This is a genomic window from Candidatus Synechococcus calcipolaris G9, assembly GCF_029582805.1.
GTDB classification, from domain to species: Bacteria; Cyanobacteriota; Cyanobacteriia; order Thermosynechococcales; family Thermosynechococcaceae; genus Synechococcus_F; species Synechococcus_F calcipolaris.
On the sequence record NZ_JAKKUT010000005.1, the window covers coordinates 57672 to 115342 of the forward strand.

Annotated in this window: 43 protein-coding genes, 1 tRNA gene and 4 pseudogenes (2 of these 48 cut by a window edge); 22 read left to right on the forward strand and 26 right to left on the reverse strand. The window is 49.5% G+C overall.

Features of this window, described 5'->3' with window-relative positions:
- On the reverse strand, nucleotides 1–278 hold the beginning of the coding sequence (locus L3556_RS12755; protein ID WP_277867718.1) for an EF-hand domain-containing protein. The gene continues 325 nt to the left of window position 1, outside the view; only the first 278 of its 603 coding nucleotides appear in the window; it begins with the start codon at nucleotides 276–278; its stop codon lies beyond the left edge, outside the window.
- Between the two features lie 134 nt (nucleotides 279–412).
- Between L3556_RS12755 and L3556_RS16360 the strand changes: the two are divergent.
- Nucleotides 413–481, forward strand: a pseudogene (locus L3556_RS16360) (WG repeat-containing protein); the annotation flags it as partial.
- 63 nt (nucleotides 482–544) lie between these two features.
- On the forward strand, nucleotides 545–1015 hold the full coding sequence (locus L3556_RS12760; protein WP_277867719.1) for a DUF29 domain-containing protein: 471 nt from the start codon (nucleotides 545–547) through the stop codon (nucleotides 1013–1015).
- Nucleotides 1016–1152: 137 nt separating this feature from the next.
- Here L3556_RS12760 and L3556_RS12765 read toward each other — a convergent pair whose 3' ends face one another.
- The 3 genes from L3556_RS12765 to gcvT form a co-directional block, all read right to left on the reverse strand.
- On the reverse strand, nucleotides 1153–1446 hold the full coding sequence (locus tag L3556_RS12765; protein WP_277867720.1) for a ferredoxin: 294 nt from the start codon (nucleotides 1444–1446) through the stop codon (nucleotides 1153–1155).
- A 162-nt stretch (nucleotides 1447–1608) separates the two neighbouring features.
- Nucleotides 1609–2328 carry a phosphate ABC transporter permease gene (locus L3556_RS12770; RefSeq protein WP_277867721.1) on the reverse strand — a complete coding sequence of 240 codons (720 nt, stop codon included), beginning with the start codon at nucleotides 2326–2328 and terminating at the stop codon, nucleotides 1609–1611.
- Between the two features lie 24 nt (nucleotides 2329–2352).
- Complete coding sequence (gene gcvT, locus L3556_RS12775) at nucleotides 2353–3468, reverse strand: glycine cleavage system aminomethyltransferase GcvT (protein WP_277867722.1); 1116 nt, start codon at nucleotides 3466–3468, stop codon at nucleotides 2353–2355.
- Between the two features lie 200 nt (nucleotides 3469–3668).
- Here gcvT and L3556_RS12780 point away from each other — a divergent pair, with 200 nt between their 5' ends.
- Both L3556_RS12780 and L3556_RS12785 read left to right on the forward strand, forming a co-directional pair.
- On the forward strand, nucleotides 3669–5531 hold the full coding sequence (locus tag L3556_RS12780) for a cation:proton antiporter (protein ID WP_277867723.1): 1863 nt from the start codon (nucleotides 3669–3671) through the stop codon (nucleotides 5529–5531).
- A 320-nt stretch (nucleotides 5532–5851) separates the two neighbouring features.
- Entirely contained in the window at nucleotides 5852–9259 is a 3408-nt protein-coding gene (locus tag L3556_RS12785) for an EAL domain-containing protein (protein WP_277867724.1), read from the forward strand.
- 25 nt (nucleotides 9260–9284) lie between these two features.
- Here the strand turns inward: L3556_RS12785 and L3556_RS12790 are convergent, their stop codons facing one another.
- Complete coding sequence (locus L3556_RS12790; protein WP_277867725.1) at nucleotides 9285–10034, reverse strand: DUF561 domain-containing protein; 750 nt, start codon at nucleotides 10032–10034, stop codon at nucleotides 9285–9287.
- Nucleotides 10035–10223: 189 nt separating this feature from the next.
- Between L3556_RS12790 and L3556_RS12795 the strand changes: the two genes are divergently transcribed.
- The 3 genes from L3556_RS12795 (at nucleotide 10224) to L3556_RS12805 (ending at nucleotide 13723) form a co-directional block, all read left to right on the forward strand.
- Complete coding sequence (locus L3556_RS12795; protein ID WP_277867726.1) at nucleotides 10224–10589, forward strand: ferredoxin-thioredoxin reductase catalytic domain-containing protein; 366 nt, start codon at nucleotides 10224–10226, stop codon at nucleotides 10587–10589.
- 71 nt (nucleotides 10590–10660) lie between these two features.
- Nucleotides 10661–13147 carry a primosomal protein N' gene (gene priA, locus L3556_RS12800; RefSeq protein ID WP_277867727.1) on the forward strand — a complete coding sequence of 829 codons (2487 nt, stop codon included), beginning with the start codon at nucleotides 10661–10663 and terminating at the stop codon, nucleotides 13145–13147.
- Nucleotides 13148–13312: 165 nt separating this feature from the next.
- The gene (locus tag L3556_RS12805) at nucleotides 13313–13723 is read left to right on the forward strand and encodes a VOC family protein (RefSeq protein WP_277867728.1); all 411 of its coding nucleotides are present in this window, start codon (nucleotides 13313–13315) and stop codon (nucleotides 13721–13723) included.
- Between the two features lie 138 nt (nucleotides 13724–13861).
- Here L3556_RS12805 and L3556_RS12810 read toward each other — a convergent pair whose 3' ends face one another.
- From L3556_RS12810 to L3556_RS12845, 8 genes are all read right to left on the reverse strand, one after another.
- Nucleotides 13862–14338: an EVE domain-containing protein gene (locus tag L3556_RS12810; RefSeq protein ID WP_277867729.1), complete on the reverse strand. Its 477-nt coding sequence runs from the start codon at nucleotides 14336–14338 to the stop codon at nucleotides 13862–13864.
- A gap of 36 nt (nucleotides 14339–14374) precedes the next feature.
- Nucleotides 14375–15388 carry an oxygen-dependent coproporphyrinogen oxidase gene (gene hemF / locus L3556_RS12815; protein WP_277867730.1) on the reverse strand — a complete coding sequence of 338 codons (1014 nt, stop codon included), beginning with the start codon at nucleotides 15386–15388 and terminating at the stop codon, nucleotides 14375–14377.
- A gap of 296 nt (nucleotides 15389–15684) precedes the next feature.
- On the reverse strand, nucleotides 15685–16230 hold the full coding sequence (locus tag L3556_RS12820; RefSeq protein WP_277867731.1) for a DUF2808 domain-containing protein: 546 nt from the start codon (nucleotides 16228–16230) through the stop codon (nucleotides 15685–15687).
- Nucleotides 16220–17494, reverse strand: coding sequence for a glutamate-5-semialdehyde dehydrogenase (locus L3556_RS12825; protein WP_277867850.1), 1275 nt, complete (start codon nucleotides 17492–17494; stop codon nucleotides 16220–16222). Before L3556_RS12825 ends, L3556_RS12820 begins: the two co-directional genes overlap by 11 nt.
- Nucleotides 17495–17597: 103 nt before the next feature.
- Nucleotides 17598–17933, reverse strand: a complete 336-nt coding sequence (locus tag L3556_RS12830) for a hypothetical protein (protein ID WP_277867732.1) — start codon at nucleotides 17931–17933, stop codon at nucleotides 17598–17600.
- Between the two features lie 116 nt (nucleotides 17934–18049).
- The gene (locus tag L3556_RS12835) at nucleotides 18050–18814 is read right to left on the reverse strand and encodes a MinD/ParA family ATP-binding protein (RefSeq protein ID WP_277867733.1); all 765 of its coding nucleotides are present in this window, start codon (nucleotides 18812–18814) and stop codon (nucleotides 18050–18052) included.
- Nucleotides 18807–21140 carry a PAS domain S-box protein gene (locus L3556_RS12840; protein ID WP_277867734.1) on the reverse strand — a complete coding sequence of 778 codons (2334 nt, stop codon included), beginning with the start codon at nucleotides 21138–21140 and terminating at the stop codon, nucleotides 18807–18809. Before L3556_RS12840 ends, L3556_RS12835 begins: the two co-directional genes overlap by 8 nt.
- A 57-nt stretch (nucleotides 21141–21197) precedes the next feature.
- On the reverse strand, nucleotides 21198–22553 hold the full coding sequence (locus L3556_RS12845) for a cache domain-containing protein (RefSeq protein WP_277867735.1): 1356 nt from the start codon (nucleotides 22551–22553) through the stop codon (nucleotides 21198–21200).
- Nucleotides 22554–22630: 77 nt separating this feature from the next.
- On the opposite strand from L3556_RS12845, the gene rodA reads away from it, so the two are divergent.
- The 4 genes and pseudogenes from rodA (at nucleotide 22631) to L3556_RS12870 (ending at nucleotide 34492) form a co-directional block, all read left to right on the forward strand.
- Nucleotides 22631–23905 carry a rod shape-determining protein RodA gene (gene rodA, locus L3556_RS12850; protein WP_277867736.1) on the forward strand — a complete coding sequence of 425 codons (1275 nt, stop codon included), beginning with the start codon at nucleotides 22631–22633 and terminating at the stop codon, nucleotides 23903–23905.
- Between the two features lie 270 nt (nucleotides 23906–24175).
- Nucleotides 24176–27538: a DNA-directed RNA polymerase subunit beta gene (rpoB, locus tag L3556_RS12855; RefSeq protein ID WP_277867737.1), complete on the forward strand. Its 3363-nt coding sequence runs from the start codon at nucleotides 24176–24178 to the stop codon at nucleotides 27536–27538.
- A 117-nt stretch (nucleotides 27539–27655) separates the two neighbouring features.
- A pseudogene (locus tag L3556_RS12865) lies at nucleotides 27656–33592 on the forward strand (DNA-directed RNA polymerase subunit beta'').
- Nucleotides 33593–33640: 48 nt separating this feature from the next.
- Nucleotides 33641–34492: a tetratricopeptide repeat protein gene (locus L3556_RS12870; protein ID WP_277867740.1), complete on the forward strand. Its 852-nt coding sequence runs from the start codon at nucleotides 33641–33643 to the stop codon at nucleotides 34490–34492.
- A gap of 19 nt (nucleotides 34493–34511) precedes the next feature.
- Here L3556_RS12870 and L3556_RS12875 read toward each other — a convergent pair whose 3' ends face one another.
- The 3 genes from L3556_RS12875 to L3556_RS12885 are packed head-to-tail and all read right to left on the reverse strand — an operon-like array spanning nucleotide 34512 to nucleotide 36973.
- Nucleotides 34512–35468: a glycosyltransferase family 2 protein gene (locus L3556_RS12875; protein WP_277867741.1), complete on the reverse strand. Its 957-nt coding sequence runs from the start codon at nucleotides 35466–35468 to the stop codon at nucleotides 34512–34514.
- Entirely contained in the window at nucleotides 35465–36370 is a 906-nt protein-coding gene (locus L3556_RS12880) for a glycosyltransferase family 2 protein (protein WP_277867742.1), read from the reverse strand. The genes L3556_RS12875 and L3556_RS12880 overlap by 4 nt, the downstream gene beginning before the upstream one ends.
- A gap of 12 nt (nucleotides 36371–36382) precedes the next feature.
- The gene (locus tag L3556_RS12885) at nucleotides 36383–36973 is read right to left on the reverse strand and encodes a DUF1997 domain-containing protein (protein ID WP_277867743.1); all 591 of its coding nucleotides are present in this window, start codon (nucleotides 36971–36973) and stop codon (nucleotides 36383–36385) included.
- 451 nt (nucleotides 36974–37424) lie between these two features.
- Between L3556_RS12885 and L3556_RS12890 the strand changes: the two genes are divergently transcribed.
- Together L3556_RS12890 and L3556_RS12895 are read left to right on the forward strand one after the other, a co-directional pair.
- Entirely contained in the window at nucleotides 37425–38339 is a 915-nt protein-coding gene (locus tag L3556_RS12890) for a putative antibiotic biosynthesis monooxygenase (RefSeq protein WP_277867744.1), read from the forward strand.
- 267 nt (nucleotides 38340–38606) lie between these two features.
- The gene (locus tag L3556_RS12895) at nucleotides 38607–39731 is read left to right on the forward strand and encodes an FRG domain-containing protein (RefSeq protein WP_277867745.1); all 1125 of its coding nucleotides are present in this window, start codon (nucleotides 38607–38609) and stop codon (nucleotides 39729–39731) included.
- Between the two features lie 392 nt (nucleotides 39732–40123).
- Here the strand turns inward: L3556_RS12895 and L3556_RS12900 are convergent, their stop codons facing one another.
- From L3556_RS12900 to L3556_RS12915, 4 genes are all read right to left on the reverse strand, one after another.
- On the reverse strand, nucleotides 40124–40615 hold the full coding sequence (locus L3556_RS12900; protein WP_277867746.1) for a nucleoside deaminase: 492 nt from the start codon (nucleotides 40613–40615) through the stop codon (nucleotides 40124–40126).
- Between the two features lie 132 nt (nucleotides 40616–40747).
- Nucleotides 40748–41989 carry an organoarsenical effux MFS transporter ArsJ gene (arsJ, locus tag L3556_RS12905; RefSeq protein WP_277867747.1) on the reverse strand — a complete coding sequence of 414 codons (1242 nt, stop codon included), beginning with the start codon at nucleotides 41987–41989 and terminating at the stop codon, nucleotides 40748–40750.
- Nucleotides 41990–42035: 46 nt separating this feature from the next.
- Nucleotides 42036–43049, reverse strand: a complete 1014-nt coding sequence (locus L3556_RS12910; protein ID WP_277867748.1) for an ArsJ-associated glyceraldehyde-3-phosphate dehydrogenase — start codon at nucleotides 43047–43049, stop codon at nucleotides 42036–42038.
- 157 nt (nucleotides 43050–43206) lie between these two features.
- Nucleotides 43207–45483, reverse strand: coding sequence for an ATP-dependent helicase (locus L3556_RS12915; protein ID WP_277867749.1), 2277 nt, complete (start codon nucleotides 45481–45483; stop codon nucleotides 43207–43209).
- A gap of 200 nt (nucleotides 45484–45683) precedes the next feature.
- On the opposite strand from L3556_RS12915, the gene pirA reads away from it, so the two are divergent.
- On the forward strand, nucleotides 45684–46055 hold the full coding sequence (gene pirA, locus L3556_RS12920; RefSeq protein ID WP_277867750.1) for an arginine synthesis PII-interacting regulator PirA: 372 nt from the start codon (nucleotides 45684–45686) through the stop codon (nucleotides 46053–46055).
- A gap of 68 nt (nucleotides 46056–46123) precedes the next feature.
- On the opposite strand, the gene L3556_RS12925 is transcribed toward pirA, so the two are convergent.
- Nucleotides 46124–46831 carry a class I SAM-dependent methyltransferase gene (locus L3556_RS12925; RefSeq protein WP_277867751.1) on the reverse strand — a complete coding sequence of 236 codons (708 nt, stop codon included), beginning with the start codon at nucleotides 46829–46831 and terminating at the stop codon, nucleotides 46124–46126.
- A 182-nt stretch (nucleotides 46832–47013) separates the two neighbouring features.
- Here L3556_RS12925 and dprA point away from each other — a divergent pair, with 182 nt between their 5' ends.
- Nucleotides 47014–48144 (forward strand): DNA-processing protein DprA, encoded by a 1131-nt coding sequence (dprA, locus tag L3556_RS12930; RefSeq protein ID WP_277867752.1) that lies wholly within the window; start codon nucleotides 47014–47016, stop codon nucleotides 48142–48144.
- A gap of 269 nt (nucleotides 48145–48413) precedes the next feature.
- On the opposite strand, the gene L3556_RS12935 is transcribed toward dprA, so the two are convergent.
- Complete coding sequence (locus L3556_RS12935) at nucleotides 48414–49061, reverse strand: NAD(P)H-dependent oxidoreductase (RefSeq protein ID WP_277867753.1); 648 nt, start codon at nucleotides 49059–49061, stop codon at nucleotides 48414–48416.
- A gap of 216 nt (nucleotides 49062–49277) precedes the next feature.
- A pseudogene (locus L3556_RS12940) lies at nucleotides 49278–49520 on the reverse strand (DUF1830 domain-containing protein); the annotation flags it as partial.
- 208 nt (nucleotides 49521–49728) lie between these two features.
- On the opposite strand from L3556_RS12940, the gene L3556_RS12945 reads away from it, so the two are divergent.
- The 4 genes and pseudogenes from L3556_RS12945 (at nucleotide 49729) to L3556_RS12960 (ending at nucleotide 54780) form a co-directional block, all read left to right on the forward strand.
- Complete coding sequence (locus L3556_RS12945) at nucleotides 49729–51300, forward strand: photosystem II high light acclimation radical SAM protein (protein ID WP_277867754.1); 1572 nt, start codon at nucleotides 49729–49731, stop codon at nucleotides 51298–51300.
- A gap of 121 nt (nucleotides 51301–51421) precedes the next feature.
- Entirely contained in the window at nucleotides 51422–52438 is a 1017-nt protein-coding gene (locus L3556_RS12950; RefSeq protein WP_277867755.1) for a type I glyceraldehyde-3-phosphate dehydrogenase, read from the forward strand.
- Between the two features lie 47 nt (nucleotides 52439–52485).
- Nucleotides 52486–53631, forward strand: a complete 1146-nt coding sequence (locus tag L3556_RS12955; protein WP_277867756.1) for a pyridoxal-phosphate-dependent aminotransferase family protein — start codon at nucleotides 52486–52488, stop codon at nucleotides 53629–53631.
- A gap of 358 nt (nucleotides 53632–53989) precedes the next feature.
- Nucleotides 53990–54780 (forward strand): annotated as a pseudogene (locus L3556_RS12960) (IS982 family transposase).
- Nucleotides 54781–54805: 25 nt separating this feature from the next.
- Here the strand turns inward: L3556_RS12960 and L3556_RS12965 are convergent.
- Both L3556_RS12965 and L3556_RS12970 read right to left on the reverse strand, forming a co-directional pair.
- Nucleotides 54806–55609, reverse strand: a complete 804-nt coding sequence (locus L3556_RS12965) for a type 1 glutamine amidotransferase (protein WP_277867757.1) — start codon at nucleotides 55607–55609, stop codon at nucleotides 54806–54808.
- Between the two features lie 34 nt (nucleotides 55610–55643).
- Nucleotides 55644–56030 (reverse strand): fluoride efflux transporter FluC, encoded by a 387-nt coding sequence (locus tag L3556_RS12970; RefSeq protein WP_277867758.1) that lies wholly within the window; start codon nucleotides 56028–56030, stop codon nucleotides 55644–55646.
- 38 nt (nucleotides 56031–56068) lie between these two features.
- Between L3556_RS12970 and L3556_RS12975 the strand changes: the two genes are divergently transcribed.
- Nucleotides 56069–56155, forward strand: a tRNA-Ser gene (locus L3556_RS12975).
- A 25-nt stretch (nucleotides 56156–56180) separates the two neighbouring features.
- On the opposite strand, the gene L3556_RS12980 is transcribed toward L3556_RS12975, so the two are convergent.
- The gene (locus L3556_RS12980) at nucleotides 56181–56354 is read right to left on the reverse strand and encodes a ribosomal protein L7/L12 (protein ID WP_277867759.1); all 174 of its coding nucleotides are present in this window, start codon (nucleotides 56352–56354) and stop codon (nucleotides 56181–56183) included.
- A 121-nt stretch (nucleotides 56355–56475) separates the two neighbouring features.
- Here L3556_RS12980 and L3556_RS12985 point away from each other — a divergent pair, with 121 nt between their 5' ends.
- Entirely contained in the window at nucleotides 56476–57033 is a 558-nt protein-coding gene (locus L3556_RS12985) for an NADPH-dependent FMN reductase (protein WP_277867760.1), read from the forward strand.
- A gap of 59 nt (nucleotides 57034–57092) precedes the next feature.
- On the forward strand, nucleotides 57093–57671 hold the start of the coding sequence (gene shc, locus L3556_RS12990) for a squalene--hopene cyclase (protein WP_277867761.1). 1338 nt of this gene lie beyond the right edge of the window; the window shows 579 of its 1917 coding nt (coding positions 1–579); its start codon is at nucleotides 57093–57095; its stop codon lies off the right edge, out of view.

A 57671-nucleotide genomic window follows, 5' to 3' on the forward strand; every position in this document is an offset into this window, starting at 1 on the left:
GTCATCTGTTTGGCTAGTTTTTGGTGTCCTTCCAGAAACTCATCAGGGGTAACTTTGCCATCACGATTGATGTCACGGCGGCTATTTTCCCAGCTATAGGTTTTCGCAAGAAGCTCAAATAGCCCCTGATAGTCAGGAGTTGTATCGGGAAACTTGCGTTGGGCAATTTTTTGGGCGATCGCCACTAAATCTGCTTCATACTCAATCACACCATCTCGGTTGCGATCCATAAATCGAAAGAGTCTTAGGAGGCGATCGGTAAGATTTTGGGAGAGCATAAAAAATTATTAAATGTTTACATGACTTCAATGCTTTTCTATTTTATTTGATGTAATCATTGAATGAGCATAACAACGATAAATCATCTTGGCAATAAGTAAATTTACCTTTGGAGAAATTGAAATAGGGCTTTATTGACGCTTCAGGCAAGGTCGTCGTTGCACCCCAATTTGATGAAGCTCGGTCTTTCTCAGAGGGACTGGCGGCTGTTAAGTACTCTGACAGTGAGTACAATGATGAAATGCTTCCTGGGAGCTACAGATCAATGCAGACCGTAGAGAAACTTTATGAGGTGGACTATCAGGCCTGGGTGCAGGCCACGGTGGCCCAACTCCGAGCGGGGCAGTTCAATGACATCGATCTTGATGCCCTGATTGAGGAGATTGAAAGTTTGGGACGCTCAGAACGCCATGCCTTGAGTAGTCAATGGATACGAGTTGTTAAACATCTGCTGAAATTAGAGGCTCAGCCCCAAGCCAGGGACTACCACAATAGTTGGGTATCCAGCGTAGTGGAGGGCTTAAGACAAATTGAAGAATCTCAGGATAGCTCACCCAGCCTCAAGTCTTACCTGAAACTCAATCAAGCTAAGTGGTATTTGCAGGCTCTCCAGCAAGCCTCCGTTGAAACCCGCATTCCTCAAGCCCAGTTTCCTGCAACCTGTCCCTATGATGTTCTAGACCTCATCGAAGGGAACTATCCAGAGTCACTACGTTATTTCTTTGTGATTGAGTAATCAAGCGTAAAAATATAGCAAAAATTAATATCTCAAAAAATAAACTGGGCAAAGAGATGATCTTTACCCAATTGGCAGATTTTGTTCATTGATGGGGCGATCGCCAGGGATTGAACCCCAGCGGATCCCATCAGAGTCTAGTACAACTCTTCTTCTTGATTGGTGATGATTTTACAGTCAGAACGGGGATAGGCAACACAGGTCAAAACGTAGCCCTTTTCAATTTGATCATCATCTAGGAAGGATTGATCGGACTGATCAACTTCTCCCTCAACAATCTTACCGGCGCAGGTTGAGCAAGCACCAGCACGGCAGGAGAAAGGTAAATCTAGTCCTTGTTCTTCTGCAACATCTAAAATGTACTCATCATCAGGCACATCAATGGTAGATTCCCCATCGGGGCGAACTAATGTGACTTTATAGGTTGCCATGCAAATGTCCTCTCGTTTACGGAAATGGCAGGGAGCAGATGCCTGAAAAAGCAGGTGGCTGTTGCTCCATCTTAGATACTAGGGGAAAAGTTTGGGTTTATCCGGCTTAATGGGTGGGTGTCTGTATGGTTTTCGTAATTTGAATCTCTCTTTTTATCTGATTTACTTATATTTGGATGGCTTGGAAGAATACCGCGATCGCCCGTCAGAACGGGGTGGGGGTGGGGCAGAGCGTCGCTTGGGTGTCCGTTTTCGGCGGAAAGACTGACTAATTTGATTAAAGACATCCCGCTGGAGACAGGGATAATCACCCACCCAAAGGCGATGTTGGGGCAGATACACGTCCGATACCTGCTCAATCTCACTGAGATCCGGTTGCCGCGAAAAAAGAATCATCTGGGCAATATCCCCAGGACGAATCACCCGATGTTGCCGTCGTAGTCGGGCCCGCACAGGGGTAAAGAAGCCGGTTTTATCCCCCACCTCCAAATTGAGACACCGCTCCCGATTTTCAATAATCACTAATTGGCCCCGTTGATCCACATTTTCCTCTTTGCCAATGAGTTCCTCACTCACAAAGACATCTAAAACCTGCCCCTGCCAAAATCCGCCATAGCGATAGCGACGATAACGCCGGTTCTTCAAGGTGGCAATCACCGCCGGCCCCCACAGCCAATAAAACCCAGACATCAAGCCCGTCACCAACTGAGCCCCATGGCCAATAAAACCCAGTGGAAAGGAAATGATCACAATGCCCACAATGGAAAAAATTAATCGTCGTAGAAAATCCTGTATTTTTCCCCAGACGTAGATATACTGACTGCCGGTGGCAACAACCGGAATGAGTTGATTCAGTTTCTCCTTGGTCAGGGGGACTAGCATAAATTTAGGGATGACGTAGGCATATTAAGGGCGCGAGGAACGACGATAAAAGGGACGGGCTACGACGTGAGCCGGATAAATACGGGAGCGAATTTTTATCCCTAGGGGTTGCCCAGGCTGACTTAGGGTGGGGGGTACATAGCCCAGGGCAATGGCCCGGCCCAGGGTGGGGGCAAAACTGCCACTGGTAATCTGGCCAATTTGTTGCTCCGGTTGCTGGGGATCAACAATCTCATAGCCATGGCGGGCGATCGCCTTACCCTCCATTTCCAGACCCACCAGTTGCCGTTCCAGACCCGCGTCCTTTTGGGCTAAGAGAGCCGATCTGCCGATGAAGTCAGGTTTTGGCCAATGAATCAACCAATCTAAACCCGCTTCCAGGGGACTGGTGGTGGCATCAATATCTTGACCATAGAGGGCCATGGCGGCTTCGAGGCGGAGGGTATCCCGTGCCCCCAGACCACAGGGAGTGATCCCCAAGCTCAGGAAACGTTCCCACAGGGCTTGACCGTCCCTATTTTTCAAGAGCAATTCAAAACCATCTTCGCCAGTGTAGCCCGTGCGGGCAATCCACACCGGCAGGGTATCAATGGTGGTCGTGGTGTGGCGGTAGAGTTTCACCTGGTTAAGATCAATGGACACCAAGGATTGGAGTTGGGCCACCGCCTCGGGCCCCTGAAGGGCAATGAGAGCATGACTCCGGCTTTGATCGGTACGGCGGATGCTCTGGGGTAAATGCCCATCTAACCAAGCTCCATCCTGCTCAGTGGTGGCGGCATTGACAATTAAAAAAACCTGGCGATCTCCCTGAACATAGACAATCAGATCATCTAAAATCCCGCCCTCAGGATTCAAAAAAACTGTGTACTTCGCCTGGCCGGGCCGTAAACGACTTAAATCCGAAGGCACTAGGGCCCCAATCTCCTCTAAAACGCGATCGCCCTCTAGGAGAAACTTACCCATGTGGGAAATATCAAACATTCCCACGGACTGGCGTACCCGTTGATGCTCCTCCACAATTCCCGCAAACTGAACCGGCATTTGCCAAGAGCCAAAGGGAGTAAACCGAGCCTGTTGCTGTTGATGGAGGTGGAATAGGGGCGTTTTTTGAAGGGTTTCGTTGGCGGTAGAGTCGGTCAATCGCTGTTCTTCGCCGATGCAAAAAGATATAAAAATTCTAGCATTGGTTTTTAATGGTGCGATCGCCGAAAATTGCCTTTGCCTAGTAATCACGGTAGGGTAACGAATAAGATAGCTAAAATAGCAAGGAACATCTGTCCTTTGATGGCATCAAGGATAACCAAGCCTTACCAGTCCATTCATCGGAAATGAGGTTACTTATGGATAGCAGCACCCAAATTACTGCTCTCATCGTTCTGACGGTTGTGGCCGGGATCTTCTCCCAAGTATTGGCCAAATGGCTTCGCTTACCCAGTATTGTTCTACTCCTCCTATCCGGTATTCTGCTGGGGCCCAGTGGTTTAGGCCTGCTACATCCGACCCTCCTAGGGGATGGCTTAGAGGTGTTGGTTCCCCTCTGTGTTGCCCTGATTTTGTTTGAAGGCGGGCTAAATTTAGATCTCAGCCGCACCAATCAAGACCTAACGGGGAGTCTCTGGAAGCTCATTACCCTAGGGGCGGTCATTACCCTGGTGGGGGCGGCCTTAGCCTCCCATTGGTTAGGGGAATTTCCCTGGCAGATTGCCTGGCTCTACGCTTCCTTGGTCATTGTCACCGGGCCAACGGTGGTGGGGCCGCTCCTGAAGCAGGTGGGGGTACAGCGGAAACTCGCTTTCATTTTGGAAGGGGAAGGGGTTCTCATTGATCCCATTGGGGCCATTGTGGCCGTGGTGGTTTTGAACGTGGTGCTTCAGCAGGATATGGGCTGGGCAGCGATCGCCATTAACGTGATTGAACGGGTGGGCATTGGTATAGCCATTGGCTTGGGGGGAGGCTGGCTCCTAAGTCAATTTTTACGACGAGCCAAATTTCTCTCGGAAGAATTGCGAAACCTGATGGTTTTAGCGGTGCTCTGGGGTTTATTTTTGCTTTCTCAACGGCTCATGAGTGAGTCGGGTTTGCTCACAGCGGTACTCTTGGGCACTTCCCTGCGATTGGCAGAAGTTCCGGGAGAGCGACTACTACGGCGATTTAAGGGGCAACTGAGTACCCTGGCCATTTCCGTTTTGTTTGTGCTGTTGGCGGCGGATCTGTCCGTTGCCAGTATGTTAGAACTGGGCTGGTCAGGGGTAGCCACGGTGTTATGCCTGATATTTCTGGTGCGGCCCTTGGGTGTGTGGCTCTGTACCTGGGGAAGTGATTTAACCTGGCAGCAAAAAACCTTTTTGAGTTGGATTGCCCCCCGGGGAATTGTCGCCGCTTCCGTTGCCTCCCTGTTCTCCATTAGCCTTACCAATGCGGGCATGAGTGGGGGAGATGCCATTAAAGCCTTGGTCTTTCTGACGATTTTGATGACGGTTTTCCTGCAAGGATTAACGGCCAAAGTGGTGGCAGAGCAGTTGCAGGTGCGGGCCCAGGAAACCACAGGGGTCTTAATTGTTGGCTGCAATCCCCTCAGTATTTTATTGGCGGAGCATCTGCGCGATCGCGGCGAAGTCGTAACCATGATTGACTCTAATCCAGAATCCTGCAAACAGGCTCGTCAGAAACATTTTCCTGTGTTTTGTAGTAGTGCCCTAGATACGGAAATTCTTCAGGAAGCAGGAATGACCCGATTAGGCACATTTTTAGCTATGACGAGCAATACAGAGGTAAATGCGATTCTCGCCCAGCGGGCCATTGAAGAGTTTCATCCGCCTCGGGTGTTAGCGGCCCTAGCCTCCGAAGACGATCGCCTTGGCATTGGCCGTGCTTTCCAGGCCCAAGTAGCCGTAAAGGATTGGAATGAGTATATTTCAGACTCAACCTTCCGCACAGGAGAAGTGATCCTAGAGGGGCCCCGATACCATCTGCAAGTGGAGCATATTCGCGCCCTGATGCATTCCGGTAAACTCCTTCCCTTGCTCATTGAACGCACGGAGGGCCTGCGCGTAGTACCGGCCGGTGAAGAATGGCAAGCGGGCGATCGCCTCATTTATGTTCTCCATACCCCCAAACCCCACGCTCTACCGGCCGCTTTGACCTCGGAGTGGCGCATCTCCCAAACCCAAATTGAGCCGGTTTTAATTCCGCCAGCGGCCTAGTTAGTTGGGCAGGGATCCAACTTCTCAATCACCTGCCACAGGGAACCTTCAAAGGTTGATTAATTGGCGAAGCGAGTATTCTAATGAAACAGAGATTTCACACCAAAACCCTTTAACCTGTTCTGATGATTTGCCAGTACTGCAAGAGCTTCCTGTTGCCGCATTATCCAACCTATAATGAATAAAATAACTACAGACTCTATCTCATCTTGCGCTAGTTTCAATGACTTAAAGAAGCATAAAAAACGTATTCGCCTTACTAGCATCAACTTAGCCTATTCCTTAAACTAAGGGCAAAGGAGTCTTGCTTAAATTAGGGCATGAACATCTACATCCATAAAATTCCCCTCCTTGCTGTTTCATTGGTGATGATGCTCACCGGCATGGTGTTGATAGGAGCATTACTTGCCCTCAGCGGAATGATATCTGCCGATGTTGTCCTACCCATGACGGAACTGGCGGCCATTAGTTTATTTTTTAGTAGCTTGTCCCTTGGAACCTATCTTTACCACAGGGAAAAAAAGCTTTCTCAGTCCCCTAGCATCTCCCTGCTGTTGGTGCGGGCCTTGGCCAGTACAGTGATCACCATTGGGATTTGGACTCTGTTAGTTCATCACCTCAACAATGGTTTTTTTGATCTAACGATTTGGGAAGCTGCCTTTTATCCCATTGAAGATAGTACGGCCCTTAATCTGATTCTTTTGGGATCATCCCTCTTCGCCTTGACGCGGCGACAATTTCTGAGTCAGTGGACGGCCCAAATTTTAGCCGTGGTGACGATCGCTCTGGCTGTAGTTGATTTGATCAGCTATCTCTACGGCTTTCCCTTACCGGTACTGATCCGACCCGACCTGAAGCAGCCAGTGGTTACGGCCCTCTCCTTTGTTATTATTTGTCTAGGAATTTTATTTGTGCAACCCCACCAGGCCCTAATGGGGCGAATTATGGCCCCCACATCCGGCGGTCATCTGATTCGGCAATTGTTGCCCTGGATTATTACCATTCCCATTCTGGTTGGCTGGTTGTTTGTCTCCATGGAGGCGATTGACATCCTCGATCATGACCAATCCCAGGCGATGCAATCGATCATTACCGTCGTCTCCTTATTGGGATTAGTCTGGACAGAGGCACGGCGATTAAACCTACTGGAGCAGGAGCGGCAGTCCTTTTATCGAGCCTATACGGAAATTGATCAATGCTTTCGCAGTAGCATTATTCTTTTACCTTTCCCGGTGGCCCTATTTACGAAAGAAGGCCATGTATGGCTGCTGAATCGGGCCTGGCAGCAGGAAACGGGCTATAACCTAACCCAAATTGGTACCTGGCAAGATTGGCTCTTGGCGGCCTTCCCCAAACCCTCCGATCAGCAGTTGGCGAATCAAGAATTTCAGCGCACCCTCACCAGTGGTGAACGGGTGGAACAGGGGGATGTCACCATTCGCACGAATTGGGGTGAGCAGCGTATTTGGAGCATGAGTTCGATTCCCTTGGAATTAGCCACGAGTAAGCAGCAACTCATTTTAATTACGGCGGTGGATGTTACCGAATATCGCCAAGTGGCGGCGGAACTTGCCCTAGGCAAGGAAAATCTTGAACGTCAAGTTATGGCGCGAACGGAGGATTTGCTGGGGGTCAATGATGAGTTACAAAAATCCGAGGAGAAACTCAATCAAATTCTGGATGGAGCCAATGCCTTTTTTAGTCAAATTCGGCTGTATTCCAATGGAAAGTGGCAGTACGAATACCTATCGGAAGGCCATGAGCGATTATTGGGCTACAGTGGTTTTGACTTCAAGGAAGATCAAAGTCTCTGGCGATCGCGGGTTCCCAATCATGATTGGGAGATCTATTACAAACCCTTTCAACAGAGGCTCTACCGCTATAACTCTGCCCAAGTAGAATATCGTTTTCGCCACCGCAATGGTCAACTCCGTTGGTTAGCCATTAGTGCCACAAAGCAATGGATTGATGCGGATCGATCGCAGTTAATCACCTACATTGGTGTTGACATTACGGAGCGGAAAGAAGCCCAATTAGCCCTAGAAGAAAGCGAGGCCCGCTTCCGGCAAATGGCCGACTCCTCACCGATGATGATTTGGTTAACGAATTCCATCGGGCAGATTTCCTTTGCCAACCAAACCCTGTTGAATTTAATTGATCATCCAACGGACTTGGCCCAGGGTTGGTTAGAGGCTATCCATCCTGAGGATCGGCTGGAGATTGAGCGGGACTTTAGCCAGGCAACAGCGACCCAACAGTTATTTGATGTTGAGTATCGCATTCGTGGCCAGGATGGTTCCTATCGTTGGGTGTTGGATCGGGGGGTGCCTCGCTACGATCATGATGGCGAGTATATAGGCCACATTGGCTCCTGTATGGACATTAGCGATCGCAAGTTGGCGGAAGCTAAACTCCAGCAAGCCGCCTGGCAAGATAGTTTAACGGGACTCCCGAATCGTAACTTTTTAATTGAGCGATTGGAGGCCCTGCTGGAGGCCTATGCCGCCGATGATCAGCAACGCTTTGCCATTCTGTTTTTAGATTTGGATCGGTTTAAGGTTGTGAACGATAGTTTGGGCCATGCCGCCGGCGATCGCTTTTTAGTGGAAATTGCCCAACGGCTGCAAATCTGCCTACGTCAAGAAGATACCCTGGCTCGTCTAGGGGGAGATGAATTTGTCATTGTGGTTGAAAATATTGTCGATGCCCAGGATGCCTTCAATTGTGCGGAACGGGTACAGGCAGCCATTAACAAGAGCTATGTCCTAGATCATACCGAAGTGACGGTGGGGGTGAGTATTGGCATTACCCTGGTGGGCCCGGAGTACCATACGGCGGGGGAAATGCTGCGGGATGCGGATATTGCCATGTACGAAGCCAAGGCTAATGGACGGAGTGAGATCCAACTCTTCCGCCCTGAACAATATCGGCGGGCCCATTCCCTTCTCCATCGAGAGCAGGAATTTCGGCGGGCCCTGCGGGAGCAACAACTCCAGGTGTTCTACCAACCCATTGTGGATTTACGAACAGATACTCTCCTTGGGTTTGAGGCACTCATCCGCTGGAATCATCCAACCTTGGGCTTGGTTTCCCCTGGGAACTTTTTACCCATTGCCGAGCAGCTCGGTCTGATGCGGGAGGTGGATCGCTGGTGCATGATGACGGCAGCCCAGCAGTTGGCCCAATGGCAAGACACCCTCGGATCCAAGGTTTCTGGGCTACGCATGAGTGTCAACTTATCCAGTCAGATGTTTGGCTCTCTCTCCCTGGTGGAGGATGTCACCCACACCCTAAGGACAACTCAGTTGAGTGGCGATCGCCTAATTCTGGAGATTACAGAAGGGGTGATTATGGAGCAACCGGATATAGCCCTAAAAAAACTGATCGCCCTGGAAAAAATGGGGATTAGTTGTAGTGTGGATGACTTTGGAACCGGATATTCGTCCCTGAGTCGGCTGAGCTTCTTCCCCCTATACGCCTTAAAAATCGATCAGTCCTTTGTCCGCTCCATGGAAAACTCTCCGGAAAATCTAGAAATTATTCGCGCCATTATCAAACTCTCGGAAGCCATCAACCTGAAGGTAATTGCCGAAGGCATTGAAACCCACTCCCAAAAACTTACCCTGCTTCAGATGGGCTGTCAGCGGGGCCAAGGCTACCTTTTTAGTCAGCCCATAGATGCCCAAGGAGCCACGGAGTTGATTCGGAAAAATTTAAGTTTTAGCTAGATTTGGGGAGCGAGAACAACAAGCTCTATCCCTTTGAAGAGACCCGTTGTCCTGATCCCTGAAGGGACTCTACCAATGCCCGTACTGCCGCCACCATCGCCACCGAACTATTGAGTTGATTAATGGCTGAACCCACCCCAACCCCAGAAGCCCCAGCGGCGATCGCCAAGGGAATGGTGACCGTAGATAGACCCGATGCACACAGAACTGGAATCTCCACCGCTCGGGAAATTTCGTAGGCCGCTGCTAGGGTGGGGGCCGCCTTTTCAATCAGTCCCCAGGTACCGCTATGGCGGGGGGCACTACTGGTTCCACCTTCGGTTTGAATCACATCCGCTCCGGCGATCGCCAATTGTTCTGCCAATTCCACCTGCCCATCCAGGGGTAGGGTATGGGGAACGGTGACGGAAAGCATGATATCCGGTAATACATCGCGGGTTTGCTGGGTGAGTTCCAAAACCTCTGGGGCACTAAAAATCCGCCCTTGACTATAGAAACTATCGTAGTTGCCAATTTCCACCAGATCCGCCCCTGCGGCCACCGCCTGCCGTAACCGTTGGGGATCCACCGCCGAAACACAGATGGGCAAAGGGGTTAAACTCCGGGCCAGTTTCACTAATTCTGGATCCGCCGCAATATCCACCAGGGTTGCTCCCCCCCGATCCGCTGCTTGGACAACGGCAGCCACCCGATCACGATCGAAGTTTTGCAGGCCGCTAATCACCTTCAGGAGCGATCGCTGGTGCAAGGAGGATAATAAACGGGGATTCAGCATAGGGGGTCTTCTCTTTTTTGTGTCTTTTTTCTTTTTGTATCTTTTTCGTTGAATTTTTTGCTGCCTGGCATCGGAATTTAGCAGCCCCTTGGATCCTAACAGCGGCGGGTCATTGTTGGCTAGGCTTGCTAAAGCTGTTAAGGTGAAAATAACGTCAGACCGCCCACCGATTCCTTACTATATATCCCTATGAGCAGCATTTATAAGCCTCAACAAGCATCAGAAAAAAATCTTGAAGCCATGCGGAAATTTGCGGAAACCTATGCCAAGCGCACCGGAACCTATTTCTGTTCAGATTTGGGGACTACCGCCGTGGTACTAGAAGGTCTGGCGAAACATAAGGATGACTATGGTTCGCCCCTGTGTCCCTGTCGCCACTATGAAGATAAGGAAGCAGAAGTGGGCGCGGTTTACTGGAATTGCCCCTGTGTGCCGATGCGGGAGCGGCGGGAATGTCATTGTTTACTTTTCTTAACACCAGATAATCCCTTTGTCGGTACAGAACAATCCATTAGTTTTGATCAAATTCGCGAAGAAACCAATCGTTACGGCTGATGGCTCTGATTGATCAGATTGCTCAGGATCAGTAGATCTCCATTCCTCGGCATAGCCGGAATCGTTTATCAATGACGACTTGGGTAAATGTTTTAGTCGATTGTCCCGGTGTGGATGGGGCCTTTACCTATGGCGTTCCCTTGGGTTGGGCTGTGCAACCGGGGGATTTAGTCCAGGTTCCCTTTGGCCAGAACCAAGTGGGGGGGATTGTTCTCAGTGTTGTGGCGGAACTGCCGGAGGATTTAGACCCCGATCAGGTGCGGCCCCTGGGTGAAATTCTCAGCCATCGATTTTTTAGTCTGGCCTATTGGCAACTCTTGGAGCGGGTCAGCCATTATTACTACACTTCCCTGATTCAGGTGTTGCGGACGGCCTTGCCCCCCGGACTTTTACAGCGATCGCAGCGACGCATTAAAATCAAAGCCCTGCCATCCCAGCCCCTATCATCCAAGCCTGGACCCACAGCCCCAGAATTAGCCCAATGTTCGCCCCAAGCCCAACGCCTATGGCACCTGCTCCAGCAAAGTCCAGAGAAGGATTACAGTTGGCGATACCTACAACAGCACTGTCCCAAATCCCAGACCGCCCTCCAGGAATTACTTCAAAAGAGCTGGGTGGAGAGCTATTTAAGACCTCCCCTGGTCAATCAACCCAAATGGCGACAGGCGGTGATCCTCGTTCAAGAGCGCGGCGATCTGACCCCACGGCAGCAGGAAATCCTGACCTATGTGAAACAAAAGGGGGGGGAATGTTGGCAAAATGTTCTACTAAAGGATTGTAAAACCACCCTAGGAACTCTGAAAACCCTAGCCACCAAGGGTTGTATTAGTCTGATCCAGCGGCAACAATTACGGTTAGAACAAGGCATTGCCACCCCAGGCGATCGCCCCAAACCCCAAACCCCTGATCAAGCCCGGGCCTTGGATCAAATTCAAGCCCTGACGGGTACAGCAACGATTCTACTCCATGGGGTAACTGGCTCCGGTAAAACCGAAGTTTATCTCCAGGCGATCGCCCCCCGTTTAGGGCAGCAGCAGTCGGTTTTAGTTTTAGTCCCGGAAATTGGTTTAACCCCCCAACTCACCGATCGCTTTCGCGCTCGTTTTGGCGATCGCATTTTGATTTACCACAGTGCCCTCTCCGATGGCGAACGCTACGATACTTGGCGATACCTATTGATGGGGGAGGCCCGCCTCGTCATTGGTACCCGATCTGCGGTGTTTTTGCCCCTCCAGAACCTGGGATTGATCATTCTAGACGAGGAACATGATGGTGGTTATAAGCAGGATCAGCCTGCCCCCTGCTACCACGCCCGTACCGTTGCCCAATGGCGATCGCAGCTAGAAAACTGTCCCCTGATTTTGGGTTCGGCAACCCCATCCCTAGATACATGGCATCAAAGCCAAGCGGGCCAAGCCATCTACCTGAGCCTACCCGAACGGGTTCATGGTCAACCCTTGCCTCCCATTGAAGTCATTGATATGCGCCAGGAATTTGCCCAGGGAAATCGCTCCATTTTTAGTAAAGCTCTCCAAGGGGCCCTAGGGCAGTTAGGGGAGAAGCAAGAGCAGGGATTGTTATTTATTCATCGCCGCGGCCATAGTACCTTTGTGTCTTGCCGAAGTTGTGGCTATGTGATGGATTGCCCCTATTGCAGTGTGTCCCTAACCTATCATTTAGAGCAACTAGACCAACCGGCGATCGCCCATCAACTGCCCCACCAATTACGTTGTCACTACTGTAATTTTAGTCAAGCCGTTCCCCCTGCTTGCCCCGCCTGTGGTTCCCCCTATTTGAAACAGTTTGGTAGTGGAACCCAACGGGTCAGTGCGGAATTAACCAAACACTTTCCCCATCTCCGCCAAATCCGTTTTGATAGTGATACCACCCGCAAAAAAGGGGCCCATCGTGAACTGTTGCACCAATTTGCCCAAGGTGAAGCGGATGTGATGGTGGGAACCCAAATGCTCACCAAAGGCATTGATCTGCCCCAAGTTAGTTTGGTGGGGATTCTCACCGCCGACGGTCTCCTAAATTTGCCAGACTATCGAGCCAGTGAGCGCACCTTTCAAGTGTTGACCCAGGTAGCAGGGCGATCGGGGCGGGGGGAGCGGCCGGGACGGGTGATCCTGCAAACCTATGCGCCAGAGCATCCGGTCATTCAAGCCGTACAACAATACCAATGGCACGAATTTGCCGAACAGGAATTAGCCTCTCGTCAACCCCTAGACTATCCCCCCTGGGGGCAATTAATTTTGTTGCGCCTCAGTAGCCTCAATGAAAACCGGGTTGCGGAAACAGCCAAGGACTTAGGGGAATGGTTGCAAAACCAATTCGCCCAAGACACATCCCTTTCTCCCTGGCAAATTCTTGGGCCGGCCCCCGCCACTGTCGGAAAAATTGCCCAACGCTATCGCTGGCAAATTCTGCTTAAATCTCCCCTAAGGGATGACAAAACCACGGTACATCTAGAACCGGAATTCATTGCTCGTTTACGTCAGGTATGTCCCAAGGATGTGCGATTGAGTATTGATGTGGAACCTCAAAATTTTTTGTAGGTTAATTTATCTATTCTTGATATTATAATGACCATAGTGCTAGGCTCTGCGCAAAAGTATTTTACAATAAACTTAATATTTAGTGTGTCTAAAAAATTAGGCTGAAAAATGCCTCCTAATAGTTTCGTTTGGCATCTTTACTGTTGACCTACCAAAAGAGAAATTATGATGAAGAATAATCCGGTTGTCTGGTTTGAAATTTATGTCGAAGACATGACGCGGGCCAAAGCCTTCTACGAAGCCACGCTCGAAGTCAAGCTACAAATAATGCCTCCTCCAACTGAAGAAATATCTACGCAGACAGCTATGGAAATGTGGAGCTTTCCTAGGGACGAAGATGCTGCCATGACCACCCCAGGCGCAAACGGAATGCTGGTAAAAATGGAAGGTTTCACGCCTGGCAGGGGGGGCACACTGGTTTATTTTAGTTGTGAAGATTGTGCAGTAACGGCTGCCCGTGCCGCCAAAAACGGCGGCAGTGTAGTCAGTGAAAAAATGTCTATCGGCGTGTATGGCTTTATTTCAATAGTGCATGATACCGAAGGTAATATGATCGGCCTACACTCAATGCAGTAAGCCGATCGCCTTGCTAGTTTAAGGTAGTTTGCAGGGCTTGGTCGTCAAAGGTGATGCGGATACTGGTCATGGAAGATAGGCAAGGTTCGCTTCTAAATCACCGTAAATTGCATAGGAAAAAGCCCGAGATATATGAGATCAGCATGAGCCTTGGGAGTGTGTCACCTCCATGATCACTGCCCATTCCTCTGGCGTGACGGGCTGAACCGACAAACGACTTCCCTTCCGCAGCAGAATCATGTTTTCTAATCCGGCTATCTGCCTCAGTTGGGGCAACGTTATGGGTGGGTCAATATCATGGCAATACCGAATATCCACCATCACCCAAATGGGATGTTCGGGGGAACTTTTGGGATCAAAATACTTGCTATGGGGTTCCCAAGCAAAGGAATCGGGATAGGCGGTCTTGACAACCTCCGCCACTCCCATAATGGCTGGGGGCTTGGCATTGCTGTGATAAAACAACACCCGATCGCCCAGTGCCATTTGGTCACGCATGAAGTTTCGGGCCTGATAATTCCGTACCCCTTCCCAACAGGTGGTTTGGTTAGGAGCCTGTTTGAGGTCATCCCAGGAAAAAACTGTCGGTTCTGATTTCATCAACCAATAGCGCATAGGGCTACCAATCTTAGAAGATTAGGACAATCATGTTTAGCTTGACCAGTGAATCCAATCCTGGGGCTTCAAGAAGGTGTCATAAAGCTCCGCTTCAGGAGTTCCTGGCTCTGGGGTATAGCCATATTCCCAGCGAACTAAGGGGGGTAAGGACATTAGAATTGACTCGGTACGGCCATTGGTCTGTAGACCAAAAATAGTGCCTCGGTCATAGACTAAATTAAATTCAACATAGCGGCCGCGGCGATAGAGTTGAAATTGCCGCTGGCGATCGCCATAGTCCAGATTTCGCCGTCGCTCCACAATGGGTAGATAGGCCTCTAAAAAGGCATGGCCACAACTTTGAATTAAGCCAAAGAGGTCATCCCAACTGCGGGAGGCAGGAATACCAATTTTTTTACTTAACTGGGCAGCCAAACCATCGGTATCTGGGCCGCGGTAAAGTTCAGTTTCACCATCTTGATAATCAAAAAAGAGACCGCCAATTCCACGGGTTTCCTGGCGATGCTTGAGATAAAAGTATTCATCGCACCACAGCTTAAAAACCGGATAATAATCGGGATGGTGGCGATCGCAGGCAGCCTTATGGGTTTTGTGAAAATGGTGGGCATCTTCAGCGAAGGGATAGTAGGGGGTTAAATCTGCTCCGCCGCCAAACCACCATACCGGCCCCGCTTCAAAATAACGATAGTTCAGGTGTACCGTGGGTAGGTAGGGACTCCAGGGGTGTAGCACCATGGAGGTACCGGTGGCATAGAACCCATGGCCCTCCGCCTCTGGCCGTTGTTTCAAAATGGAAGGGGGTAGGTTTGTGCCCCAGACCTCGGAAAAATTGACCCCCCCCTGCTCAAGGAGGCCTCCGTTCCGTAGCACCCGCGATCGCCCACCGCCCCCTTCCGGCCGTTGCCAACTATCTTCTTGAAATTGACCTTGGCCATCGGCGGTCTCTAGACCTTGACAGATTTCATCCTGTAACGACTTCAAAAAAGTAGCCACCCGCTGGCGAGAATCGGTGGGTAATGTTGCTGTGGAAGGGGAAGCAGCGGTCATAGGAAATACTCAAGCAATGGAACGATAGATCATTAATATCTAAAAGACCTAAAATTTAAATTCATTGAAATTTGAAGTGTCACCATCCCTAAGTATATCGGTCTATGGGAGTCGATTCACTGTTGGGCGGAATAGCACTCGCACAAGAGCAATACCCCCCTGCACCTTTTTATAGGAATCCTAAGCAGCGATAAATGTTCGCCTTGATTTTTGCGTCATTGGGATATTCTCCTGCATGGGCGACTCTTGGAATACATCCACTTTTTTGAGACAAGGTCAGAAGTTTGATTTTGGGACTAAGGACTCAGACCACTGGAGTTGAAAAACTGAAGGCGGGCAACCCCAATCTGATTACCAATAGCCCCGTCTCCATCGGGAATTGCCGTCACACTAAATTGATAGGTTCCTGCCACCCTGGGATTACGGAAGGGGCGTAGCTCGATGGTGAGTTGCTCTGCGGCACCGATGGGTGGATCTAAAATTATATCCGTAGTGCGATTCTTTTCATCTTGAAGTAAGGTCACAGCGATCGCCCGATTCGATCCCACAGATCCCCGCGTTTGTTCAGGAATAAAACGAATGGTACTCACCCCCTGGATCTGCACCAGACGAATCCGCGCCAAGGGAATATTCATCTGATCAAGGGTTTCTAAGCGAAGGTGGTAGGTGGGGCCGAAGCGGTTGGTGACTTGATTGGTTGTACTGGCCCCGATGAGTTGGGGAATATGGGTAAAGGCAGTGGGGCGAGGCGGCCCCTGGCCAACCGTTACAGGTAAGATACTTAAAAAACCTATCAGGAGCCATCCCCCCAACGTGAGGGATTTGGTTATTTTAGTAATCATGGTGGGTAAAGGGTCGGGGATGACTGCCGGTATAGTCTTGGACAATGTGCCCCTGGCCCTGGAGCAAATATTTATACGTGACCAAGCCCTCTAAACCTACGGGCCCCCGAGGGGGTAATTTATGGGTGCTGATGCCTACTTCGGCCCCAAATCCATAGCGAAAACCATCGGCAAACCGAGTGGAGCAGTTATGGAACACCCCGGCTGCGTCCACTTTTGCTAAAAATTCAGCGGCGATCGCTCCGTCATCGGTGACAATAGCCTCGGTATGGCCAGATCCGTAGGTATCAATATGCCCTAGGGCCGCCCCTATGCTAGGAACTATTTTTACTGCCAAAATTAAATCACAGTATTCCGTGGCCCAGTCGTCCTCATTGGCGGCGGCTATGGATACTATTTGTCGGCATAGGTCATCCCCCCGTAACTCTACCCCCTTGGCGGTCATTGCTGTGGCCAATTTGGGTAAAAACTGGGGTGCAATCTCTTGGTGCACGAGGAGGGTTTCAATGGCATTGCAGGCGGCGGGGTACTGGGTCTTGGCATCAACGGCGATCGCCACGGCCTGATCCACATCGGCAAATTGATCCACGTAGAGATGACAGATGCCATCGGCATGGCCCAAGACCGGAATGGACGTATTTGCTTGAATAAAACGCACAAAATCATTGGAGCCACGGGGAATAATTAAATCCACCCATTCATCCAGCGTTAACAGTTCCATAATTTCCGTGCGCCGGGTTAAAAGAGCCACCGCATCGGGGGGAACAACACTTTTCCTTAATCCTTGTTGAATGGCAGAGACAATGGCGCGGCAGGACTGACTGGCTTCATGGCCACCCTTGAGAATCACCCCATTCCCAGACTTGATCGCCAAGGCCGAAATTTGCATTACCGCATCGGGTCGAGCCTCAAAAATGACCCCCAATACCCCCAGGGGACAGGTGACTCGTTTCAAAGTTAAATCCCGATCCAGTTCACGGTGAAGCTGGATATGGCCAATGGGGTCTGCCAGAGAGGCCACTTGCCGCACTCCGGCGATCGCCGCCGCTAATTTGCTCGGACTCAGTTCTAAACGGGCATAGAGGGGCCCAGGCAACTGATCTCGACGGGCTTGCTCACAGTCGGTCGTATTCGCAGCTAAAATATCATCTTGGGCCGCTTCCAGGGCGAGGGCGATCGCTTCGAGGGCTTCATTTTTACTAGCGGTGTCAAGGGTTGCCAGTTGCCGGCCATAGTGATGCACCTGCTTGACACGGGTTAACAATGACGACTCTGGGGGTTTGGTTTCAAGTTCAGGGGGAATCACCAGACGCTAAACCTATCTCGGAATTTTTTTACTTAGTTTAATTTATCATTACAATTTATTATTACCCCAATTTATCCCACACTGCCGCTACTTTGGCGGAACGTCGCTTCGGTTGCACCTGGGGCGATCGCCGGCCTAGCTTAGGAATGTAAAGATTTTCATCTAAGGCAATATAACCAGATTGAATTAATTCCTGGAGAAGTGGCGTAATTTGCTCTAGGGATTCTTGCAGATGCTCGGCAATCTCTGCTTCACTTTTTCGAGGCTGTCTAATCAAAAATCGGACAACTGAACGCTGGCGATCGGGCAAAACTAAAAGATCAGTAACATTGAGTCCCTCTGACGGATCTGACGATCCAGAGCGGCGAGAATTGTGTTGATCGTCGATCCGTGCCATAGGCCTTAACCCCATGTAAACCCATTTACTGATCTGTTTTTTGATATAGCTCTATTTTGCGATCTGTTTATTGGTCTCTAGATGGATATAAAATGATTCGGCCAAGACCCCTAAAACTAAAGAATTTGCTCGGCAATCCCCCTAATGACAAGACTAAAGGGAAGTTCAGGATAGCGCAAACAAAAAATATCGCTGCTCCCCAATTGAAACATTTCTTCCGTCACCGGTAAGATTCCCGCTACGGTTGTTGAATAGGTGGATTCAATCTGCTCCTTAAGGGTCTCCTTATTTAGGGAACTGGGAACTTTGTTGGCAACTAATACCATTTTAGGCACATCTAGTTGGCGGGCAACATCCACCGTTACGGCAGTTCCTTGAAAATCCTGACGATCGGGGCGTAAAATCAGCACTAGCACGTCTGAAATCGTGATGGATAGGAGGGTTTCTTCGTTCAGACCCGGATGGGTATCAATCATTAAATAATCCAGTTGTAGCTCCTGCAAAAGCTGTTGAAAGCCATCATTCAACAAGCCCACATCGTAGCCTTCCCGAAGAATGCGGGTGATTTCACTGGTTTTAATACTGGAGGGAATCAGGTAGATGGCTCCCCCAGAGTTGGGTTGGCCATGCTCCGCCAGCAGTTTGGTGACATCCTGGGCTACTTCGGTAATTTCACACCGCCCCCAGAGATAATCGTTTAAGGCATGGGTGGTATCTTCTGACTCAAGGCCAAAGAGGACGTGAATTCCGGGGGATTGAATATCCGTATCCACAATACCGACTCGATAACCCATTAGGGCCAGGGTACAGCCCAAGTTGGCTGTAGTATTGGATTTACCTGTGCCGCCTCGAAATGAATGTACAGAAATAATTTTACTCATTACTGGCCTCTTGCGTTACCGAATCAATTTTAGCGGGACGCTGTCTCAGTTTACGGGCCTGATCCCGAAGATGTTGAAAATAGTCCGTTTCGGTAATGGCAGCCACTTCCTTTCGTCGCTTTTCTTGGTCAATCTCGACCTTGAGGTCATTAATTTGTCGCTCTAGGGCCGCTTCCCGTTGTTTCCGCTGGCTAATGTCTTGGACAATACCCTCGTAATAGAGGCTCTCACCATTGCTATCTTCAACACGGCGGGCATCTAACTGCACCCAAATGATCTGGCGATCGCGGCGATAGGCCTTGTACTCAAAGTGATGGGCTGCCTCTTTATCGGCCAAGCGACGACGAAATTCATCCCGATCCGCCTGATCAACATAGAGTTGCTCACCAATATTTGTGACTTCACTCATCAACTGCTCCGGTGAATCGTACCCCAAAATATCAGCCATGGCCTGATTGACGCGAATAAATTGCCCCGAGGGCACGGATTGAAAAATTCCTTCTAGGGCGTTTTCAAAAATACTCCGGTAACTTTCCTCCGCAAGCCGCAACGATTCTTCCGCACGAATGCGATCGGTAATATCAATGCCCACGGAGACCGTCTGACTTCCCTGTTTATATTTTTGAGCCGCAATCAGGTAATAACGATACTCACCTTTTATAATCACCTGAATCACCTGCGAAGTATAGGGTTCGTCACTATTAACAAACTCTTCTAAAAACCGAATCAGGGCATCATCTTCCTGGAGAAAACCAATACGTTTACCAATAAATTGCTCCTTGGGTAAATTTAGGGTGCGGGCAAGTTGATGATTCACCCCCATGTAAATTCCCTCAGCATTTATCCAGGAAATAGAGCCGGGAACGGCATTTAGAACCGCTTCAAACTGTTCATTGGCGGTGATCAGAGAATCTCTAATTTTTTCTAAATCTGTGTTTTTATTCTCTAATATAGTAAAAGATTGCTGTAGCTGATTCATCATGCTATTGAAGGAGGCGGCCAAAACCCCCACTTCATCTCGTGAACTAACTCTTGCCCGAATACCTAAATCCCCCTTGCGGGCCTGATTGGTTAATTCAGCTAAATCACTGATGGGTTGGGCAATGGCTTTACCCATTAAATAGGCGACAAGGCAAGCAACTAACAGGGCGATCGCCGCCGAACTATAGCCCAACAATTGTTTTTCCATCAAGAGTTGGTTGACTAAACTTTGGGATTTTCCCACAAACAGAATGCCAATAGGTTGGGCATTGGTTGGGTCAATGGCGTATCGATGGTCATAGGCCGGCTGATAAATAGAGATGTGGGGTCGCCCCAGAATATTGGCAACGCCCCGAAAGACTTGCCCTTCTTCCAGCACTTTTTGGGCCACTGCCTGAGAGACACGGGTTCCTAGGGCGCGGGTATTGTCATTGCGGCGATAGGGAACATTGGTGGAAATCCGAACATCATGGGCAAACAGCGTAGCCACCGTTCCGGGTTCGGCAAAATAACTGACCCGATCCACCAGGTCGGGCAATCGATTCAGTAAGACTCCGGCTAAGACCATGCCCTGAAATTGATCATCTTCGTAAATGGGTTGGGCCGCCATGACCACTAGACCCATATCTCCACTATGGGCAGCGTAGGTTCCCAGGGGAGAGGGTTTTTGAGCCTCTGGCAGGGCATTGTGGGGTTGATGACGCAGGGGAATTTTTACCTGATCCCCTAGGCCAAGTTTACTTAAAAACGCATTGTCTACTAATTCTATGCCGCTAACTAATTCCCCCTGGTCTTGGGCAGCTTGAACAATGGGTAGGCCAGATATATTGACATCCTCTGTATCCACAAGAAACGTTTGGAAGTTGGATCGAAGGTTTAACTGTAGATCCGGGTACTGGCTATGATCCTGGGCTAAAAGATTAATATTTTTGGCGACCCCGTCCCCAGAGGCATCGGCAATAATTACAAAGCTCATGGGGGTATCGGTGGGATCCCTCGGAAATTCCTGCAAAAAAGACTTCAAAACTTGCTTGTTTTCAGGGGTGCGATCGCCCAGAAGATTTGTCGGATGACTTGTAATCAAATAGCTTATGAGACGAGTCTTAAACGTCGTTTCATGCTCAATTTCCTTCAGTTCCCAGATCAATTCATCTAAACTGTTTTGTAGTTGTTTTTCCTGTTGTTCCTGAATACTATTTTTGATAATAACTGAGATAGATTCCGTAATAATTAGGGACGGTATCGTGGCAATCAATACCAAAACAAACGTTAATTTCCAGCGAAGACCGAGACTTCCCCAGGAAACCGAAAGAAATTTTAAGGATGGTTTGAGCTTAATGGCCATAGGGAAATCAATAAAATAGGATGATTAATAATTGAGCTAAGGTACAAAGGTACTCTATTATTTCTCCATTGTAGGTGGGCGTTGCCGTAGAATTTTTGCCCGTTCCCGTAAATGCTTAAAATAATCGGTTTCCGTAATTTCTGCCACTTGTTTCTCTCGCTTATCGTGATCAATCTCAATTTTGAGATCGACCAACTGTTGTTTTAATTTATCTTGTCGATCTTGCACTTCTTGGGCCATTCGCAAAAATGTTCCAGCCAATTGCCCCATATCGTCGTGGGATTTGGAATAACGCAGCAAAATTTCTGGTTCAAAGCGATCCTCTTCTAGGGCTTGGACGGCGCGCGTTAGGGCGCGAATGGGTCGGGTAATGGTTCGAGAGACAACCCAGGAAATAACGGCCACCCCAGCCCCCACAAAAAAGATGCTAAGAAAACCATGGATAGCTAATTCTGTGAGGGGTAACATAAATTGGCTTAAATCCGTACTTACCACCACCACCCAAGGATGGAGATTGCTGGGGGCATAGCCAACAATTTTGGCACTGGACATCCCCGAATAGTCATAGGTAAAGGTTCCCGGCTGCTGGGCTTGGACGAGAATATGGGCTAAGCGAGTTGTCCCCACTTCCTCAATCATCTCAATCGGCTTTGGGGACACCTGAAAGAAATAACGTTTAGTGACATCCGATGGTAAAACTCGTACAGATCTCAGTTCAAGTGAAGGGTCATCGTGGCTGAGAATGACTCCATTTTCATCAACCAAGAAGGCGTTACCACGAACCGCAGGGCGGAGGGCGGCGATCGTATCTTCCACCACCGTTGCCCGCAGAGTGAGAATTAATCCACCGATAAATTCATTGTTGTTAAAGACTGGCTGAACAATTAGGAAAACGGGTTCTGAGGCTAGGGTACTTTTTATTTTGAGATTTGAAATAAAATTATCCTGGGTTGAGGACAATCGTTGCCAAACCCCTGTGTCTTGAATATCGATACCGAGTAGTTTGGGCTTATTCGAGAGTACCGCTCTCCCCTCCCTATCGACTAAAATCACGGCATCGTAGATATCACTGACCTCTTTTAGGGCATTGAAAACTATTTCTATAGATTTTTTGTTGTCAGCCCGGTTGGTGTCTCCAGAATTACTTAGAAATTGTTGCAACTCATAATCTTGGCTGAGAACCTTGGCAGTATTATCTACATTCGTCAACAGTTGATCGATCCGGCCAGCTTTATCGATCGCCACTAATTTGAGAATACTAATTTCAGAATCCTTTACAACCGACTCACTTCCCCGTTGGTTGTAGATCACCACCCCTGCCATGGGTAAAATCGATGTCAAAAGCATGACGATCAGGAGTCGTGCCGAGATCGACCAGAGGGGTTTAGGAAATCGTTTGCGCCAGTCCTTCATAATCCAATTATTAGAGTAGACTTTGATTCTAAAGCCTTAACTGATTTCAGCGTAATGGCACTGAGGGGGGATTGCCTATGTTATGGACAACCTTTTTACGACAGCGTACCTGGCAAACCTGGCTCTATCCGTGGCGGGGCGTGGATTGGATCCTCTTTGGCGGGGTCTGGGCCCTAACGCTGATTGGAGCTATGGTGATCCACAGTGTTGAACTCAATAAGGGAACCGTAGAGAGTTACCAGCATCTCCTTATTGCGGTTCTTGGCACGGCGATCGCCCTGGGTCTGGCCCGGTTTAACTATCAATCCCTGCTGACCTGGCATTGGGCCATCTATGGCCTGAGTATGTCCCTGCTACTGGCAGTGTTATTCGTCGGTGTCTCTGCCAATGGGGCGGAGCGGTGGATAACCATTGGTCAATTTAATATTCAGCCTTCTGAGTTTGCCAAGGTAGCCATTATTTTGACCCAGGCGGCTTTTCTCCATCGCCATGCTGCTAACACCCTGAAGGGCATTCTCCAGGTTTTAGCCGTCACGGCCCCGCCCTTTCTGCTGATCATGATGGAGCCAGACCTGGGGACGGCCCTCGTGTTTGTGGTGATTACCCTAGCCATGTTCTACTGGGCCAATGCCAAGGCGGGTTGGATCATCTTAATGGTGTCCCCCTTGATTGCGGCTATTCTTTTTGCCTTACCCTTGCCCTGGAATTTAGGTCTGTGGCTCTGGCTGCTGTGGACCGTGGGGATGGGTATCGTCGGTTGGCACAGTTTACCCTTGGGCTGGATGGGGGGATTAGGGGCAATGGTCCTAAATTTATCTGGGGCCGGTTTTGGCCAGTTGCTTTGGCGGGTCCTCAAGGACTATCAAAAGGATCGGATTCTCATGTTTTTGGATCCTCACAAAGATCCCCTTGGCGGTGGCTATCACTTGATTCAATCTCGGATTGCCATTGGCGCAGGCGGTGTCTTTGGCCAGGGACTCCACCAGGGAACCCAGACCCAGTTGGGCTTTATTCCAGAGCAGCACACGGATTTTATTTTTTCGGCGATCGGGGAAGAATGGGGCTTTGTTGGTGGCTTGATTGTCTTGATCCTTTACTGGATTGTCTGTGTCCGCTTGCTGCAAATTGCCAATAGTGCCCGGGAAGATTTTGGTTCCTTAATTGCGATCGGTATGCTGGCGGTGATTTTATTTCAGACGGTGGTGAATATCGGAATGACCATGGGCCTATCTCCCGTCACCGGAATTCCCTTGCCCTGGATCAGTTATGGGCGATCGGCAATGTTGGCTAACTATATAACCTTGGGATTTGTCCTTTCCGTTGCCAACCATCGTCCCCGCCAGCGGTACTAGACCGACCTTGAAGAAGGGCTATTACCTAGGGAAAAAATTGCCCATACTATTACCCCTCAGGGCAAATGTGCTAAAGTTAGCCTAGCGGCTTGCAAGCTCGTCGGTGCGACTTATTTTACTCTCTCCCTTGTTCGTTGAACATTTTTTGAAGAATCTCCCATCCGCAAGATTAGGTTTGGGAGATATTCTGCTGTCTATAAGTTGACAAGCGATCGAGTCTTGTTGTATGATGCATGATCCGCGCACAGCGATACCCTCTAGAGGATGTACATGGCTAGTAATCAGATTTACACGCCACCCGCTTTTACTCTGCCAGACCTTGTAGAAATTCAGCGGGCCAGTTTTCGATGGTTTCTAGAAGAAGGACTAATTGAAGAACTAGAGAGTTTCTCCCCCATTAGTGACTATACCGGCAAAATTGAGCTTCACTTCCTGGCAAAAGACTATAAGTTGAAGCAGCCGAAGTACGAGGTGGACGAAGCTAAACGGCGGGATGCCACCTATTCGATGCAAATGTATGTGCCCACCCGTTTGATCAATAAAGAAAACGGCAATATCATCGACCAGGATGTGTTTATTGGCGATTTACCCCTGATGACCGATCGCGGCACCTTTATTATCAATGGTGCAGAGCGGGTAATCGTGAATCAGATTGTCCGTAGTCCGGGGGTCTATTACAAGCCGGAAACCGATAAGAATGGTCGCCGTACCTATAATGCCAGCTTGATTCCCAACCGAGGGGCCTGGCTCAAGTTTGAAACCGATAAAAATGATCTGATCTGGGTTCGCATTGACAAGACCCGGAAGCTCTCTGCCCACGTCCTACTCAAGGCGTTGGGTTTGACCGATGGTGAAATTGCCGAACGGTTACGCCACCCTGAGTATTATCAAAAAACCATTGAAAAAGAAGGCAAATTCAGCGAAGACGATGCCCTCCTAGAGCTATACCGGAAACTCCGTCCTGGGGAGCCACCTACGGTTTCCGGCGGACAGCAACTCCTAGAATCTCGCTTCTTTGATCCCAAACGCTATGACTTAGGCAAAGTGGGTCGGTACAAGCTAAACCGGAAGTTGCAACTGACCATTCCCGATACGGTACGAGTTCTCACTTCCGAAGATATTCTGGCGGCGATCGATTATTTGATCAACCTAGAGTTTGACCTCGGCAATGTGGATGACATTGATCACTTGGGCAACCGGCGGGTACGCTCCGTGGGGGAACTGCTGCAAAACCAAGTGCGGGTGGGCTTAAATCGTTTAGAGCGGATTATTCGGGAGCGGATGACGGTTTCCGATATTGATTCCCTCACCCCAGCCTCCTTGGTCAATCCCAAGCCCTTGGTGGCCGCCATTAAGGAATTCTTTGGCTCTAGCCAACTATCCCAGTTTATGGATCAAACCAATCCCCTGGCAGAATTGACCCATAAACGTCGTATTAGTGCCCTAGGCCCTGGTGGCTTAACCCGGGAACGGGCTGGTTTTGCGGTGCGGGATATTCACCCTAGTCACTATGGCCGCATCTGTCCCATCGAAACACCGGAAGGCCCCAATGCTGGGCTAATTGGCTCCTTGGCAACCCATGCGCGGGTGAACGACTATGGTTTTATTGAAACCCCATTTTATCCAGTGAAAGACGGCAAAGTCCTCAAGGATCAAGCTCCCTTGTATATGACTGCCGATGAGGAGGACGATAAGCGGGTTGCCCCTGGGGATATTCCCACCGATGAAAATGGCTACATCCTCGGAGATGTCGTGCCGGTGCGCTATCGCCAAGACTTTACCACCACCACTCCTGATCAGGTGGACTATGTGGCGGTGTCTCCGGTGCAGATTATTTCCGTGGCAACGTCTTTGATTCCCTTTCTGGAGCACGATGATGCCAACCGGGCCCTGATGGGATCCAACATGCAGCGGCAAGCTGTTCCCCTGTTGCGATCGCAGCGGCCCTTAGTGGGTACGGGATTAGAGGCCCAAGCTGCCCGGGACTCCGGTATGGTAATCCTCAGTCGTACCGATGGCGAAGTGACCTATGTGGCCGCCGATGAAATTCGGGTTAAAAGCGATGATGGCACGGAAATTAGCTATACCGTACAAAAATATCAACGGTCCAACCAGGATACCTGTCTAAATCAACGTCCCATCGTCTTTCGGGGCGATCGCGTCCGGGAAGGTCAAGTCATTGCCGATGGCTCGGCCACCGAAGGGGGCGAACTGGCCCTAGGTCAAAATATTCTTGTGGCCTATATGCCCTGGGAAGGCTACAACTACGAAGATGCCATCCTCATTAGTGAACGACTGGTTCAGAACGATACCTATACCTCGATTCACGTTGAAAAATACGAAATTGAGGCCCGGCAAACTAAGTTAGGCCCAGAGGAAATCACCCGGGAAGTACCCAACGTCTCCGAAGATTCCCTGCGTCAGTTGAACGAAATTGGCATTATTCGCCTCGGTGCCTACGTGGAAGCCGGGGATATTCTCGTGGGGAAAGTCACGCCCAAGGGAGAATCCGATCAACCCCCTGAGGAAAAACTGCTCCGGGCCATCTTTGGTGAAAAGGCCCGGGATGTGCGGGACAACTCCCTGCGGGTTCCCAATGGTGAGCGAGGGCGCGTTGTCGATGTCCGCGTCTTTACCCGAGAACAGGGGGATGAACTGCCCCCTGGGGCCAATATGGTAGTGCGAATCTATGTTGCCCAGAAGCGGAAAATTCAAGTGGGCGACAAGATGGCCGGTCGCCATGGAAATAAAGGCATTATTTCCCGAATCCTGCCCGTGGAAGATATGCCCTTCTTGCCCGATGGTCGAGCGGTGGATATTGTCCTGAATCCATTGGGTGTGCCTTCGCGGATGAATGTGGGGCAAGTTTACGAATGTCTACTGGGTTGGGCTGGGGAATGCCTAGGGCGACGCTTTAAGATTACCCCCTTTGATGAAATGCACGGCCAGGAAAAATCTCGGGAATCGGTTCATGCCAAGTTGCGGGAAGCGGAAACCCACACCGGCCATGATTGGGTCTTTGACGAAGAAAATCCCGGTAAAATGCAGGTCTTTGACGGCCGTACCGGGGAACCCTTCGATCGCCCCGTCACCATTGGCATGGCCTATATGTTGAAACTGGTGCATTTAGTGGACGACAAGATTCACGCCCGCTCCACTGGCCCCTACTCCTTGGTGACCCAACAGCCCCTAGGCGGTAAGGCCCAGCAAGGGGGACAGCGGTTTGGGGAAATGGAAGTGTGGGCCCTAGAAGCCTACGGTGCCTCCTATATTCTCCAGGAACTGCTCACGGTGAAATCCGATGATATGCAGGGACGGAATGAGGCCCTCAATGCGATCGTCAAGGGACAGTCCATTCCGCGGCCGGGTACGCCCGAATCCTTCAAGGTATTGATGCGGGAACTCCAATCCCTCTGTCTCGATATTTCAGTTCGCAAAGTCAACATGGTGACAGACATGGATGACAGTGGCGAAGCTCCCGACTTTGATCAGCCCCCCAAACCGGATCCGGAAGTGGATTTAATGATCGATGTCAGTCCCCGTCGCACCCCATCCCGGCCCACCTACGAGTCCTACGAGTCTCTTCAGGGCGATGAAATTGACGAGAAGGAAAGTCCGGCCACTACCAGCTAACCCTGTCTGAGCAAAGCCCTGTCTGAGTAAAGGATGAAAGGATTTGGAGGCCATGGCCCCAGTTGCATTGTTGATCATTAACTTAAATTAAGAGGATTCGTGACGCTCATGCCTAGGATCGAACAACGTTTCGACTATGTGAAAGTATCTCTAGCGTCTCCCGAGCGGATTACAAAATGGGGAGAGCGCACCCTGCCCAACGGCCAAGTGGTCGGTGAAGTCACCAAGCCGGAAACGATTAACTATCGAACCCTAAAGCCCGAAATGGATGGTCTCTTTTGTGAGCGCATCTTTGGCCCGGCAAAGGATTGGGAATGTCACTGTGGTAAATACAAGCGGGTACGCCACCGGGGGATTGTTTGTGAACGCTGTGGCGTAGAAGTGACCGAGTCCCGGGTGCGTCGCCATCGCATGGGCTATATCAAGTTGGCGGCTCCCGTTACCCACGTTTGGTATTTGAAGGGAATTCCCAGTTATATGGCGATTTTGCTGGATATTCCCCTACGGGATGTGGAGCAAATTGTCTATTTCAATTCCTACGTGGTGCTGAATCCGGGGAACCATCCCGCCTTGGCCTATAAGCAACTCCTGAGTGAAGAGCAGTGGCAGGAAATTGAGGAACAGATCTACAGCGAAGATTCGGAACTGGTGGATATTGAAGTGGGTATTGGCGCGGAAGCCATTCAGCGGCTCCTCCAAGACCTTGACCTGCCCACGGATGCCGAGCAACTGCGGGAAGATATTATCAATTCCAAGGGACAAAAGCGGGCCAAGCTGATCAAACGGCTACGGGTGATTGATAACTTCATTGCCACGGGTTCCCGCCCGGAGTGGATGATCTTGATGGTGATTCCAGTCATTCCACCGGATCTGCGCCCGATGGTGCAACTGGATGGGGGTCGCTTTGCTACTTCAGACTTAAATGATCTCTATCGCCGGGTGATTAACCGCAATAATCGGTTGGCCCGACTGCAAGAAATCCTCGCGCCAGAGATTATTGTCCGCAATGAAAAACGGATGCTCCAGGAAGCCGTGGATGCCCTCATTGATAATGGTCGGCGGGGGCGTACCGTTGTTGGTGCCAATAACCGACCCCTCAAATCCCTTTCCGATATTATCGAAGGGAAGCAGGGCCGCTTCCGCCAAAATCTCCTGGGTAAACGGGTGGACTACTCCGGGCGATCGGTGATCGTGGTGGGGCCAAAGCTGAAAATGCACCAGTGTGGCCTACCCAGGGAAATGGGAATCGAGCTATTCCAACCCTTTGTGATCCATCGCTTAATTCGCCAAGGCATTGTCAACAATATCAAGGCTGCCAAGCGGATGATCCAGCGCAATGATCCGGTGATCTGGGATGTCTTAGAAGAGGTCATTGAAGGGCATCCTGTACTCCTCAACCGGGCACCCACCCTTCACCGCTTAGGGATCCAAGCCTTTGAACCCATTTTGGTGGAAGGGCGGGCCATTCAACTCCATCCCCTTGTCTGTCCTGCCTTTAATGCGGACTTTGATGGTGACCAAATGGCGGTTCACGTTCCCCTTTCCATTGAGGCCCAGGCGGAGGCGCGGCTGTTGATGCTGGCATCCAATAATGTTCTCTCTCCGGCAACGGGTAAGCCCATTATTACCCCTGGACAGGATATGGTTTTGGGCTGCTACTACTTGACGGCGGAGAATCCGAAGTTAGGGGACTACGGCGATCGCTACTATTCCAATTTGGAAGATGTAGTCATGGCCTACGATCAGGGCCATTTGCCTCTCCATGCCTTTATCTGGGTACGTTATGACGGTCTCGTGGATGATAGCGATCGCAGCGAACCTAAGATCACCCACCTTGATGATGGTGGATGTATCAAAGAATATGCCCTACGACGGATTAAGGAAGATGCCAAGGGAAACCTCATTTCCCAATATATTCGCACCACCCCTGGTCGGATTATTTATAACCAAACCGTGCAAGAGAGTCTAGCCAGCTAGCAAAATCTTGACCCATCTTGCCCATACTCAGTGACCAACCTGGGAGACTTTACTACTATGACATCTAAAAACCCACCCATCTTCTTTAATCGCATTGTCGATAAAAAAGGACTCCGAAACCTAATTTCCTGGGCCTTTGGCACCTATGGTACGGCTCGCACCGCAGAAATGGCGGACAAAGTGAAGGATCTCGGCTTTCGCTATGCCACTCGCGCCGGTGTTTCCATCAGTGTCGATGATTTGCTTGTCCCCCCCAAAAAGCAAGAACTACTGCAATCGGCGGAAAAAGAAATTAAGATTGCCCAGGATCGCTATTCCCGGGGTGAAATCACTGAGGTTGAACGGTTTCAAAAGGTTATCGACACCTGGAATAGTACCAACGAAGAACTCACCAGTGAAGTGGTGCAGCATTTTCGCAAAACCGATGTCCTCAACTCCGTCTACATGATGGCCTTTTCTGGGGCGCGGGGGAATCTATCCCAGGTGCGTCAATTGGTGGGGATGCGGGGGTTGATGGCTAATCCCCAGGGAGAAATTATTGACCTACCGATTAAAACTAACTTCCGGGAAGGTTTAACCGTTACCGAATATATTATTTCCTCCTACGGGGCACGGAAAGGGTTAGTGGATACGGCATTGCGGACGGCGGATTCCGGGTACCTGACCCGTCGTTTAGTGGATGTTTCCCAGGATGTGATTATTCGGGAAGACGACTGCGAAACCCAGCGGGGCATTACTCTACGGAAAATGACCGTGGGGGATAAGGTTCTTGGTTTAGAAGATCGTCTCCTCGGCCGAGTGGCTAAGGATGATGTGGTTCATCCGGAAACCGGTGCTGTGATCGTCAGCAAAAATCAACCCATTTCCCCAGAACTGGCCACGGCTATTGTCGATGCGGGGATTGAAGAAGTAGCCGTGCGATCGCCCCTGACCTGTGAAGCCACGGGATCTGTCTGCCGTCTTTGCTATGGCTGGAGTCTAGCCCACTTCCATCTGGTGGACATGGGAGAGGCCGTCGGGATTATTGCGGCCCAATCCATTGGCGAACCAGGAACCCAGCTAACCATGCGCACCTTCCACACCGGTGGGGTATTTACCGGGGAAGTGGCCCAGCAGGAACGCGCCCCTAGTGCGGGCACGATTAAGTATGGCCCCAAGTTACGGGTGCGGGCCTCGCGGACTCGCCACGGCGAGGATGCCTTTTTAGTGGAAACCCGTGGACTCTTGCTTCTGAAAACCAGTGGCAAGACCTATGAGTTTGATATTTCCCAAGGCTCGACAATCTTGGTTGCCGATGGCAGTCAGGTGATCCCAGGTCAGCTTTTAGCGGAGGTTGCCCAAACCAGTCGGAGTGTGCGGAAGTCCACGGAAAAGGTCACCAAGGACGTTGCCTCGGATTTGGCGGGTCAGGTTAAATTTGTCAACCTAGAAGCGGAAGAAAAGCGCGATCGCCAGGGGACAACAACCCGCGTCGCTCCCCGTGGTGGCTTGATTTGGGTTCTCTCCGGTGAAGTATATAACTTACCCCCTGGGGCCGAGCCTGTAGTGAAGGATGGAGCCACCATTGAGGTAGGCACTATTTTAGCGGAAACCACCGTCAAAACCGAGCATGGTGGTGTTGTTCGTCTGCCGGAGCAAGAAGAAAGCAAAGGCGGCCGCGAAGTAGAAATTATTACTGCTTCGGTGATGCTAAACAGGGCCAGTATCATCAAGGAAACCCACCAAGGCCGCGAACATTACATCATTGAAAGCTCTTTTGGTCAGCGTTTTTCCCTGAAGGCGGCCCCTGGAACCAAGGTGGCCAACGGCCAGGTAGTAGCGGAACTAATTGATGATCACTACCGCACCCAAACCGGCGGGATTCTTAAGTATGCCAGTATTGAAGTCTCGAAAAAAGGGAAGGCGAAACAGGGCTACGAAGTCCTGAAGGGGGGAACGCTCCTTTGGATTCCCGAAGAAACCCACGAGGTGAACAAGGATATTTCCCTGCTCTTGGTGGAGGATGGCCAGTACGTGGAAGCGGGTACTGAAGTTGTTAAAGACATTTTCTGCCAAAGCAGTGGTGTGGTAGAGGTGATCCAGAAAAATGACATCCTCCGGGAAATTGTGATTAAACCGGGTTCCTTGCACCTTGTGGATGATCCAGAAGCGGCCCGCAGTAAGCACGGCACCCTGGTTCACCCTGGGGAAGAAGTTCTGCCTGGACTGACAGTGACCGAACTGTATCAATTGGACTACCTGGAAGATGGCCCGGACGGCCCGGCAATTTTACTGCGGTCTATTCAGGAATTTACCGTTCCCGATGAACCCTCCATCCCCAGCCAGGATTCCAGTGATGCCTCTGGTCAGGCCATTCATATGCGGGCGGTACAGCGATTGCCCTTTAAGCATGATGAGCGAGTCAAGTCCGTAGATGGGGTCGATTTACTCCGTACTCAATTAATGCTGGAAATTGGTAATGAGGCTCCCCAGTTAGCGGCGGACATTGAAATTGTTCCCGACGAGACCGATGAAGAGATTCAGCGTCTGCAATTAGTGATTCTAGAATCATTGATGATTCGCCGTGATATTTCTGCGGATCAAACCCAGGGCAGTACCCACACCAGTCTCTTGGTGAAGGATGGGGATAAAATTCCACCGGGGGCTGTGATTGCCCGTACCGCGATTAAATCAAAGCAAGCGGGTCAAGTGCAGGGCATTCTCCGCAGTGGCGAATCGGTGCGGCGGATTTTGATTATCACCGAGGGCGATCGCCTCGTGGTAGATATTGGCTCCGCGACCCCTAGCGTTGAAGTGGGAGATCTACTGCGGGATGGGGAAGAACTTGCTGAAGGAGTCGTGGCCCCTGAAACCAGTGAAGTGATTGCCATTGAATCCGGCCAAATCACCCTGCGAATTGCCCGCCCCTATTTAGTCTCACCGGGGGCCGTTCTCCAGATTGATGATCACGATCTGGTGCAGCGGGGAGATAACCTAGCCCTGCTGGTTTTTGAACGGGCCAAAACCGGGGATATTATTCAAGGTTTACCCCGGATTGAAGAACTGTTGGAGGCGCGGCATCCCAAGGAAAAATGTGTCTTAGCGGTACGCCCCGGAACCTGTCAGGTCATTTATAGTGACGATGATGCCATTGAACTGAAGGTGATTGAGGATGATGGCACCATTCAGGACTATGCAATGCTACCGGGACAAAACCCGATTGTCATTGATGGCCAAAAGGTGGATGCTGGGGAAGCTCTTACGGATGGCCCCATTGACCCCCACGATATTCTGAGTATTTACTTTGAATACAATAAGCCCAATGGTCTGTTGCAAGCCGCCCAAATTAGTTTGCAAAAGGTGCAGTCCTTCTTGGTGAATGAGGTGCAATCCGTTTACTTAAGCCAAGGGATTGAGATTTCTGACAAACACATTGAGGTCGTCGTTCGGCAAATGACCGCCAAGGTGCGGATTGATGATGCTGGGGATACGGTTTTGATCTCCGGTGAATTAATGGGGCTACGGCAGGCAGAAAATGCTAATGATCCCATGTCCTTAACGGGCGGGGCACCGGCCCAATATACGCCCATGCTTTTGGGTATCACCAAGGCCTCCTTGAATACCGATAGCTTTATTTCGGCGGCAAGCTTCCAGGAAACCACCCGCGTACTAACGGAGGCGGCAATTGAAGGCAAGTCGGATTGGCTGCGGGGTCTGAAGGAAAACGTGATTATTGGTCGCTTAATTCCGGCGGGAACCGGCTTTAACAGTTACGAAGATCTGCTAGATGCGGAAGAGGACGACTTTGAAGAGGAGGATGGGAATGGACGTAAAATCGGCACCCATGTAATTGAATTAGAGCCGGAGCCGGAAGTGATTGAACCGGAACCCCCCTCCAGCTTGGGTGAGGATGTTCTCATTGATGATGTCATTGCTGGCCAAGTCATGGATCAGTATTCCTCTAGTAAGAGTAGTCGTGCCAATGGTCACGATCGCCTTAAGGATCAACTGGAGGATGAGGACATGGATGATGAAGATGACGAGGATGGGGAAGATGACTACGATAATGATGATGATTTTGAGGAGGATGAAGATTAAGGGGAACGTTAGGATAGGTATACGTTGATCACAGATGGAGTAACCGCTATGCGACGGAAATGGATCACAGTTCTCATTCTTTTTGTGGGGGTGATTCCCTTTGTTGCGATCTCCATTGTGCCGCTTTTGAGTACGGTCTTTAATCCAAATCAGTCCACTGCAACTCCGGTTGACACGGCAGCGATTGAACAAGTCCAAAATCAAACGGCGGAGCTTGAGGCCCAGGAAAAGGGCTATCAATTGGTTCTAGAGCGGGAGCCAAAAAATGCGACGGCCCTAGAGGGTTTGGTCATGGCCCGTTTGCAATTGATTCAAATGGGGCAGCGGGAGATCAAAAGCGTGATTCAACCCCTGCAAACCCTAGCGGAGTTGCAACCGGAGCAAACCGATTACAGTGTTCTCCTAGGCCAAGCTCAACAGCAAACCGGCGATCGCGAGGGGGCAGCCCAAACCTATCAGCGTGTCTTAGCAAAAGCACCGGGAAATCTGAATGCCCTCCGCGGCCTAGTAGACCTCTATTTAGAGCAAGATCGGCCCCAAGCCGCCATTGGTCTGGTGGAGGAAACCCTTCAGCAAGCGGATCAGGCGAACCAATTGCAACCCGGTACGGTGGATATTTCCTCTGTGAAACTTTTGCTAGGGGACATTTATCTGAACCAGCAGCAGTTTGATGATGCCCTCGCCCTATTTCAAAATTTAGCTAAAGAGAATCCCAATGATTTTCGTCCCGTCCTCGCCCAAGCCATGACCCTGACCAATCAAGGGAAGGCAAAGGATGCGGCCCCCCTCTATGCCCAAGCGGTGACATTAGCTCCACCCCAATATAAGGATCAAATTCAACAAACCGCTGAACAGGCAGAGACGTTAAGTCAACCTAGCCCTGAGTCCAGTCCCGAATAATTGATTTTAGTGTGTTCTCTCAAATTTCTTGGAGTTCTTTTGCCAGGATTTCATTGACCTGATCGGAAATTTTAGCGGGATAGGTATCCTCTGGAAACCCAGGACGACGGGCATCTAAAAAAGGCAACATGAATTGATGAACTAATCGCTGGGCTAATCGTTTGGGCGGAGACTGAAGGTGATTGGTAAATTGATAGCGGGGCAACTCTGTCCCTGGCTGCCAGTAGTTGAGCATGGGTTCATCATTGGCGGTGACAAATTCACGCCAGTCCGCCGTTGACCAGTGATGTTCGTCGGCATTCCCCCAGTTTTTACGATTTTCCGGATCTGCCATCATAATGGCCCGTAACCGGCAGCGGCGATCCAGTTGGCGTGGATCTCGGTTGGGATAGTGGCGAATCGGTAGCCGTTCCTTTGCGACAAAACCAGCATTATAGGGAAAGGAGGTATGAATTGACCACTTCATCGTACTCCGATAGCGACAGAGCCGGGGTTCACTATAAAGGCTGGGCATAAAGTAGCGGCGGCGGTCTTGAATGGGTCGCTGGCGATCGCCGAGGGTTTCTTCGCCCTTTTCCCAAGCAATGACTTCTTTTTCTGTCAGCTTAAAGTCGTAATATTGATGGTAGACAATGGTCTCCTCTGGGCGTAAATAGGTTTTCACAAATTCAGGGGGAGGAATATGATGAAATTCATCGGCATCCACCCGCAAAAACCAGTCGCCCTCTTCCATTTTTTCCCTAGCCTGGTGAAAGATATATCCCCGTAGCCGAGTTTCTGAATAATATACGGGGTCTTTTTTCAGGGGGATGACGCGGCGATCGCGATCGGCAAAATCCAGGACAATCTCCCAGGTGTGATCAATACTGCCGGTGTCAAAGACATAAATAGCATCAGCCCAGGTAAGCATGTGGTCTAAACATTGACCGATAATATCTGCTTCTTCACGAACCGGTAGTAAACAGTGAAATTTCATAGGGAATCGCTAAAATAAGATTCAATATTCCTGAGGGGAACACATTCGGATTTTTTTAAGGTTCTATATAGATTAAAACATTCGGGACTGACGGGTAAACGATGCTTGGATTCAGTTTTCATCATCCTAAAGCCACGCCCCATTCCCCTAAGCATATTACCAGGGCGTTTGACCTTGAGTCCATAGATTAGTCCGTTGATGACCGTCCCCATAACGGTGGGCAAGAGGTGGGAATCTGGGGCATTCAGGTAATAAAATAAAACGTCATTTTGGCGACCATACTCATCTGCCCTGACGGAAATTCGACCCGGGGGTTGGAGGTGATGAATGGGATCTGCACACCCTAATCGAGTAGCCAATTTAGACTCTAGGAGACGAATACACAGATCCCCCTCTTCGCCCATATAAAAGAAAAATTCTCGATAGCCGCCTACCCTTAAAAAAGCTGATTTTAGGATGGCATGGGAGGCGGCCACAAAGGCATGGGTTACATAAATTTGATCCTTATCCGGTGCTTTGGTGTGAACAATATCATCTTGCAGGATATTACTGTAGGGAATAGCAACGGCCCCAATGCGGCGATCGCTAAATTCGGCAAGGGTTTGCTCAATGGTGTAGGGAGACTGGAGGATTGAGTCGTCATCTAGGGGAAAAACGACTTCCGTGGTTGCCAGCTTAATCCCTTCATTGCGATGAAAGCAGGGGCCTTTATTTGCCGATGAACGGTAATAGTCCACCTCAGGAAATTTTTGCCGCACCATGGCCTCGGTTCCATCACTGGAGGCATCATCCATGACTAATATTTTGATGGGAACACTTTGATTCTGGGCCGCAGCGATCGCCTGCCCTAGAATGTCGCAGCGATTATGGGTTGTAAATACAATCGTCGCTTCCGGCCGCATCGGTATGGAACCCTAGCTCCCTAGGTACAAGGGTTCTGCCATGGGGAAATTCCCATCCTCTAAGGGGATGCCCTCCGCTTCTTGGGCCCAGGACTTATAGTCAAAAATAAGTTGATTCATGAGTCGTTGCTTAATGGTGAGCAAAACACTTTTCAGCAAACCATTCCCCGTCGCTTCCAAAATAGGCATAGGTGTCAGGGAGAGGGGGGGGGGCATATCTACCCCAACCCTTAGATCCGCCAAACCAATTAAACGAATTCCTTGCTCCGTTTTCTGGGGACGCAAATGGCCGGCTAAATCTAAGCGAAAACGGCGGTTAATATAGTCTACACCGCGAATCTCGCAGTCCAGGGAACGCAGGGTCAGCCGACCATCCGCACGGGTTTTTACCTCTAAATCCACCACGGGCTGAAGGGAGACCATCAAAAAATTTAAGGGGCGCATTTTTAAGCGAAAGCTATTTTCCCCCAAAAACTCAACTCGACTCGGATCCGTGAGGGCGTAAACAAGACGCTTGGGCTGCCGTAAATAGTGCTGAATCGGAGTGGGCTGGGTTGGAACATCGAGGGCAACCGTTTGAGTGGCAGAGAAATTCAGATACATAGCACTCCTGGGACAACTAATCGAGCTTCTTAAAATAATTTTAACAAATTGTTACATTTATCCCCAAAAGAATAATCTCTTAAAGGGTGATCCTGTTGATGTCCGATGATTATAGGTCTCGGCGATCGCTCCCAAGGGTTTTGGTTTGAAAGATTCTTTAATGGTATCCCCTTAGGCTGACATTAGGCTAATCGTGCACAAATTAATTACCATTGCACTGTTACACCATCGTATTCACTCATGACAAATTTACTCATGGCAAAGTCCCACGTACTGCCCGAAGACTCTTCCATTCAGGCACCTAGTTTGACAGGGTGGGAGGGGTTAGCCATGGATATAGAGCAGATTGCCGTAGAATATTAGTTTTGAGTATTCTAGATTTCTTCTGATGGAATCAATAAAAGAAACGTAACTGCACCCCCTTATTTATAACACTTGAGTCGAAACTATTATGACCGTTAGCCTAGGCTTTATTATTTCTGCATCAGTAGATCAAAAATCAGAGTTTGCTGTTTGGCAAGCCGACTTAATTCGCTCGGCAACGGGAGAACCGGGCTTTGTGAGTGTCGAAGTATTGCCGAAATATCCCAGTAAATCTCCAAATACGGCCCTTATTTTTACATTTGATACGGAAGCTCAATTAATCGCCTGGCAACATCAAAATAAGACTCAGACCCTTTTTGCAGAGCGATCTATCCAAAAAGTTCAGCCAACGAGTTTAGGCAAAGACTATCAAGTCCATGGTTCTGTAACAGACGTAATTACCAATATTATTCAACCCGATCGGGAAGGGGAGTATCTAGATTGGATTCGCAGGATTCAGATGATGCAATCCCAGTTTCCAGGCCACTGTGGGGTTTATTTTCAGTCACCCCTTCATTCCCAAAAGCCAGAATGGATCACCCTGCTGCGGTTTGAAACCCTCCAGGATTTAGAAGTCTGGTATGGATCCCCGATTCGCGAAGAACTACAACAGGAAGCTGAAAATTTTATTCTTTCAATACAACGCCAACGGGTACAGGGTGCATTTGCGGGCTGGTTTCCCAGTGCATCTACTCCACCACCGGTTTGGAAGCAAACCCTACTGGTACTTTTGGTTCTTTTTCCGATTGTGATGCTCCAGCAGCGATTTTTAAGTCCAGTATTGAAAACGTGGGGGTTAAACTCATCTCTGAGCATTTTTATTGGCAATGCCATGAGTGTTCATCTGGTTGCTTGGCCGATGATGCCTCTGGCCCAATCCTTTATGCAGTGGTGGCTGAGTCCCCCCCCAGGTAGTCAACGTCGCCTCATTAATGCCGTGGGGTTGGGGACTTTAACCTGTTTTTACACGATTCTTGTTGCTGTATTTTGGAACTTACTATGATTGATTTTTGAAAACAATTATACAAAATCAGTTTCCTCGAACAGTGGTTCTCTAAAATGATTTGACTTGTTATACTCCTAATAAAGTCGTCAAGTTCCATTGAGTTAACCTAAATTTCTCTGTGTCCTAAAGTCTATATAGTAATCTTCTTTGATTTGTGAGAGTAATATTCTGATAGTGCAAAGGTTTCAGCTTTCATCCATCTCATGAATCACTGCGGATTCCTATATTATGATTTTAGAGTGCTATAGAAGGGAAAATTAAGTAATGACAGAGAGATTTTATTTATTTGAAGATGAAAAAAAAGAAAAGATTGTTTCATCATTTTCAAATCCACAACCTGGTAAAGAAGATAGAATTGAATGTTTATCTGAAGATGATCCAAGAGTACAGGAATACTTAGGGCCAGAATGGGCAAGAGCTAAATTTCAAGCATGGAAAATTAATTCCTTGGATGATTTAATTGCTATTTTTCCTTACCTTCGTAATAATCCTAAATATGGTTTTCGTGGTCAAAGTAACTATAACTGGTCACTAGCAACAGTTTTAGAGCGTAATAAAAATAAAATTTTTCAACAATATGGATTTTTACATGAATATGAGCATAGAGTTTTAATTGAAGCCCAAAGAAGATCGCATTTGTACTTTGATAATAATCCAGACAACCAAGATTCTCTAAGTTGGTTATCACTCCTCAGACATTTGGGTGTTCCTACTAGATTATTAGACATTTCTTGGAGTATCTTTATTGCTACATATTTTGCAGTAAGCTCTAATCCTGATAATGATGGTTGTATATGGTTTTTTAATCAATATGAAATGGGTGGAGAACTGAGAAATAATCTTTCTAAGAATGAAAATGTTTTGTTTTACAAAGATCATAATATTGGAACTTTTGTAGATTTTTACCAGCCACCAACCATTGATCCCAAAAAAATACCTATAAAAATTGAAGGTAAAATAACTTATTCTGATATAATAGCGAATGGAATAAATATTAATTTACTTTTCAATCTAGCTCTATTAGGAGTGTTAAGTGTTAAAGGAGTAATTTTTGTTGAGCCTTATTGGATGAACAAAAGAATGGAAATGCAACAGGGAGCATTTTTAGTGCCTCTGAATATTAGAAATAGTTTTGAAGAAAACCTAGGTAGTCTATGTTCTATAGACAGTATTCAGAAAGAAATAGAGATTCAAGACATAAGACATGATTCTGCTTTAATTGGTAAAATGTGTTCTAATGCTTGGGTTGCCAAAATTAGAATACCTAAAGATATTAAGGGTGAGTTAAAAACTTTTCTTGATTCAACTAATGTTCGAAGACTAGTTTTATTCCCTGATGTTGATGGTCTATCCGGATATTTAAATGATTTAGTCCCATCGTCAAATTAAAAAAAATTCGGTAGTTCTATTTTCTAAAGGATGGAGGACAATCAAGTACTCCCGAAGGCTTTGCAGGAAGAGTCAGCCAGTGTCAGGCTATTTTTTTCTCCTTTACAAAAGGGCACTACCAGAATTAAAATTTTCCGTTGGACAGGCAGATTTTATTCATTAAAAACTGGCACGCCCAGAAACAAATCATTCCTGAGTATTTTTATTGGCAATGCCATGAGAGTTCGTTATTTTTGTGGCTGTATTTTGGAACTTAAATTATGATTACTTGTTCAAAGAAATTAGTAATATAGCAACCGCCATGACATTCAGGACATTCAAGGGGGCTGAAACCAAGAAGGGGCTTAAAACCCTTGTCCTAATTGAAATGGCTACTGCTATACACGCGGAAATTAGTAATGCACGCGATTCGGAATTTCCGAAAATTTCTTCCAAACCTCCACGGCTTCTTCCCGCAGTAGTTCAGTTTCTGGCACTAAAGCACGCTGTTCTGGAGGCTTGGCTAATTCTTCATAGAAGTTTTCATCTTCAAAGGCTCCGTAGAGGAGTACATCTTCACAGCGGGCCCCATAATACATCTTGTCAATGCGGGCCCAGAAGGCCGCCGTCAGACACATAGGGCAGGGGTAGGCACTGGTATACAACGTACAACCCGTCAGGTGATAGGTTCCCAACTTTTTGGCCGCATCCCGGATTGCGGCGACTTCCCCGTGCCACGTGGGGTCATTTTCGGCCACAACATGGTTATAGCCTTCACCTACAATTTCGCCATCCTTAACGATGACAGCACCAAAACAGCCACCGGTTTTTTCTTCTAGGCCGCCCTTTGCACTCAGTTCAATGGCCCGGCGCATAAACCGCTCATGATCCGGAACGTGATCCATTTTTTCAACCAGAATAAATATAAGAATATCTTCTCATACTTGAGTTTCATTCCAAATCCTCCCTACTTACCTTCAGTAGGCTGTGCCTATTGGAGTGGGCAGGGCTTTGATTTTTATGGCCCCAAAAATCAACTAGGGTAGGCTAACCTGAGGTTTTGGATTGGGTAATTTGAGGGAAATTAATGCGGCGGCTAAAACCAAGGCCATGGAAAACCACAAACAGCCCACTAAACTAAAGAGTTGATAGACAATCCCTGACAGGATGGTTCCCAGTAAGCGACCGCCAGAATTAGCCATGTAATAGAAGCCCACATTTAGGGCAACTTTATCGTCTTCGGTATAGGCCAAAACTAGGTAGGAATGCACCGCAGAATTGAAGGCAAAGACTAAGCCAAACAGTAGCAGGCCGAAAATAATCACTAAATTGGCATCAAAGTTAGCCATTAACCCTAGGGCGATCGCCGCCGGCACAATTGTTAAAATACCCGTCCAAAAGCGAATGGTTCCAGCCTGGGGAGGGCGGCCATGGTTGACAGTACGCAGTAAGGTGGGGGCCAAGGACTGGACAATGCCATAGCCAATCACCCAAATGGCTAAAAAGCCCCCTACTTCATAAAATGTCCAATCTAAAACACTCTGAAGATAAACGGGTAATCCCACCACAAACCAAACATCACGGGCCCCAAACAGGAAAAACCGCGCCGCTGATAAAATATTAATTTCTTTGCTCTTGGAAAAAAGCTGCTTAAACTTGACCTTAGTCTTGATTTTGCCCATGCCCCGTGGCAGCATCAGCCCGGTTAACATCACCAGAATTAATCCCCCAGCCATAATCCAGAGAGCATGGGTAAAGCCAAAGAGGGAAAGCAACACACTGCCGACAAAGAAGCCGACCCCCTTGAGGGCATTTTTTGATCCCGTGAGGATTGCCACCCAGCGAAACAACCTGGATTGGGCCTCCTGGGGGACGACTAGGCGGATGGCACTTTTAGAACTCATTTTGGTGAGATCCTTGGCGACCCCAGAAAACGCCTGGGCGACCATCACATAGGGAATGGCCAGGGCGAGGGGCCAACTTTGCTCCAGGGGTGAGAGCATGAGCAGGGAAAAAACCTGCAAGCCAATGCCAGCGTAGAGGGTGACATTTAAGCCCAATTGGGAACCAATCCAGCCCCCCAAAAAGTTGGTGACGACTCCAAAAATCTCGTAAAAGAGAAACAAAAAGGCAATTTGAATGGGGGTATAGCCAATCTGGTTAAAGTATAGGAGTACCAGCATCCGTAGGGCCCCATCCGTAATCGTAAAGCCCCAGTAGGCAAGGGTCACGATCGCATAGTTGCGGATATTATTGGGATTAGCTGTACTGGCGGACATAGGGTTGGGTCTCTCTCGGGTAGGGCAGTGGCCATGGAGCCAGATTTTAAGCTGCTAAACTGAGGGCGACCTTGCGGGCTAATTCGGCCATGCGATTGGCGTAACCCCATTCATTGTCATACCAGGCCAGGATTTTGACTTGGGTACCATTCACCACCATGGTTGATAGGGCATCTACGATTCCAGAGCGGGGATCGTTGCAATAGTCTACGGAAACAAGGGGGCGTTCTTCATAGCCCAAAATCCCCTTGAGTTCTCCGGCGGCGGCATCCTTTAGGAATCCATTCACTTCTTCCACTGTGGTGGGCCGCTCTACTTCAAAGACACAATCGGTCAGGGAGGCATTTAATAGGGGAACCCGCACCGCTAAGCCGTTTAATTTGCCCTTGAGTTCAGGATAAATGAGGGCGATCGCCGTGGCAGAGCCAGTGGTAGTGGGAATAAGGGAGGTGAGGGTAGAGCGGGCCCGGCGCAGGTCTTTGTGGGGAGCATCCACAACGGATTGGGTGTTGGTGGCATCATGGATGGTGGTAATTAGACCATGGCGAATGCCGAGACTACCGTGAATCACTTTCACCACCGGGGCTAAACAGTTGGTGGTACAGGAGGCGGCCGTTAACAGGTGATGTTCATCCTGGTTGTAGAGGTGATCATTGACTCCCATGACGATGTTGAGGGCCTGTTCCTTGACGGGGGCCGCCACAATCACTTTTTTGACCCCCTGATCAAAGTAGCCTGCCAACTGCTCAGGGGTGCGAAATTTACCAGAACATTCCAGGACAATCTCAATGCCCTTGTCTACCCAGGGGACTTCTTCGGGTTTGGCAAACTCAGAAAAACTAATGGATGTCCCCCTCAGGGCGATCGCAACCTCCGTGGCTTGAATGTCTTGGTGCCAGCGACCATGTACCGAGTCAAATTCCAACAGATGGGCAGCGGTTTTAGCTCCACCTTTCAGTTCATTAATGTGGGTAAACTCTAGCTCGGGCCAGGTGGATGCTGCCCGTAGGGCCAGGCGACCAATGCGGCCAAATCCATTAATACCAATGCGTACCGCCATAAAATTGAATCCTTATCCTGGGGTTGATCTCTGGTGTTCCGGGGGGATTTCCGCAGGTTCTTAAACAAACCTTTACCGAAAAAGTGATCCAGGATAAAGATATTTCAAATAAACTTGTTGTGTCAAGTATCGCAGCCGAGAATGATCGGCCCAGGGTTTAGGGTGTGGCGGCAAAAAAGCGATCGCCCAGGGAAAGTAGAAAGGGACAGGGGGGGCGATCGCTCAGGTCATAATGGCGATGCCAATCAAAGCCAGCCCAGGAGAAGGGGGCCTTGTGGGCCGCCGAGAGCCAGAGTAACCGTTTTGCCCGGGTCATGGCCACGTAGAGCAAGCGATAGTCCTCGGCAATTTTCAGTTCCTTAGCCTGCTGCCAAGCGGTGTTCAAATCGGGAATGGGGTGATGGCTGGCCCTCGCGCGAATTTGGGCCCGGGCCACATCCGCTAAATTGACCTCTCCTAAAAACTGAGCCGTGGCCGGAACCCAGAGACTGCCAGGAATGGTTTGGGCATGGAGAAAGGGTAAAAACACTGCGTCCCAATCCAGGCCCTTGGCCTTGTGCATGGTAATAATCGTCACCTGGCCAGAGCGAGTATAGCGGCTATCGGTTTCTTCCAGTTCCACATTCTCAAACTGATTGCTCTTAACAATGTCCTGCCAAAGGGGGAAGACCACCGCCCAGGTTTGGCGGGTCTGGGCCATCATCGCCAACTGATGAATTAAACTATCGGCGGTGGCCAGTTCCGTGGGACTATAGCCGACATAATTGGCACAGTAGGCAATTAGGGGATATAGGGGCAGTGCTAAACGGGCCTGTAGCAATTCCTGGCAGACTTGGCGGGCCTCCTGTTCGCGATCGCTACCGGGGTCGTCAAGGGCAGTGGGATAGAGAAATACTTCCGGTTGGCTTGCCAGGCGATTCAGGTCTTGGGGCTGGATTTTTTGCCGTTCCGTCAAAACCTTGAGGGCAGCCTTGAGGTAATCAGGGGAATGGGGGCGATGTAGAAATTGGACAAGGGTTAATAACTCCTCCGGGACATGGGAGCGGCGTTCATTCCCCCCCACGTCAAAAATGGTAATGCCCTGGGTTGCCAAAGAGTTATCCCAACCGTACTCCTGGGGGTTGCGCAGGACATCGGCAATAAAGCGACCCTGTTTATTTTCACGAACGAGAATGGCGGCATTGGCCTGGGGATTGGCTTGGAATAGTTCTGCCAGTCGTTGCTGGACGAGGTGTACGGAGGCAAAAATATCCGGGGGAAAATGTAGCTCTAGGCCCTGTCCCCATGGGGGAGGATTTGCCCCCGGCTGGGGATCATTGGCAGCAACAGGTTGAATATCTTGGCTGCGAAAGGGCAACTCACCACCGGCCACCTGGGCACCATTAGCCCAATGGACTAAAAAGTTAGCCGCTTCAATAATAATGGGGCTACAGCGACCTGCCTGGGCCATTTCATAGAAGCGACCCTGGGCTTGACAGTCCTGACAAAACTCACGGAAGAATAGGGGATCCGCCGATGTGAAGGTGGAGTTAATGGCTTGATTGGGATCCCCCACCCGCACAAAATTAACGGGGCGATCGCCCTGGGCGGCAATTAATTCCAAAAGGCGGGTTTGCAGAGGGCTGGAATCTTGGGCTTCATCCTCAAAGACCGCATAGACCCGTTCTTGCCAATCTTTACGCAGTTTATCATCCTGCTCCAACAGCTTTAAGGCACTGAGAATCATCTCGTCATAGTCGATCCACTGGCGTTCCCCCAGACCCTTTTGATAGCGGTGATAGAGATCGGCGGCGATCGCCAGAATTGGGTAAGGATCCTCCACCTGATCCGCCAAGGCATAGAGATCCGCCGGCGTGAGATAGGAGCTTTTGGCCGTGCCTACGGCGATATTGGCTAACTTGGGCAAAATATCCGTCAACAGGGCCGTGCGGCGGCGCAGAACCTCCGTTTCCTCAGAGTCATCTTGTTGCCCCCTAATCAGATCCTCTAGGATATGCGGGTTTTGCCGGGCCCATTGCTCCACACAACTGCGGTAAAGTCGTTTTTTGTCGTAATCAGAAATGAGACTCACCACCGTTAAATCCAAACCCAAGCGTGGATGACTGGTGGCAATATTTAAGGCTAAACCATGGAGCGTTTGCACCGTAAAACCCGTGCGAGGCAACCCCAAGTCATTCAGGTATTGGCGAATCCGTGCCTTGATATTGGCCGCCGCCGATCGCGTAAACGTGACCACGACCAATTGGCGATGATGATTTAACTGCTCCCGAGCCACGGAAATTGCCGCAGCTACTGCCATCCCATGGGATTTACCCGCCCCCGGAACCGCCGAGACCGCAAGGGGGCCCCCCAGCCAATCCGCCAATTCCCGTTGTCCCGGCCGCAACGTAGCCCGTAATTGCATCAAGGCCCGATCCTGGGCAATGGTCTCCATAAATTTGTCTATCCCCTAAAAGGCGATCGTGAATGTTAGCGTTGCTACATACAAATTTTTGTTACAAAACGGTCAGGATTTGAAAACATATGAGGAAAATCGTATAATTGAATACAGAAAGTCTGAGATGCCATCCTCATTTATTACGTTTTTTCAAGTAATTGTCCCAATCTTTTGGTTTTCAGGAGCCATACTTCATTATGAAACTAACCTATCGTGGTGTCGCCTATCAGGCCAATTCGGTCAAGCTTCCCCTTGTTAACGACACAATCAGCGGCAAATATCGGGGCGCGACTTGGCAGGGCAAAAAACTAGCCGAATCCATTGATCAGCCGATGTATACTCTTTGCTGGCGGGGTGTAACCTACAACACGGATGGTTCCCTAGTGCCCGTGGAAGCAACCCAGGGTTCTCTGTCCGGGATTTTAGCTGACTCTACCAAGCCCATGGCCATGGATCAGCACCGGGCCGCCATTCTCAAGAGCTTAGAGCATCGGATCAATGTTGCCCGCAATCAAGGGAATCAGCAACTTGTCCAAGCCCTCGAAGATGAATGGAAACAGTTTGCCTAGGGCGTTCTTTTTGCTCCGGCGGTGAGTGGGGGTTTCGGCCCCCATTTTTATTTGCCCGATTTTTGCCCTTAAATTTTTTGACCAACCAAAAGAACATTTTTGCCAATGGGAGGGGGAACGATTTGCTCAATCACTCGCATCGGCGGAATGACTAATTTGTCGTAAAGGGAAACACTGCCCTGGCCTAGGGAACGCCCCAGTAAAACAAAGTTGATGTACCACGGTAAAATCCCCACTAGATCAAAATAGTCTGCCTGAAGAATGGAAAAGCCGGCATTTTTGACCCTGTTCATTAATCCTGATTTGGTATAACGGCGAAAATGTCCAATCTGCTGATCAAAGCTGCTATACAACCAGCCAAGGGCCGGCACAAAGATCAATAGATATCCCTTGGGTTTGAGGGCTTGCCAGGCATGGGTCAGTTCCGTCCGATCATCTTCGATATGCTCAAGGACGTTAATATAAACCACCGCATCAAAGATCCCTTGACCATAGCTGGGACTAAAGAAATCATTGACGGCCCTTGCCCGTTGATCTGGGGCCAGGGACTGGGCTAAGTCCGGATACATCTCCTGGGAGGGTTCAAAGGCGACAAGCTGATCAATGTTTTTCTCTAGGAGGAGGTTGGATATACTTCCCTTGCCGGCCCCCACCTCGGCGATCGCCCCAGTTAGATAGGGGCTAAACACATCCATGATCCACTGATGGTAATTCACGGCAAAGGACATAGCTTCCAGATCCTTGCCAGGATAACTCAGACTAGGACTCTGGGCCATGGTGGGGGTTCTCCGCTGCGATCGCCCATCTTTAATATTTAATACGATCTAGTACTATCTGGTACGAGTTAGTACAAGCTATCCCATCTCCCTTGAGCGGGAATCAAAGAGGGCCGTATAAGCTCAAAGTGTACCTGATTTGCTTCAACAAAGGATACAGGATACAGCTAGTAGCAGTGGGGATGCAGGTAGTGGAACAAGAATCAGCCTACTGGTTGGCATGGGCCCAAATTCCGGGGGTGGGGCCGGTCTTACTCAAACGGATTTGGCAATTTTTCGGATCCCTTAGCCAGGCATGGCAGGCCCCCCTCGGTGAATTAGCCCAGGTTGATGGGGTGGGTCCAAAACTCCTAGATATGATTTGCCAGCAACAACAAACCACAAATATTGCCGAAAACTATCAAACCCACTGCGCTAAAAATCCCTATTTCTGGACACCCGCCGATCCCCTATACCCACGGCTATTGGGGGAAATTCCCGATCCGCCGCCCTTCCTCTACTATTCCGGTGACATTAACCCAGGGGAAAATCAGGGGCAAATCACGGCCGTGGCGATCGTGGGCACAAGGGAGCCTTCGGACTACGCCAAACGTTGGACCCGCAAATTGGCTCGCACCCTAGGAGAGCATGGATTTTTAGTCGTTTCCGGTTTAGCCGCTGGGATTGATACAGAGGCCCACAGAGGTTGCCTGGAAGGGGGCGGGCGCACCATGGCCGTATTAGGGACGGGGATTGATCTAATTTATCCCCCTCAAAATCGTCATCTCTATGGAGAAATTTGCCGCAACGGGGTCATTGTCAGTGAATATGTCGCAGGAACCCCCGCCGATCGCCCCAACTTTCCCCGCCGCAATCGGATTATTGCTGGGTTATGCCGAGCAACCTTAATTATGGAAGCCCCTAGTAAATCCGGCTCCTTAATTACCGCTAGAATTGCCGCTGAGTACGGGCGAGATGTGTATGTGTTGCCGGGCAGTTTGGATAATCCACGGGCGATGGGTTGCTTGGGCTTGGTCAACCGAGGGGCGCAAATCATTTTGGGAGCAGGACATTTGCTCGAGCTATTGGGCCAAACACCAACCATGGACCCGCCACCCCGCCAGGAACGTCCTCCCTTACCGGCGGAACTCAATTGCCTTCTGGAAGCGATCGCCCGCCTATCCTTAAATACTAACCAGCCCGCCGTCGCCTTTGATTTAATCGTCCAGGAAACTCACCTGTCTGCCGCTGCCGTCTCCAGTGGTTTATTGCAGCTTGAACTCATGGGCCTCGTCAGCTCAGAACCAGGGATGCGCTACCAAAGCTTATGCTAGGGGATACCTCGATTAATTCAAAATTTGGGGCGATCGCAAACGAGATTTCAATGGTTTCAGCCTCTATTTTTAGCAGATCGAGCAATTTTTCGAGGTGCCCTTATGTCTAGGTAGTCGAGCTAGGTTGTCTGAGGTTTTATCTCGTCAACGTCCATTGACTTTGGAGATGATTCGGAAGTTGAACCAAGAATTAGGGATTCCAGCGGAGATTCTTATTCAGCCCTATGAATCATCGCAAATTCCTGCCTAAAGCATAATGTTCGTTCTCCCTAGAGATAGCTAATAACCTCCTCGGTTTCATAGCGCACTTTGGGTAGGGACGCATACTTATCATCGTCAGCCCGATAGCCCAAGGTACAGACCACAACAGACTTATACCCCTGGGTAGGCAACCCTAAAAGCTCGTCGTATTTTGCCGGATTAAACCCTTCCATGGGACAGGTATCAATGCCTAGCATCGCTGCGGCCGTCATTAATTGACCCAAAGCCAAGTACACCTGACGGGTTGACCAGTCATCCATGTCTAGGGGGTAGGGCGGCTTCTCTAAAAACCCTTTGACCACATCGCCATACTTTTGCAGATTCTCTATGGGGACTTGGTGAACGGCCGCTTGGCGGGCCAAGTATCGATCTACGTCCTCGGTATTAATTCCCTTTTTGATGGCCAACACCACTAAATGGGAGGCATCCACCACTTGTTTTTGTCCCCAGGAATGATTGACCAGTTCTTGGCGAAGTTCTGGGTCAGTGACCACAAAGAATTTCCAGGGCTGTAAACCAAAGGACGAGGGAGCCAATACCAGGCTTTGCTCTAGTACTCGCCAGGTCGATTCTGGAATTTTCTTTGAAGCATCAAATTTTTTGGTGGCATAACGCCACTGCAACTGCTGGAGAACGTCATCGAGACTAACCGCCATAGAACCTCTTTTATTGGTTTAGGAGTGAATGTATTGACTAGGAATTAACTCAGCATTGATCATAGCGTTCCAATGTTGATCAGGGAGTTAAGACACTTGTTCAGGGGTCATTGCAACGACATCATCCTGCACTGGTATCCCCTCATTAATTTCTTCGAGGCGTTGCTGGACGTGGGGATCATTGGGAAAAAAATTGTTATCGCCCTCCTGGAGCAAAAGACGTTCGCAGGAAATGGTATCAGACAAAATCGCGCTGGCCATCATCCCCGAATGGATTTCTAATTGAGCATCTCTGGGGGTTTCAAAGACCAGTCGCTGCCCTGGAAAGACGACGCGCTCAAAGTACCAGTTGGGAATATTCGTAATCCGGGCAATTTGCATTTTATTGGTGGCGTTGACATAGCAACACAGGATGCGATCGCCGCGATCGCTGGGGACGGGATCAAAGAGTTGGGGCATGGTCGAGGAGGTCACTTATCTTAAAAGGGCATTGTTACTCTTACGAGGTTAACACCCCACCCTGGGGAGAGTTGTAATATCAATTACAAGATTTTACTGTGATCCCCTGGGATTGATCCCAAAATCCGCCTGAGAACAGTGTGTTAGAACTTAAACAGATGTAAAGATTTTCTAATGATTTTTTGCTTCTTTAGAGGTGTTCTGTCCTATGCCGGCCCGTGTCCTCTATGTCCGTCTACCCTGCAACCCGATTTTTCCCATTGGGGTAGTTTATCTGGCGGATCACATTCATAAACAGTTGCCCCAGGTGGAGCAGCGAATTTTTGATTTAGGGACGGTGCCGCCCTTAGATTTTCAACGTGCCCTGGCGACCTGTATTGATGAGTTTCAACCGACCCATCTGGTATTTTCCTGGCGAGATATTCAGATCTACGCACCGGTGGGTGGGCGGGGCGGCAACCCCTTACAAAATGCCTTTGAGTTTTACTATGCCCTCAACCCGTTGATTAAGTTGCGGGGGGCGATCGGGGGACTGCGAGTGATGCTGGCCTACTATGGTGAACTTTGGCGGAATCTAGGTCTGATCCGCCAGGGTATCCAGCACGCAAAACGCTATTGCCCAGAGGTGAAGACCATTGTCGGTGGTGGGGCTGTCAGTGTCTTTTATGAGCAGCTTGGCCGCAGTTTACCCCAGGGGACGATTATTTCTGTGGGGGAAGGGGAAACCCTCTTGGCTAAGGTATTACAACACCAGGCCATTGACCAAGAGCGGTGCTATGTCGTCGGCCAAGGGCAACCCCGCGATCGCCTGATCCATGAATGGCCCAACCCCATTGAAAAAACCGCCTGTAACTATGACTATATCGAAACCATCTGGCCCGAATTGGAGTATTACCTTCAGGGGGGGGATTTCTATATTGGCGTACAAACCAAACGGGGCTGTCCCCACAATTGTTGCTACTGCGTCTATACCGTCGTCGAGGGCAAACAGGTGCGGATCAATCCAGCCGCCGAAGTGGTGGCGGAAATGCGGCAATTCTACGATCGCGGTATTCGTAATTTTTGGTTCACCGATGCCCAATTTATTCCGGCCCGTAAATTTATTCCCGATGCGATCGCCCTGCTGAAGGAAATTTTAAGGACAGACATGACGGATATTCATTGGGCCGCCTATATTCGCGCCGATAACCTCACGCCGGAACTGTGCGATCTCATGGTGCAAACTGGCATGAATTACTTTGAAATTGGCATTACTAGTGGTTCCCAAGAACTAGTGCGAAAAATGCGAATGGGTTACAATCTCCGCACCGTTCTCCAAAATTGCCGAGATCTAAAAGCGGCGGGATTTGAGGATCTCGTTTCCGTAAACTATTCCTTTAATGTCATTGATGAACGACCGGAAACCATTGCCCAAACCGTTGCCTACCACCGCGAACTAGAGCAGATCTTTGGGGCAGACAAGGTGGAACCAGCTATCTTTTTTATTGGTCTCCAACCCCATACCCACCTTGAGGACTATGCCTTTGATCAGGGCATCCTTAAAAAAGGCTATAACCCCATGAGCTTAATGCCCTGGACAGCAAAAAAACTCCTCTGGAATCCAGAACCCCTAGGGGCCGTCTTTGGGGAGGTGTGTTTAGCCGCTTGGCGGAACAATCCCAATGATTTTGGCCGAGAAGTCATGAAAATTCTTGAGGATAGGTTTGGCCGCGCCGATCTAGAAACCGCATTATCGGCTCCGATCCCCGAAAAAACAGGGCGATCGCTCACCAGTGTATAAGCTATCTTGAGCTATCCTGAAAATTTAGGCTTCAAAGAATACCGTTGCCCCTTAAAATGTGAGTCAGGCCATGGATTGGCCGAGGCGTAGTTAGTTTTTAGTATAAAGAGGAAGGGATCCGGTGGTTAGAGTTGCAATTAACGGTTTTGGTCGCATCGGCCGGAATTTTATGCGGTGCTGGCTCAAGCGCAAGGCCAACAGCAAATTAGATATTGTCGCCATTAACGATACATCCGATCCCCGCACCAATGCCCACCTGCTCAAGTACGACTCTATGCTGGGCACGTTCCATGATGCAGACATCACCTCCGATGAAAGTTGCATCTATGCTGATGGTAAGGCCTTCAAATGTGTATCTGATCGCAACCCCGAAAACCTACCCTGGGGTGCCTGGGATATTGACTTAGTCATTGAAGCTACGGGGGTATTTACAACCCGCGATGGCGCAAATAAGCACGTTAATGCTGGGGCAAAAAAGGTTTTAATTACTGCTCCTGGCAAGGGAAATGTCCCCACCTACGTCGTTGGCGTGAATCACAAAACCTTTGATCCCAATGAAACCATTTTAAGTAATGCCAGTTGTACCACCAACTGCCTTGCTCCCATTGTCAAGGTTCTCCACGAAGCCTTTACGATTCAACAGGGGATGATGACCACCACCCACAGCTATACCGGGGATCAACGGATTTTAGATGCCAGTCACCGGGATCTTCGCCGGGCCCGGGCCGCTGCCATTAATATTGTGCCTACCTCAACCGGGGCCGCCAAGGCTGTGGGTCTCGTGATTCCGGAACTCCAAGGTAAGCTAAACGGGATTGCCCTGCGCGTACCTACTCCTAATGTGTCCGTTGTAGATTTTGTCGCCCAAGTAGAAAAACCCACGATCGCCGAGCAGGTGAATAATGTCCTCAAGGAAGCGGCGGAAGGGCCGATGCAGGGGATCATTCACTATAGTGATCTGGAACTGGTTTCCAGTGACTACAAAGGTCATGATGCCTCCTCCATTTTGGATGCGTCCCTAACCATGGTGATGGGGGGCAATATGGTTAAAGTGGTGGCCTGGTATGACAACGAGTGGGGCTACAGCCAACGGGTGTTAGACTTGGCCGAGCATGTGGCTGCAAACTGGTCAGTCTAGGCGCGGTCTTTCAATTCAATTCAATTCCTTTTTCTTTTCCTTAAACTATGCAAGACAAGGCAATGTTAATGATTCCCGGCCCCACACCGGTGCCGGAGTCAGTTCTTCTTTCCCTCGCTAAACATCCCATTGGCCATCGCAGTGGTGAATTTAGCCAGATTATGGCCGAGATTACGGCGGGATTGAAGTGGCTGCATCAAACCAAGAACGATGTCCTCATTTTGGCGGCCAGTGGAACCGGAGCCATGGAGGCCGGGATCATTAATGTCTTGAGCGCGGGCGATCTCGTGGTGGTGGGCTGTAATGGCAAATTTGGCGATCGCTGGGGAGAGGTTTGTGATGCCTATGGCCTCAAAACCGAGCGGATTACGGCTCCTTGGGGAAAACCCTTAGACCCGGATTCCTTTCGCCAAGTGCTTGAGGCAGACACCGATAAAACCATCAAAGCGGTGATCATTACCCACAGTGAAACCTCTACTGGCGTGATCAATGATCTGGAAACGATCAATCGCTATGTGAAAGCCCATGGGGCCCTAATCATTGTGGATGCCGTCACCAGTTTAGGGGCCACCAATGTCCCTGTCGATGACTGGGGCCTAGATATTGTCGGTTCCGGTTCCCAAAAGGGCTACATGATGCCACCAGGTTTAGCCTTCGTGAGTGTGAGTGAAAAGGCTTGGGCGGCCTACCAAACCGCCACATTGCCCAAGTATTACCTGGATCTGGGTAAATATCGCAAAGATGCCCAGAAAAACACTACCCCCTTCACACCGCCAGTGAATCTCTTTTATTCCCTGCATACTGCCCTAACCATAATGCAGAGGGAGGGACTAGAGGCGATCTTTGCCCGTCATCAGCGACTACAATCAGCCACCCGGGCCGCCATCAAAGCGATGAACTTCGCCCTTTTTGCCGAGGATGGGTGTGCAAGTCCCGCCATTACGGCCGTAGTTCCCCAGGGAATCGACGCGGAGACCGTGCGTAGCTTGATGAAAAAGCGGTTTGATATTGCCCTCGCCGGTGGTCAGGATCATCTCAAGGGAGAGATTTTCCGGATTGGCCATTTGGGGTTTGTGGGCGATCGCGACATTTTAGCTGCCATTGCTGCCCTAGAGGCAGTGGTTTACGAGTTGGGCTATAAGAATTTTTCTCTAGGGGCGGGGGTGGCTGCCGCTGCTCAATGTATGGGTTAGTTTGATGTTAGACGGAAGCCCCGTAGTCTCATGTTTGACTACGCTGGATAGTGCTTTGCCTGATCGAAGAAACGTAATTGTTTTGAGTGATGGATAATTTCCCTGAGCCTCGCCTCACATCATGGCTTCATACATCTTCAATCACCGCATTACAGGACGATTGATTAGAGACGCTTTGACTAACTGAATATACAGAAATGAGGCTAAACAAGCTGTATCTAAGGATTAGTGGTGTTGCTAGTTTTGCCATGACTTTTGCCATATTGCAGATGAAGACATGATTAACGTGAGTTCGGGATAAGAGAGGGGCAGAACAGATAGGCTGAAAGTGCTCAATTCTCATCCCTCTGCTTGCCCTATGCTTAGTCTAGAAGAGTTATTTTGCTACGTCGATGATTTCTGCCAACAGTTTGAACCGATGTGGCAGCAACAGTTGCTAGGCAATGGACTCGCTCATCGTAGTCGAAGGCGCAGTTTGTGTCTGAGCGAAATTATGACGATTCTCATCGGCTTCCACCAGTCTTCCTATCGCAATTTCAAAGCTTACTACACCGAGAAGGTACACGCTCACTGGTGCTCTGCCTTTCCAGGCTTGGTTAGCTACGGGCGTTTTGTTGAGTGAATAAAGTTTGTCACAACCGTCGCATCCCTCAGCACAAAGTGTTTAAAAACTTGGCGGCATGCGGTAAAACTTCTGTGGATTGGTTCTTTGGCTTCAAGCTGCATCTGGTGATCAACGACAAAGGAGAGTTGCTCAACTTCACCTTCACACCAGGTAACACAGATGACCGTACACCTGTCCCTCAACTGCTGAAACACCTCTTTGGCAAGGTGTTTGCAGACAAGGGCTATATCTCCCAGAAATTGGCAAAATAGTTGATGGAGGCAACGGGGATACAACTGATCACGAAGCTACGACGCAACATGAAGAATCGTTTGTTGGGATTGAGCGATCGCTTGATGCTGAGAAAACGGGCCATTATCGAGACAGTAATTGATCAGTTGAAGAACATTTCTCAAATTGAACACTCTCGCCACCGTTCCCCGATCAATTGCTTAGTGAACATTGTCTGTGGGCTAATTGCCTATACTCACCAACCGAAGAAGCCCTCCATTGCCATTGATCACCATTTGCTCACAGTTGCTTAAACCGAACTCACGTTTTTTAAGAATCTCACCGACCCTTCTCAAGGGGGGAAGCTAGGGAAATCCTGTTTGGCTCTAAAACTATCTTTTCGATGAATTGGCGAATGAGTTGGTTGGAAATAGGGGTTTCTTGAACCTTTTGAATCATCTGCTGGAGGTGCTCGGGATCATCAAAGTAGCGATCGCAGTATCGACTAATACGGGCAATCAAATCCTGGCGATCCACCTCTGGATGGAATTGGAAACCATAGAAGGGTAGGTTGGGCAAACGAAAGGCATGGTAGGGACAGCGATCGCTCTGGGCCAGATGGATCACTCCCTCAGGTAAGGTGAGGGCCCGCTCCTGGTGTCCCGATACCGCTAAAAATGAATCGGGGACATCCTGAAACAGGGGATCGGTTTGGGCTGCTGGCGTTAAGGAAATTCGGTAGGTTCCCATTTCCATATTGGGGCGATCCAGAATAATCGTGCCTCCTAGGGCTTGCACCGCAATTTGAAAGCCAAAACAGGAGGCCAATACCGGAATTTTGCGTTCAATGCAGGACAACAGTAGGGCTTCCGCAGCGGGCACAAAGGGATAGCGATCGGGGTGGAGAACCGATGCATCGCTGGAACCGCCGACAAAGAGTGCGTCATAGCCATCAATGACATTAGGGGTGAAATCCGGGCAGTCAAAGCCATTCAACACCGTAAATTGGTGCGCATTGAGGTGACTAAAGCGGATAAACTCCGCTAGTTCTTCCGCCTGGGTCGTGGGATCATTTCTGGCCTGTAAAAGTAGGATTCTGAGATGTTCTGGGCAGGGATTGGGGCTGGATGTTGAAGAATTCATTGCTTGTATTGCTAAGTTTTTTGGTTTTTATATCCTAAAAGAAATGGCATCCCAAAAAATAGCTGATCCCACAACAGAGAATCCCAGAAAGAACCGTACTCAAACTATAGAGCCAGCCCCAGGGGCGATCGCCCCGCTCAAAAAGACGGTAGGCATCTAAACCAAAGGTCGAGAAGGTGGTATAGCCCCCTAAGAAACCAATACCGATAAACAGCCAGAGTCCATGGGGAAGATGGGGATGAACCTTAAAAAAGGCCGCAAAACCACCGATCAGAAAACTACCGGAAAAGTTGATCACGCTGGTGGCAATGGGATAGGTTCCCCCCAACCATTCCGTGAGCCAAAACCCAACATAAAAGCGGCTGAGGGCACCGGCAACAGCTCCAGCACTAACAAATAGGGGATGGGCAAGCTCATTCATAATATTCTTTTGGCCATAGTACAATATTATGATCATCTGGAGAGGTGGCAGAGCGGTTGAATGCGCTTGACTCGAAATCAAGTTTAGGGTCACACCTAACGGGGGTTCGAATCCCCCCCTCTCCGTTCCGGGCGATCGCCATGAGCTTCCCTAAAAGGATTTTCCCTGCGGTGGGTTATTTTTCAAATAGGTTTCCACGGCATCCTTCGCTTCTTTTAATCCCAAACCAGTTTTCAGCCGCGTAATTTTGATGGCTTCAATCAGATTGCCCTTCTCTGCGGCCATCATTGCAGCGATCGGAAGCGTATCACCCTGATTGTTCATTTTTAGCCGCCCTAAGGACAAGGATTATTCCTAATTTTACTAGCCTTTTAGAGGGCAATCCCTAGGGGGGAATCTTCCGGCTATACTAAAAATAACGTAGTCGTTATGAGTTTATTTAACTATGGTGAAATTTGTAGGTTGGGCCGGGAGTCTGCGCCCTGAGTCCTATTCCCAGATGGCCTTAGATTTAGCCATTACTAAAGCGGCGGCCCAAGGGGTAGAGATAGAGAAGCTGGATCTCCGCCAGATGACCCTGCCCTTTTGCACCGGAGCCGAGACCTACCCTGACTATGCCGATGTGGCCCTATTGCAGGAGAAGGTGAAGACCGCTGATGGTCTGCTTTTAGTCACACCGGAATACCATGGCAGTGTCAGTGGTGTTCTCAAAAACTCCTTAGACCTCCTGGGCTTTGACGAGTTAAGCGGCAAGGTGGTGGCCATGGTGAGCATTTTGGGGGGGCAGGCCAATAGCAATGCCCTTAACGATCTACGGGTGATTTTACGGTGGGTTCATGCCTGGGTCATTCCTGAGCAGGTGGCGATCGCCCAAGCGTGGCAGGCCTTTACCCCGGAGGGGAACCTCAAGGATGGAAAACTGGATGAACGGTTGGACAAATTAGTTCATAGTCTGATCACCCACACCCAGACCCTTCGCCCAACTGAGGTATCTGGGAAATAGGATTGATTCTAAGGGATCCGGGCCGCTAAACTATGGGTCAGTGTTGATTGATTCACTCTATGCAAACCCAGACCTCCCCTAGTACATCCCAAATTGACCAGGCGATCGCCGCGAGTCAAAATTATTTACTATCGCAACAATATCCAGACGGGTACTGGTGGGTTGAGCTAGAGTCCAATGTCACCATGACCGCCGAAGTGGTCTTGCTCCACAAACTTTGGGGTACAGATAGCTCCCGGCCCATGGCTAAGGCAGCCCATTATCTGCGATCGCACCAGCGGGATCATGGCGGTTGGGAACTCTTCTATGGGGATGGGGGAGACCTGAGTACCTCCGTTGAGGCCTACATGACCCTGCGCTTACTGGGAGCAGAAATCGAAGATCCGGCCCTCGTCAAGGCACGGCAATTTATCCTCGCCCGGGGCGGTATTAGTAAAACCCGCATTTTTACCAAACTCCACCTAGCCCTCATTGGGTGCTACGATTGGCGCGGCATTCCCTCCCTACCCCCTTGGGTAATGCTCCTACCGGAAGGAAGCCCCTTTACGATCTATGAAATGTCGAGTTGGGCCCGCAGTAGCACCGTTCCCCTTCTCATCGTCATGGATCGCAAGCCCATTTACATCACGGATCCAGCC

Coding starts and splice junctions, on each gene's coding strand:
- L3556_RS12810 (WP_277867729.1), bottom strand. CDS start 14,338: ATGCGCTATTGGTTGATGAAATCAGAACCGACAGTTTTTTCCTGGGAT.
- L3556_RS12790 (WP_277867725.1), bottom strand. CDS start 10,034: ATGCTGAATCCCCGTTTATTATCCTCCTTGCACCAGCGATCGCTCCTG.
- L3556_RS12880 (WP_277867742.1), bottom strand. CDS start 36,370: ATGCGGCCGGAAGCGACGATTGTATTTACAACCCATAATCGCTGCGAC.
- L3556_RS12795 (WP_277867726.1), top strand. CDS start 10,224: ATGAGCAGCATTTATAAGCCTCAACAAGCATCAGAAAAAAATCTTGAA.
- L3556_RS12805 (WP_277867728.1), top strand. CDS start 13,313: ATGATGAAGAATAATCCGGTTGTCTGGTTTGAAATTTATGTCGAAGAC.
- L3556_RS12890 (WP_277867744.1), top strand. CDS start 37,425: ATGACCGTTAGCCTAGGCTTTATTATTTCTGCATCAGTAGATCAAAAA.
- L3556_RS12895 (WP_277867745.1), top strand. CDS start 38,607: ATGACAGAGAGATTTTATTTATTTGAAGATGAAAAAAAAGAAAAGATT.
- L3556_RS12870 (WP_277867740.1), top strand. CDS start 33,641: ATGCGACGGAAATGGATCACAGTTCTCATTCTTTTTGTGGGGGTGATT.
- arsJ (WP_277867747.1), bottom strand. CDS start 41,989: ATGTCCGCCAGTACAGCTAATCCCAATAATATCCGCAACTATGCGATC.
- L3556_RS12830 (WP_277867732.1), bottom strand. CDS start 17,933: ATGGCACGGATCGACGATCAACACAATTCTCGCCGCTCTGGATCGTCA.
- L3556_RS12915 (WP_277867749.1), bottom strand. CDS start 45,483: ATGGAGACCATTGCCCAGGATCGGGCCTTGATGCAATTACGGGCTACG.
- L3556_RS12980 (WP_277867759.1), bottom strand. CDS start 56,354: ATGAACAATCAGGGTGATACGCTTCCGATCGCTGCAATGATGGCCGCA.
- L3556_RS12785 (WP_277867724.1), top strand. CDS start 5,852: ATGAACATCTACATCCATAAAATTCCCCTCCTTGCTGTTTCATTGGTG.
- L3556_RS12840 (WP_277867734.1), bottom strand. CDS start 21,140: ATGGCCATTAAGCTCAAACCATCCTTAAAATTTCTTTCGGTTTCCTGG.
- L3556_RS12765 (WP_277867720.1), bottom strand. CDS start 1,446: ATGGCAACCTATAAAGTCACATTAGTTCGCCCCGATGGGGAATCTACC.
- L3556_RS12820 (WP_277867731.1), bottom strand. CDS start 16,230: ATGATTACTAAAATAACCAAATCCCTCACGTTGGGGGGATGGCTCCTG.
- rodA (WP_277867736.1), top strand. CDS start 22,631: ATGTTATGGACAACCTTTTTACGACAGCGTACCTGGCAAACCTGGCTC.
- priA (WP_277867727.1), top strand. CDS start 10,661: ATGACGACTTGGGTAAATGTTTTAGTCGATTGTCCCGGTGTGGATGGG.
- L3556_RS12760 (WP_277867719.1), top strand. CDS start 545: ATGCAGACCGTAGAGAAACTTTATGAGGTGGACTATCAGGCCTGGGTG.
- pirA (WP_277867750.1), top strand. CDS start 45,684: ATGAAACTAACCTATCGTGGTGTCGCCTATCAGGCCAATTCGGTCAAG.
- L3556_RS12900 (WP_277867746.1), bottom strand. CDS start 40,615: ATGGATCACGTTCCGGATCATGAGCGGTTTATGCGCCGGGCCATTGAA.
- L3556_RS12875 (WP_277867741.1), bottom strand. CDS start 35,468: ATGAAATTTCACTGTTTACTACCGGTTCGTGAAGAAGCAGATATTATC.
- dprA (WP_277867752.1), top strand. CDS start 47,014: ATGCAGGTAGTGGAACAAGAATCAGCCTACTGGTTGGCATGGGCCCAA.
- L3556_RS12780 (WP_277867723.1), top strand. CDS start 3,669: ATGGATAGCAGCACCCAAATTACTGCTCTCATCGTTCTGACGGTTGTG.
- L3556_RS12910 (WP_277867748.1), bottom strand. CDS start 43,049: ATGGCGGTACGCATTGGTATTAATGGATTTGGCCGCATTGGTCGCCTG.
- L3556_RS12925 (WP_277867751.1), bottom strand. CDS start 46,831: ATGGCCCAGAGTCCTAGTCTGAGTTATCCTGGCAAGGATCTGGAAGCT.
- L3556_RS12965 (WP_277867757.1), bottom strand. CDS start 55,609: ATGAATTCTTCAACATCCAGCCCCAATCCCTGCCCAGAACATCTCAGA.
- L3556_RS12945 (WP_277867754.1), top strand. CDS start 49,729: ATGCCGGCCCGTGTCCTCTATGTCCGTCTACCCTGCAACCCGATTTTT.
- rpoB (WP_277867737.1), top strand. CDS start 24,176: ATGGCTAGTAATCAGATTTACACGCCACCCGCTTTTACTCTGCCAGAC.
- L3556_RS12955 (WP_277867756.1), top strand. CDS start 52,486: ATGCAAGACAAGGCAATGTTAATGATTCCCGGCCCCACACCGGTGCCG.
- L3556_RS12845 (WP_277867735.1), bottom strand. CDS start 22,553: ATGAAGGACTGGCGCAAACGATTTCCTAAACCCCTCTGGTCGATCTCG.
- L3556_RS12935 (WP_277867753.1), bottom strand. CDS start 49,061: ATGGCGGTTAGTCTCGATGACGTTCTCCAGCAGTTGCAGTGGCGTTAT.
- L3556_RS12835 (WP_277867733.1), bottom strand. CDS start 18,814: ATGAGTAAAATTATTTCTGTACATTCATTTCGAGGCGGCACAGGTAAA.
- L3556_RS12985 (WP_277867760.1), top strand. CDS start 56,476: ATGGTGAAATTTGTAGGTTGGGCCGGGAGTCTGCGCCCTGAGTCCTAT.
- L3556_RS12770 (WP_277867721.1), bottom strand. CDS start 2,328: ATGCTAGTCCCCCTGACCAAGGAGAAACTGAATCAACTCATTCCGGTT.
- hemF (WP_277867730.1), bottom strand. CDS start 15,388: ATGACCGCTGCTTCCCCTTCCACAGCAACATTACCCACCGATTCTCGC.
- L3556_RS12970 (WP_277867758.1), bottom strand. CDS start 56,030: ATGAATGAGCTTGCCCATCCCCTATTTGTTAGTGCTGGAGCTGTTGCC.
- L3556_RS12885 (WP_277867743.1), bottom strand. CDS start 36,973: ATGTATCTGAATTTCTCTGCCACTCAAACGGTTGCCCTCGATGTTCCA.